Consider the following 45,743-nt stretch of genomic DNA (forward strand, 5'->3'; position numbering starts at 1 on the left):
AATCCTGAGATGATTCCAGACCTTGTTGACTACGCGGTTTTTTCGAAAAAGGGGCAGTTTCTTTTTGGGAATCTTTCTGAAAAGGAAGCTTTTAAGGCTTGGAATGTCATGAAAAAAGGAGAAACTCAGGGTGTCTCTCAATTTTATTCGGTGATAGAGAGAGAAAATGAGGTTTGTATTTTACGCTATTATTTAGTACCACAGTATCAGTCACCGGTGTTAAGAAAATATTTGCCTAATCCTCAATTATTAGAAATTATATTATTTATAATTGGAATAATAGCGCTAGCAACTTTCCTTGCTGTCCACTTCGGCAGAAATCTAAAGAAGAAAATGTTTGGCTTGCAGGAAGCTATTGAAAAAATACAAAATCAAAATTTGGATTTTAGTATAAATCCAACAGGGATTCGTGAAATAGATGATATATCCATCTCATTGGAGCAGATGAAGGAAGCACTAAACAACTCATTAAAGCAGCAATGGGAATTAGAGCGAGCTCGCAGAGAACAAATATCAGCTCTTGCTCATGATTTAAAAACGCCTCTTACCATTATTCGAGGAAACGCGGAGCTTTTACAGGACACTGCCCAAGATAAGACGCAAAGAGAATATAATGACTATATTTTAAAAAATACGATGGAAATTGAAAAGTTTACAAAACAGCTAATAGATATATCGAAAATGGAGAAAAGAATTGTTAGTGAAAAAATGAATGTAGAGGTGGATGGATTTATTCTATTGCTAGAACATCAAATAAAGGCTCTTTCTTTAGAAAAAAATCTTGAAGTGATTGTTAAAAAAGACAATCTTCCAGCTTCAATCTTTATAGATGAAGAGCTTTTTTATCGAGCTATGTTAAATCTGATTGTCAATGCAGTAGAGCATACGCCAAATAGAGGCAAAGTCATATTTATTGTTCAAGGAGAGATGAATTTCGTTCATTTTACTGTAGTAGATAGTGGTGTTGGTTTTTCAGCAAAAGATTTAAAGGAAGCCACAAAGCAGTTTTATCGAGGAGATCCAAGTAGAAAGTCAGCAAATCATCATGGAATGGGACTTTATATTGCCCAATCTATCATTACTAAACATGGTGGAACGTTGACACTCGAAAATGATTCAACGTCTGGTGGAGGTAAGGTAACAATTACGATTCCAATTTGTCTTAAAAAAGAGTGAATTAGCGTAGTGCTAATTTATTCTTTTTTTATCTTTATTTCAGACAGCGTAGCGTTACAGATATATAGGTGATATGCGCTGATTGGCGTTTAAAGAAAATAATTAACATTCCTCAATGGTGAGAGACCATAAAAGTTATTTATAATTAAACAGCCTTTCCATTAAATGCACTAAGTTTACATCTATATGTCACTCACATACTATCTGGCATACCAACCTCTATCGCTAATCTATTTTGTGAAACGCCATAAGCAAGGCGCTTTTCTTCCAGCCTGTATACCATGTATCTTTATTCATGAGCATTTCTCCAAACAAAAGATGTCAACTACAGGGGAAAAAGTTGACATCTGCTTTATGTGTCCAAAACCCTTGCTCCATCTAGCGTGCCAACAGCCTTCTTAAAAAGCAATACTAAGTTTAAAGGCATCTAAATTTTATTATCCTCATCATAATGACAGGGCAGGGGTAGTCTCCAATTGTAGCGAATGGCAGACATACGGATTGTGATTACAATAAGAACGATAAGCGTGAGCTCAAGGGGAGAGCTCCATCCAAGCCAAATAGAAATTGCACACAAAATTGTTAGAATGGCGTGAATTTCTTCCTTCAATGCAAGTGGCTTTCGACCAGCGATAACATCTCGAATCATTCCGCCACCCACACCAGTAAACAATGCTGCCAAAATCATCACGCCTAAATCATTGGAAAAAACCTCGCTGGCTAGCATTGCTCCTTGAAGAGCAAAGGAAGCAAGTCCGATGGAATCAAAAAATAACCCCCACCGTCTCCAATGATCAATCCACTTTAGTGGGATTAATACAATGATTGTCAATGTTATTAACACCGTTAAAATAGCGGAATGCTCCCAAAGTTCAGTAGCAGGGACACCAATAATTAAATTTCGAATCAGTCCTCCCCCAAAGGCCGTGATAAAGCCTAATGCGTATACGCCGATAAAAGAAAATCTTGCTTCAAGAGCAATAAATGCTCCAGTTGCTGCATAAGAAATAATGCCAATAAAATGTAGGACAATCCAAGACATGCTTTCAAAAACCTCCTTATTATTTTTAGTAGGAAGTACCACTAAGAAAATAAAATGTGCAAGTTAAATTTCCACACAAAAAAACTCCACCACAAGAAGTCCTGTAAAAGGACCTTGTAGTGGAGTAATCAATTAGCAATTCCTACTAATGAATCAATCCATTTGAAAAACATAAATAGCGTTCTAACAAAAGGTTTTATTAGAATTCCATTTAAAAGAGTGTCTAAACTATGTGCATTTCTTTCATTATACTACTCTGTTTAAAAAGAACAAGATAGATATTAAGTAATTTAATTTTTCTACAATTTTGATGTATAGTTTTGAATAAATAGGAGGGCGAGAACATGAAGAAAAAGGAAACTGCATTTAATGAAATTGTACGAAAGGTTCGTAAAGAGCTCTATGGAAAAGGACCGGAGAGAATTTATACTCATTTCGTGGAGAATATGGCTGTCACTACTATGTATGGCATTCTAACACCAACCGAAAAATTTATCATTCAATCTGAAGAAGGTAAAAAAGTAATTCATAATGCTAGAACTCAAATGATTCAGGAGGTCTATAAGGTGCAAGTCCCTGAAGGAATGGAAGAGCTTGTCGACTCAAAGCTTCTTCATTTATTTTCTGATATAAAGGTTGAAGAGGATATGGCTGTATCGGTCTTTATATTTGATAAGCCCATCATATAGATGGAGAAACGTATCACAATTAAATATTTTCCCCCAATGAATAAGTTTTCTTCAGCAAGATAATTTCACTAGATAAAGGTTGAAAAATATATAAAAATAAATTTTTCCCATATTTTTTATTTGTTTAACCTAAATGATACGAAAGTGCAGTTTTATAACCCTCAGACCATTCCCTTAAAAAGGAATTGTTTCAGTGTTTCTCTGTTTAAGAATTGCCTCCTTACACTTTGTATATTTTAATTTGCTAATTAAATCCTTCATCTAATTGACTTTTATAAAGCTGTAAAACGTTAAAAAATTGTCTTTCCTTTAGGCTGATGTGCTATAGACTTCCATAAAAATAGCTGGTGTCAGTACAGACAATCTTCATCTGAAAAATGCTACAATAAAAGAAAAAAGAAGAGGCGATGCACGTGAGTAACGTCATTGATTTTATTGCAAAGAAAAAAGAACGTGAAGAAAGGCAGCGTGCTCAAGATTTAGAGCGTTATGTTGCGACACAATGTAATTTTCAGCATCCGGAAAACATTGACACACTTGTTGATGAAAAAATAATCGAAGTGAAAGATCATTCGTTATTTCTAGGTTTTCTATCTATTTTAAAAGATGAGCAAATTGATCCTCTTGATATTTTTCAGGATGTTTTTACTTTCGAGCCGGCTCACTTTGAGATAACCTACAATATGAGATGGTGGTCAGTTGTCCAGCTTGCCTTTACATTTTTAACAATTCTAAAGGAAAATGAGCCGCATACATATGCAGATTTTCTTGGTTTTTCCGAATAATCTAGAGTGTGTGCACGTCTTCAAATGCTTTCAAAACGTGCGCATACACCACTGGATTCCCCCAATAGTCTACTTCAATCCATTTTAAACTTTATAAATCTCCTGTTCGCAAAACAAAAATTCATATATTTTATAATTCCTCAATAATTTTTACCGAATATTTTAAAGCCCTCCATACTTGCTTAATGTTTGTTTTATAACATAACGTTTGTAAGCAAATAAAAATAAACAAAAACAAATGGAGGTTCCAACTCATGGCAATTCAAAAGTTATGGAAGAAAGGTCTAATCGGTGCATTAGCAATTTCAATGTTGGCAGCTTGTTCTGATAGTTCATCTGGTTCTAAGGAGGTAAATAGTGATTTAACGCTTGAAGAAATTACGAAAAAAGCAAAGGAAGAAGGAACCGTTAATTCAGTCGGTATGCCAGATACATGGGCAAACTGGGTGGAAACTTGGGAAGAGCTTGGTACGGAGTATAGCCTGAAGCATAAGGATACCGATATGTCGAGTGCTGAGGAGCTGGCAAAGTTTGAGGCAGAAAAGGATGATGCGACTGCCGATATTGGCGATGTAGGTATTGCCTTTGGTCCAATTGCTCAGGACAAGAGCTTAACATTACCATATAAAACATCTTATTGGGATGAAATACCTGCTTGGGCAAAGGATGATGAAGGACACTGGATTGTGGGTTACACAGGAACTATTTCGTTTATAACAGATAAAAACAATGTCAAAAATGCTCCTACTTCATGGGAGGATCTTAAAAACGGCGATTATAATGTCAGCATTGGCGATGCATTAACTGCGAACCAAGCCCAGTTTGCTATTTTAGCAGCTGCGATGGCATTTGGTGGCGACGAATCGAATATTCAACCAGGGATAGACTTTTTTGCAGACCTAGCAAAGCAGGGGCGTTTACAAGGTGATCCTTCTGTAGCGAATTTAGAAAAAGGTGAAATTGATGTAGCCATTCTATGGGATTTTAATGCGCTAGGTTATCGACATCAAATCGATGAGCAACGCTTTGATGTAGTTATTCCTTCTGAAGGTTCTGTCACATCAGGCTATGCAACAATTATTAACAAATACGCTAAAAATCCTCATGCTGCAATGCTAGCGCGTGAATATATTTTATCTGATGCAGGGCAAGAAAATTTAGCAAAAGGATATGCTCGTCCGATTCGTGACAAGGTTCAATTATCAGACGATGTGAAGCAACTGCTACTACCTTCAGACATGTACAAAAATGCACAGCCAGTTAAAGATCAAAAGAAATGGGAAGAAACAACAAAACAGATTCCACAACTCTATCAGGAGCAGGTATTAATTCATGCAAAATAACAAAGTTGTATTAATTGTCGTAGACGCACTTCGTTTTGATACAGCCTGTACCCATATGGGATTTATGCATCATTTAGTGGAACGAAAAATTGCTGCACGCTATAAGGTTTGCTCAGAGGTTCCATCATTATCAAGACCTCTATATGAGACGATTTTAACAGGAACACCGCCTATTGTGCATGGTATCACAAGCAATATGACAGTTCGTTTATCCACACAAAATAGCCTATTTCATTTGGCGAAAGAAAATGGTTTGACAACAGCTGCTGCAGCCTACTATTGGGTCAGTGAGCTTTATAATCGAGCACCATTTATGCATATGGAGGACAGGCTACAAATAGATACACAACTACCTATTGAAAACGGCTTGTTCTACTTTGAGGATCATTATCCTGACAGTCATTTATTTGCCGATGCAGCTTGGCTGATGGATCAAAAGCAGCCCGATTTTCTCTATATTCATCCAATGAATGTAGATGATGACGGTCATAAATTCACAGCAGACTCTTCACAATATCGAAATCGTGTGTTAGCAGTCGATGCATTATTATCTCTATTCATTCCAAAATGTTTGGCACAGGGCTATGAGGTAATTGTCACTGCAGATCATGGGATGACGAGTGATGGGAATCATGGAGGCACGACGGCTGAGGATCGTCATGTACCAATGTTTGTAATATCCAGACAAGTGAAAGCGGGCATAAAGGATGAGATTGTCCCACAGCTTCAAATAGCGCCACTTTGCTGTTATTTATTAGGGATTGAGCCATCTGATGAAATGATTTCACTATTAATTGAGGGCGTACACTCCTTAAAAAGAGTTTAGTATTTATAAAATATTCGCGCCTTGTACAGTGATAAAAAGGGCTTAGAGGCGCGAATATTGCTATAGGAAACAGCCGCGATTATTTTATAGAAAGAAGTTGATTGTATTGATATCGAAGCGGCAAGCGATTGCCTGGCTATCTCCCTTTCTAGTACTTGTATTGCTATTTTTCTTAGTTCCGTTGCTGTATATGCTTATCACAAGCTTTCAAAATAGTGATGGCTTTACACTTGCACAATATCAATCCGTACTGACGAATGGTTACATTTTACAAGGCTTTAAAAATAGTATTACCTTGTCTGTTATTTCAGCGGTTATTGCATTAATCGTTACATTGTTTGCCGTCTATGCAATGATGAGGTTTTCTGCGTCAATGCGGGAGAAGATTTTAATACTGATAAACCTAACATCCAATTTCTCAGGTATTCCACTGGCATTTGCCTTTATCGTTCTGCTTGGAAATAGTGGGCTGTTTACATTGCTATTCGACAAATGGGGTATCGATGCATTCTCCTCCTTTTCACTTTATAGCTGGGGTGGTCTGCTACTAATTTATATTTATTTTCAGCTACCGTTAGCATTAATGCTGCTATACCCAATCTATGATGGAATTCAACAACAATGGAAGGAAGCAGCAGCATTGCTTGGGGCGTCTACCTGGCAGTTTTGGCGAAAGATTGGCATTCCAGTTATGCTTCCTGGGATTGTTGGAACATTTAGTGTACTTTTTGCCAATGCAATGGGGGCATATGCATCAGCCTATGCACTGACAAGCAGTAATTACAATTTAGTGGCCATACGAATTGGTTCGCTGATTAAAGGAGATATTTTTGCACAGCCAGAGCTAGCAAGTGCTATTGCCGTATTACTTGCGGTAACTATGGTGACGGCGATGCTGTTAAGTGAATGGAGTATTTCAAAAACAAGGAGGAAGCTATAATAATGAAAAAAAGAGGCTTTGCTGATTTATTTTTCCTCCTGCTTGCACTGTATTTAGTGTTGCCAGTCGTAGCGACAATGCTTTATGCCTTTGCGACGAAATGGAATAAGACTATTTTGCCAGAGGGGCTTACCTTTAAATGGCTGGCTACATTATTTCAGGATGCTGAATTTATACAGGCATTTGGGCGCTCTGTTTTATTGTCCTGTGGGGCAGTTTTAATTGCATTGCTTGTCATCGTTCCAGCTATCTTTGTGATTGTGTTATATTTTCCAAAATATGAGAAGTGGATTCAAGTGGCAGTTGTCATGGTCTATTCATTTCCAGGCATTATTTTAGCCGTTGGATTAATCCGTGTTTATAGTAAATTAGGCATATCTATGATTTTAGTAGTGTTAGGTGCCTATGTGATTGGCATACTTCCCTACATTTATCAGGGAACACGCAATAGCTTGCGAAATGTAGATGCACGCCAGCTATTAGATGCGGCCCAGTTATTGGGTGCCTCTAAATTACAAGCATTTACCAAAATATTGTTACCAACTGTTTATCCTGGCTTATTTGCAGGTGCGTTATTATCGTTTTCCGTCCTATTTGGAGAATTTGTATTGATTAATTTAGTGGTAGGATCTCGCTTTGAAACCGTGCAAATTTATTTAATGAAAAAGCTTAGTACAAGTGGACATATGGCCAGTGCCGTTGTTTTCATTTATATCGTTCTAATGGGGTTATTAACGTTTGTTATTGCAAGATTAACGAAACAATCGAAAGGTGCTACAAATGGATGAGTTATATTGTAATTGAAGGTCTTCATAAAAAATATGGACAATCCACTGTTTTGACAAATATTGAGATGAGTATCGAAAAGGGTGAGTTTATCACGCTTTTAGGTCCTAGTGGCTGTGGAAAAAGTACCATTTTACGAATAGTAGCTGGCTTAACCGATGCATCTGCAGGGAAAATCCTTATTGAAGGAAAGGATATGCATGATGTTCAACCAAAGGATCGTCAAGTTGGGATGGTGTTTCAATCCTATGCTCTGTTTCCTAATATGACAGTTAAGGAGAATGTCGCCTTTGGTTTACGTATGCAAAAAGTAAATTCTGCTGAAATCGAACAGCGTGTACAAGAAATGCTAGAGATTGTGCATTTATCAGAGAAGGCACAGGCTTACCCAAAGGAATTATCAGGTGGTCAACAGCAGCGTGTAGCTCTAGCGCGTGCGTTAATTGTTCGACCAAAGGTATTGCTGCTGGATGAGCCGTTAAGTGCGTTAGACGCTCAAATTCGTAAGAAACTGCAGGCAGATTTGAGAGATATTCAGCAAAAATTAGGCATTACCATGATTTTAGTCACGCACGATCAAGAGGAGGCCATGGCTGTTTCTGATAGAATTTTTGTGATGAATAATGGGATGATTGCACAAAGTGGAACACCGACTGCTATCTATACAAGACCAGAAAGTGAGTTTATTGCCAGCTTTATTGGTCATTACAATGTTTTTACACGCCAAACTTTAGAGAAAATGATAGGCGAGTCATTACCCAAAGATTACTCTAAGTTTGCCATTCGTCCAGAGGCCATCCATCTAGATATGAGAAAGGGGGATGTATGTATGGCTGGTGTGGCAAAGCAGTCATTTATGAGCGGCAATGTGATTCGTACAATGTTTGAGGGTGAATGCCTTTTTACGATGGAGCAGCTTCATCAGCGAGAGCAACTAATAGAAATAAATGAAAAATATATGTGCTATGTGGCAAGGGAAGATGTGATTGCATTATCATGACGTATGCAAAAATTGAACGATTCGAATTTATTTTAAAACAATTAGAGACGGATGGAAAAATTATTGTTGCAAATATTGCAGAAGAGCTACAGGTGGCGCCAGAAACAGTACGTAGAGATTTTGATGAGCTAGAGCAACAGCATTTATTAACGCGAGTGCACGGTGGCGCTATTAAATATACAAATGTTAGAAATGAGCCGGCATTTTTACGCAAGCTTCAAATGCAAAAGGAAGCAAAGCGCAATATAGCACGCTTGGCAGCAAGGCGTATCTGTGATGGGGATACCATTGCTGTTGATACAGGGACAACGACCGTGCATATAGCTGATTTCATCATGGCGGTTAATGATATTACGGTCGTTACTAATTCCATCGCTGCAGCTGTACAGTTTAATTTAGCAATCGAAGAACGAAGAATGACAGGGAAAGTTATTCTGCTAGGAGGTACCACAAATCCACGACAGTCCTCAGTTGCAGGTGCAATGACGTTAGAACTGTTAGGAAATATGAATTTTGATAAAGCGTTCTTATCCTGTGGTGGTTTAAGTGAAGGTGTTATTTACGATTATGATTTGGATGAATCATTGATTTCTAAAAAAATGCTTGATCATAGCAAAATGAATTATTTATTAGCGGATGCATCCAAATTAAATGGTAAATCCTTTTATCAAATTTGTTATATTGAGGAGTGTACAGAAATTCTTTGTGATATAGCTTGTCCACTAGAGTGGCAGGCCTACGAGGAAAAGTGGACGGTATGCACTGGAGGGAAAAGCTAATGATTGATTACCATGTACATTTAGAGGAGGGTCCATACTCTTTCGGTTGGCTAGAGCGCACTTCTCAAGCAATGGCATATTTTAAAGATGAGGATGCTGGAAAAGGGTCCAAGACATTTATAGAAAAGACAATGCAGCAGCTGACAAATCGACTGCAAAGCGGCTGCTATAGTGAGCAATGGCTGGATTTATATCTACAGCAGGCTAAGAAGCTAGGCTTGCGAGAGGTTGGCATTGTTGATCATTTATATCGCTTTAAGGAGACGCGCACCTATTTCGAGCATTATATGCAGCTAGAGAACACTGAGGCAATTGGAAAGGTGCAGCGTTATTGGCTAGATAATGTGATGACCGAAAGTATGGATGATTTTGTGTCAGCAATTATTCGTGCAAAGGAAAAGTGGTTTCAGCATGGAATTGCTTTAAAGCTTGGTATCGAGGCAGATTACTTTGTTGGCGGTGAGGAAGAATTAGCATCATTATTGAATAGATATCCATGGGATTATGTAATTGGCTCAGTTCATTTTGTGGATGGCTGGGGCTTCGATAACCCACAAACACAATATATATTTGAGAATATGGATGAGGCTGCATTACAACAAAACTATGAGCGATTCTTTGTGACGGTTGAGAAAATGATCCACTCCAATATGTTCGATTTTGTAGCGCACTTGGACAATTTTAAAGTGTTTGACTATCAAGTGAAAGATACGGCTTTTCTTGATTCTTGGTATGAACGAATTGCAAAGGCACTTGTGGCAACACAAACTGCGACAGAAATAAATGCTGGTTTATATTATCGCTATCCAGTAAAGGAAATGTGTCCAGGCCCACGTTTCTTAGAAGTATTACTTAGGCATGGTGTAGCTTTTACGGTTTCCTCAGATGCACACTTCCCAGATGATTTAGGTAAGCATACATTTGCCAATACAGATTTACTAAAAAGTTGTGGTGTTCAATCAATTGTTGGGTTTAACCAACGTCACAAACAATATATAGAATTATAATAAAGGTCGCCGTTGATGATATCTTCGGTGATTTTTTGTTTTAAATAGGATAGAATCATCGAAGTAACGGATAGAAACAGCGAACAGAAGGATAGCCCCCTTAATCTGACAGATAGATTCATCGAGCGAAGTGTAATTAAGTCTAAACCACGACATTTAGTACGCAAACCTTGTAGGATGTAGCAATTATTCAGTATAATAGTAAAATGGGAATTCAAATGTATGGATTTCGTTTGAAAGGAGTTACCTGATTGCAATGAATGAGGAACAACGCTTAGCTAATCAACATGTCAATCAACCAAAACATAAAGACAAGCCTGAAAAGGATTATAGTAAATATTTTGAAACGGTCTTTACCGCCCCTTCGTTAAAGGATGCAAAAAAACGCGGGAAAGAAGAGATAAAATATCATAAGGACTTTAAAATTGCTCAAGAATTTGCTGGTATGGGTGTTGAGCGTACCTTCTATATACGTACGTATGGCTGCCAAATGAATGAGCATGATACAGAAGTAATGGCTGGGATTTTTATGCAGCTTGGTTATACGCCAACGGATAAGATAGAGGAAGCCGATGTCGTGTTGTTGAATACGTGTGCAATCCGTGAAAATGCAGAAAACAAAGTATTTGGAGAGCTTGGTTTCCTGCTGAAATATAAACGTAAAAATCCTGAAATGCTAATTGGTGTTTGTGGCTGTATGTCACAGGAAGAATCCGTTGTCAATAAAATTTTAAGAAGTTATCCACATGTTGATATGGTATTTGGTACTCATAATATCCACCGTTTACCAAACATTTTGAAAGAAGCCTATATGTCTAAGGAAATGGTTATCGAAGTTTGGTCAAAAGAAGGCGATGTTATTGAAAATCTGCCAAAGAAACGTCTTGGCTCCATCAAGGCCTGGGTAAATATTATGTACGGCTGTGACAAGTTCTGCACATATTGTATCGTACCTTATACACGTGGAAAGGAACGTAGTCGCCGTCCAGAGGAAATCATAGCCGAGGTTCGTGAACTAGCGGCAGCAGGCTATAAGGAAATTATGTTGCTTGGACAAAATGTCAACGCTTACGGCAAGGATTTTGATGATATTGAATATCGATTAGGGGACTTAATGGAAGAAATACGAAAAATCGATATTCCACGTATTCGCTTTACAACGAGTCATCCTCGTGATTTCGATGATCATTTAATTGAGATACTTGCTAAGCGTGGTAATTTAGTGGAGCATATTCACTTACCTGTTCAATCTGGTTCCAATGACGTATTAAAAATTATGGCGCGTAAATATACACGTGAGCATTTCCTTGAATTAGTAGAAAAGATTAAAGCAGCTATTCCTGAAGTGACGCTGACAACAGATATTATTGTTGGTTATCCAAATGAAACAGAGGAGCAGTTTGAGGAAACACTTTCCTTATTTCGTGAAGTTGGCTTTGAATCAGCCTTTACGTATATTTATTCTCCTCGGGAGGGTACACCAGCTGCTAAAATGGTAGATAATGTACCTGAGGAAGTGAAAAAACAACGTCTCCAACGATTAAACGAGGTTGTAGGAGAATATTCTCGCAAATCATTAGAGGGCTTAAAGGGTGAAATAGTAGAAGTATTAGTTGAAGGGACAAGTAAAAGACGCCAAGATGTTTTAGCAGGATATACGCGTAAAAATCGTCTCGTTAACTTTAAAGCACCCGAACATTTAATTGGTCAATTAGTGAAGGTAAAAATAATTGAGGCTTCTTCGTATTCATTAAGTGGTGAATTTGTTGAAATAGTAAAAAATGAAAAGGTGGAAATATAAATGACACAAATTTTATATACAAAAGATGATTTAATTAAGAAATCTCATGAAATTGCACATATGATTGCCAATACACCAGAAGTTGAATTCTTCAAAAAGGCAGAAGCACAAATTAATGAAAACCAGCAAGTACGTGAGCGCATTGCAAGTTTAAAGAGCTTACAAAAGCAAGCTGTTAACTTCCAGCACTTAGGAAAAGAAAAAGCGCTAAAATTAATTGAAGATAAAATTGCGAAAATTGAAGAAGAAATTAATGCAATTCCAGTTGTTCAGCAATTCAAAGAATCTCAAGGCGATGTTAACGAATTACTACAATTGGTTTCGAACACTATTGCAAACAATGTGACAAATGAGGTTGTACGTTCAACTGGCGGTGATGTACTACGTGGAGAAACAGGCTCATACGTAGCCAATACAAAACCAGGTAGCTGCTCATAAATAGTACATTCTAGAGATAATACTGGCAGTTCATAGCATAGCTCGAATGATTTTATTCGGGCTATTTTTTATGCTTTCTTTCTATTGCAATTCCGTAAATCATCAATCTTCAAGTCATTTAGATAAAATTCTATGAAAAAAGAATATGATCTGCAGTTTAATTCTATAAAAATATATGTTCACCCAATGGGCGCCACCTGCATATGATGGAGTGAAAAGAGTCGAAGGAGGAATTGCGCTGAAACGTTTACGACATATCGTGACGAGAGCAGTAGTTGCCAAAGGGAAGAAGAAAACGGAAGAACGAGTAACATTAAGTCCAACGAATAAACCGACAAGTATTCTTGGATGCTGGGTTATTAACCATACTTGCTCCGCAAAAAAAGTCGGTAAATTTGTAGAAGTATCAGGGAAATTTGATGTTAATGTATGGTATGCCTATAGTAATCATTCGAAAACAGCAGTGTTTTCTGAAACGGTTCACTATAAAGATAAAGTGAAGCTTCATTTTAGAGATGGTGATGTGAGTGCTGGTGATGATGTTCGTGTACGTGTTGTTCAAGAACCAAACTGCATAGAGGCTATCATTTCTCCATGCGGCACGAAATTTGAAATCGTTGTTGAACGTGAAGTAGTTGTAGAGGTTATGGGAGAAACGACAATTTGTATTAGTGTACATCCACTAGATTTTGAAGAAGAATGGAACTTTAATGATGAGAGTTCATCCTCATCTTCCTCTAGCTCCAGTTCTAGCTCATCGTCGTCTAGCTCTAGTGGAGAAGGAAGGTATGTTTTAGAGTCCTCATCGTTTCCTGATGAAAGACCAAGATAATATTCTTAGCGATAAGTTATTGATACATGCGAAACGCTAACATCTTAAAAAAGATGAATGAAGCGTTTCGCATGTATCTTTTGTTATAATAAAAATATCTATCTGGCAAGAGCGAGGGAAATTTAACTATGACTACATATACACCAATGATGCAACAATATTTGCAGGTAAAAGAAGATTACAAAGATGCCTTTTTATTTTTTAGATTAGGTGATTTTTATGAGATGTTTTTTGAGGATGCTATTAATGCCTCACAACTGTTAGAAATCACATTAACAAGCCGAGATGCAGGTGCAAAAGAGCGTATCCCAATGTGTGGTGTACCGCATCATTCGGCGAAAAATTATATTGAAACACTGGTGCAAAAAGGGTATAAGGTTGCCATTTGTGAGCAAACAGAAGATCCAAAACAAGCAAAAGGTGTAGTGAAGCGAGAAGTTGTGCAGCTTATTACACCAGGTACGATAATGGAGGGTAAATCCCTAGAAGGAAAATCCAATCATTTTATTGGTGCAGCGGAGCAACTTGATGAAATAACGTTTGGTTATGCCTATTTAGATCTTTCCACTGGTGAAGCGGTTGTATCCTCCATCGAGGGAGATGGCCGGGCACTTTTGCTACAAATGCAGGCATATGGAGTGCGTGAACTGATTGTAACAGAAAGTTTACTGCTTTTATTAGCGGAGCATGCAGTAAATGCTGGAATCGTATTATCTGTTGTAAACGATGAAATGGCTATGGATAAAGCTACAAACTATTTAGAAGCTGTACCAGGTAAATTACAAGTTGCATGTCTACGTTTGCTGGCTTATATCGATCAAACACAAATGCGTTCATTATCACATATTCAAGCATTTACCTATAATGAAATGAAAAATTACTTACGCATTGATTCTAGTTCAAAGCGTAATTTAGAACTTATTCAATCAATACGCGGTGGCGATCAAAAAGGTACACTCTTATGGCTATTAGATGATACTGTGACTGCCATGGGTGGGCGGAAGCTAAAGCAATGGCTACATCAGCCACTTGCTACACGTTCAGCCATAGAGGCTAGGCTGGGCATTGTGTCAGATTTATTAGAAGAATATTTTGTTCGAACAGAGCTACAGGCTTCCTTAAAGCAAGTATATGATTTAGAGCGTTTAGCGGGCCGTGTTGCTTTTGGAAATGTAGGGGGTCGTGATTTAGCACAGCTTCGTGATTCGTTACGTCAGGTGCCTGTCATTCAGCAACAATTGCTAAGCGCCAATCAAGAAACCTTACAACAACTTGGCACTGCACTGGATACATGCGCAGATGTAGAGACATTATTAGCTCATGCGATTACAGATAACCCACCGATCACAATTAAAGAGGGTAACGTCATTCGTGACGGCTATGATGAACGATTGGATGAGCTGCGCTATGCTTCACGCAATGGCAAGGATTGGATTGCACAGTTAGAGCAAGAGGAGCGGGCAAAAACAGGTATTAAAAACTTAAAAATCGGCTATAATCGAATTTTTGGTTATTACATTGAAATAACGAAATCAAATATCCACCTAGCTGATTTAACACGCTATGAACGCAAGCAAACTTTAGCGAATGCAGAACGCTATATTACGCAGGAGTTAAAGGAAAAAGAAGCATTAATTTTAAATGCAGAGGAAGAAAGCTTAGCATTAGAGTATAACTTGTTCGTGGAAATCCGTGATGAATTAAAGGCATTTATTCCACGAGTACAAGCACTAGCAGCAAGCATTAGTGAGATAGATGTGTTAGTAAGTTTTGCGTGTGTTTCTGAGAAGTATCGCTTTACGAAGCCTGAATTCCATGGTGGTCGCTCCTTAGAAATTATAGAAGGGCGTCATCCTGTAGTGGAGAAAATGCTCAATAAGCAAATGTATGTGCCTAATGATTGTGTGCTTGAGGAAAATAATAATATGATGCTCATAACAGGTCCGAATATGTCTGGTAAAAGTACTTATATGCGTCAAGTTGCACTGATTGTCGTTATGGCGCAGATGGGCTGCTATGTGCCTGCTGAAAGAGCGAGACTGCCTATTACAGATCAGATTTTTACACGTATTGGGGCAGCGGATGATTTAGCAGCAGGACAATCAACGTTTATGGTAGAAATGCTAGAATCTCAGCACGCCATTGTGCACGCTACGAAAAATAGTTTAATGCTGTTTGATGAAATTGGGCGAGGTACTTCCACTTATGATGGCATGAGCCTTGCGCAATCCATGATGGAATATATCCATGATAAAATTGGAGCAAATACGCTGTTCTCTACTCATTATCATGAATTAACAGCACTTGAGAGGGAACTGCCACGTTTACAAAATGTTCATGTGTCAGCCACTGAAAAAAATGGAACAGTTGTTTTTTTACACAAGGTCAAAAAGGGTGCAGCAGATAAATCATACGGTATTCATGTAGCACAGCTTGCTCAATTGCCAGAGGAGATTTTATCGCGGGCACGTGTGCTGCTTGAAAACTTTGAGGCTGGGAAAGAAGTAGCTACACCTCAAGAGAGTAATGAACAGCCCGTTCAAATGACGCTATTTTCAGAGGAAGAGCCGATTTCATCTGTCGAGGTAGAGGTGCTGAAAAATTTAGAAAAAGTCAATATACTAGGCACTTCGCCCATGCAAGCTATGAATATATTATATGAGCTACAGCAGCAGTTACTTAATGCTAAAAAATAAAGGAGTGATGCGCAATGGGAAAAATACAAATTATGGACGAATGGCTGTCCAATAAAATAGCTGCAGGGGAAGTAGTTGAAAGACCAGCCTCTGTTGTGAAAGAGCTTGTGGAAAATGCCATAGATGCAGGTAGTACGTCCATCGATGTTTTTTTACTAGAAGCGGGTCTCACTTCAATTCAGGTGATTGATAATGGAAGTGGAATGGATGAAGAGGATGCACTAATATCTTACTCTCGTCATGCGACAAGTAAAATTCATCAAGAGCATGATTTATTCCGCATTCGTACTCTGGGCTTTCGAGGTGAAGCATTGGCTTCGATTGCTTCAGTTTCTAAAATGACACTTATTACATCTAACGGGGAATCAGGTACGTATTTAGAGCTGGAGGGTGGGCATGTGGTGACACATAAGCCTGGTCCACTGAGAAAAGGAACAGATATAACAGTGGCACAGTTATTTTTCAATACACCTGCACGTTTAAAATATATGAAAACGATACAAACCGAGCTCGGACATACAATCGATTTGGTGAACCGTCTTGCACTCGGAAATCCACACATTGCGTTTAGATTGCTACATAATGGTCAGCAGTTGCTACAAACAAATGGACGAGGTGACGTGCAGCAAGTATTAGCAGCTATTTACGGTGTGCATAATGCCAAGAAAATGGTGCCCTTTGAGGGGGAGTCACATGATTATAAAGTTTCTGGCTTTGTATCATTACCTGAAGTGACACGTGCCTCGAAAAATTATATGTCTCTCTTTGTCAATGGTCGTTGGGTCAAGCATTATTTAGTGCAAAAAGCGATTGTCGATGCTTATCATACGTACTTGCCGATTGAGCGATTTCCTATCGTAGCACTCTTTATAGAGGGAGATCCCTATTTAACAGATGTCAATGTCCATCCTGCCAAACATCAAATCCGTTTAAGTAAGGAACCAGAGCTACTTAAACTTATTGAGGAGACTATTCGGGAAACAATACGCCAAGTAATCAGAGTGCCGCAAATGGAGAAGAAAGAAAAGATAGTGAAGTCTACAACAGAGCAGTTAAATATCTGGAAGCCAACCCCGAAGCTAGATGTGGAGAAAATGAATGCCATTGTAGAAAAGCTATATGATGTGCAAACCGTTCAGGAATCGAGCATGCTAGAGCCTATAAAATCAATACCAGAATCATTTCCTCCGCCTGTTGAAGAAAGCTTTGAACCTGCACAGCTAATCGAGGAAAAACCCATTCAAAATGTGATAGTTGAGGAAGCCCAGCAAGAACCAATTGTTAATTCTACAAAAGAACCATTTCCTTCACTGGAAGTAGTGGGGCAAATTCATGGCACATATATTGTTGCACAGATGGAGGATGGCTTTTATCTAATCGATCAACACGCAGCACAGGAACGTATTAAATATGAATTTTTCCGAGAAAAGGTTGGTATGGTGAATCCAAATGAACGACAGGCTTTACTGCTGCCATTAACCTTCCACTATGCTGCTGATGAGGCACTACTATTAAGAGAGAATAGGCAAGAATTAGAGGCTGTTGGGGTATTTTTAGAGGAATTTGGACAGTCATCATTTGTCGTGAGGGAGCATCCTAGCTGGTTTCCTAAAGGGGAAGAACAGGAAATTATTGAAGATCTAATTGAACAGGTACTGACCACGAAAAAGGCAGACGTTAAGAAATTACGGGAGGCAGCGGCAATTATGATGAGCTGTAAAAAATCAATCAAGGCCAATCATTTTTTAACGAGAGAGCAAATGGTAACACTATTGAATGATTTACGAAATGCCGACAATCCATTCACATGCCCACACGGACGGCCAGTGCTCATTCATTTTACAACTTATGAAGTGGAAAAAATGTTTAAACGGGTTATGTAGATCTGTATCAAAGGGGGAGAATGAATGGGTGAATTTATCTTAGCTATTGATCAGGGCACAACGAGCTCAAGAGCAATTTTGTTTGATAAAAAGGGCAAAATTGTTCATGTAGCTCAAAAGGAATTCCAACAATACTTTCCGAAAGCTGGTTGGGTAGAGCATAATGCCAATGAAATTTGGGGCTCTATCCTTGCCGTGATAGCAGCCGTATTAACAGAAAGTGGGCATGAAGCTAGTGAAGTACATGCGATTGGGATCACTAATCAACGTGAAACAACCGTTGTATGGGATAAGCATACAGGTCAGCCAGTATACAATGCCATTGTCTGGCAGTCTCGACAAACACAGGACATTGTGAATGACTTAAAGAATCAAGAAGGCCTAGAGGAGCTCTTTCAGCAAAAAACAGGTTTACGTTTAGATGCCTATTTTTCAGCAACAAAAATTAAATGGATTTTAGATCATGTTGATGGCGCACGGACAATGGCAAAAAACGGAGATTTATTATTTGGTACGATTGATTCTTGGATTGTTTGGCGATTATCAAAAGGAAAGGCACATATTACAGATTATTCAAATGCAGCGCGCACTTTGCTTTACAATATCCATGACTTGAAGTGGGATGAAGAGCTTTGCACATTGTTAGAAATTCCAATGTCAATGTTGCCAAATGTAAAAAATTCCTCAGAGATTTATACACATACTGCGCCGAGTATTTTCTTTGGTGAGGAAATTCCGATTGCGGGGATAGCAGGGGATCAGCAGGCAGCGCTTTTTGGTCAAACATGCTTCACGAAGGGGATGGCTAAAAACACGTATGGCACAGGTTGTTTCATGCTATTAAATACAGGCGAGCAGGCTGTTAAATCAGAAAATGGTTTATTAACAACGATTGCTTGGGGAATTGATGGTAAAGTAACCTATGCATTAGAAGGAAGTGTATTTGTTGCAGGCTCAGCAATACAATGGCTACGTGACGGCTTGCGAATGATTCGTACAGCCGAGGATTCAGAGACCTATGCGAGTAAGGTGGAAAACACGGATGGTGTGTATGTTGTACCTGCATTTGTAGGTTTAGGGACTCCTTACTGGGATACCGATGCAAGAGGAGCCGTTTTTGGTTTAACACGAGGAACATCCAAGGAGCACTTTATTCGTGCAACACTGGAATCACTTGCCTATCAGACAAAAGATGTGCTTGATGCAATGGAGCAAGATGCGGGTACGCCTATTGAGGTGCTACGAGTAGATGGTGGAGCGGTAAGCAATGAATTTTTAATGCAGTTCCAAAGTGATATTTTGCAGTTAAAGGTGGAGCTAGCTAAGCTTAATGAATCAACAGCACTTGGAGCAGCTTATTTAGCAGGGCTTGCGACGAATTTTTGGCCAAATCAAGAGGCATTGTCTGCATTATGGATGCATGGGCAAACGTATCAGCCGAAAATGAATGCGGAAGCAGGAGTAGCTCTTTATGAGGGCTGGCAAAGAGCTGTAACGGCTACAAGAATATTTAAATCATAGCTGATGGGGGAAAAAGATATGTTTTCATTTGAGCATCGTCCTAAAATTATGCATTTTTTAGAACAATATAGCTTTGACGTCTTAATCATTGGTGGTGGTATTACAGGTGCAGGCATAGCACTGGATGCTGCATCTAGAGGATTGTCAGTTGCTTTGATTGAGATGCAGGATTTTTCTGCTGGCACATCTAGTCGTTCTACAAAACTTATTCATGGGGGACTTCGATATTTAAAGCAATTTGATGTAAGCGTAGTGGCAGAGGTTGGTCGTGAACGGGAAATTGTATACGATAATGCCGTACATGTGACAACACCTGAAAAGATGCTGCTACCATTATATAAAAAAGGCTCACTTGGACCTTTAACTACATCATTGGCCTTGAAGGTCTATGATCGCTTAGCAGGTGTCAAGAAGAATGAACGTAGAACAATGCTAAGTGCACAGGAAACGGCAGCACTTGAGCCTTTACTCAATCAAGATGAGCTGGTTGGTGGAGGCTATTATGTTGAATATCGGACAGATGATGCGCGTCTAACTATTGAAGTACTAAAAAAAGCAGTGGAATATGGGGCATTATGCATGAACTATGCAGAGATGACAGAATTTTTATATCATAAGAAAAAGCTTGTAGGTGTGCAAGTAAAGGATCATGTAACAGGGAAAACGATAGAAGTACATGCTGCACAAATTGTCAATGCAACAGGGCCATGGGTGGATGCAGTCCGTCAAAAGGATAAAGTGACAGACAAAAAGCAATTACGACTCACGAAAGGGGTCCATATTGTTCTGGATCAAAAGGATTTCCCGTTAAAGCAAGCTGTGTACTTCGATATCATGGATGGTCGAATGGCCTTTGCTATTCCGCGTGATGGTAAAACCTATGTAGGTACGACAGATACAGAATACGAGGGAGACCCAGCACATCCTTTTGCGACACTAGAGGATGTTGATTATTTAATTGCAGCAGCTAAAACTGTTTTTCCAACAGCAAATATCTCAAGAGAAACAATTGAATCTTCCTGGGCAGGCATACGCCCACTTATTTTTGAAAAAGGAAAGAATCCATCTGAAATCTCTCGAAAGGATGAATTATGGACGGCTCCAAGTGGACTCATGACAATTGCTGGTGGAAAATTAACAGGCTATCGTCAAATGGCAGAAACAATTGTTGATAAAATTGTTAAAACGCATAGATACAAGCATGCAAGTACATGTATAACGCGTGAATTATCACTTTCCGGTGCAAAGGGCATAAATGCGATTAATTTCCCAGATTATACAGCCTATAAAGCAAGAGAAGGCGTTCAGTATGGGCTTAACTATGATGAAGCAAAAATGCTTGTTCAAAAATATGGCACAAATGTCGATGCATTGTTTGATCAGGTAAAATATTTACATGAGCATGGTAGTACGATGCCACTTGCTCTTCATGCAATGCTTCTTTATGGTATTGAGGCAGAGATGGTATACACACCAAGTGATTTCTTTATTCGTCGTACAGGCTTGTTATACTTTGATATTGATGCAGTCAAACGTTATAAACAACAGGTTATTCAAGTGATGCAGCAACGCTTACATTATACAGAACCACAAAAGAACATGTATATTGCACATCTAGAGCAGGCCATTTTAGATGCAACAAGTTTTGTGGAAGAAGGAGTGTAGGGAAATGGAACGTTACTTTGAAATGTCAGATGGCCATTTTGTCTTTACGCGTACATTACAGCCAGCAGGTACATGTATTGGCCATATCCATATTTTACACGGCATGGCGGAGCATAGTGGGCGCTATATAAAGTTTGCTAGCGCTCTAACGGCAGCTGGGTATGCAGTGACCATGCATGATCATCGAGGGCATGGCGAAACGGCAGGCTATAATGGTACATTAGGCTTTTTTGCTGAACAAAATGGATTTGATCGAGTCGTAGAGGATGCCCATGAAGTTGTCACAGCATTACATGAACAGTTTGCAGATGTCCCTTTCATCCTATTTGGACACAGTATGGGATCGTTTATTACGAGAAGATATATGCAACTGTACAGTCACCATGTTGATAGGGTAATTCTATGTGGAACAGGGCATGTAACAACCTTGCATACGATGGGAAATATGGTAGCGAGAACTTTAGCAAAGCAGCTTGGAAAAGAGACAGAAAGTAAGCTATTAAATAAACTGAGCTTTGGGAGCTTTAATAAGCAGTTTCCAAATTCGAAGACTGCGTATGATTGGTTATGCTCTGTTGAAAACGAGGTGCAAAAATATATAGATGATCCATATTGCGGTTTTATCCCGACAAATCAATTTTTTGTAGATTTAACAACAGGTTTTATGACCTTAAATCGAAAAAAAGAAATTGCTAACGTAAGAAAAGATCTTCCTATTCTTTTGATAAGTGGTAGCAAGGATCCAGTAGGAGATCAAGGACAGGGAATTTATGCTGTTGCTGAGCAATTCACTGCGGCAGGCTTGCAGGATGTGACAGTCTATCTATTTGAGGATAAGCGACATGAAATTTTGAACGAGGATAACCAAGAAGCAGTCTATCAAGTTTTATTACGGTGGTTAGAAAAATATGATACAAGATAAAATAAGGCAGGCAGAGGTCATCGCAATTGTTGGTCCAACTGCTTCAGGTAAAACAGCATTAAGTATTGAGCTGGCAAAAAAATATAATGGTGAAATTATAAACGGTGACTCCATGCAGGTCTATCAAGGCTTGGATATTGGTACGGCTAAAATTACCGACGAAGAGATGGAGGGTGTGCCACATCATTTACTTAGCTTTAAGGAGCCAACGGAGGCTTTTTCAGTAGCAGACTATCAAAGATTGGTGCGAGCGAAAATTGCAGAAATTCGGGCACAGGGGAAGCTACCTATTATTGTAGGAGGCTCTGGTTTATATGTGCAGGCAGTGCTCTATGATTTTCAATTTACAGAGGAGCAGGTAGATGAGATGGCACGAAAGGCTTATTATGAAGAGCTAGAAAAATTAGGACCTGATGCGATGCATGCGAAGCTCAAGAAGCTTGACCCACAAACAGCGGAGTCCATTCATCCCAATAATACCCGTCGTGTAATACGTGCAATAGAGATGATTGAGCTTAATGGTGTTTCTAAGGCTTCCGAGGCACAAAATCGTGGTGAGATTCCTCTCTATAACCATGTTATTTTAGGGCTTGGTCAAAATATGTCTCGGGAAGAGCTATATGATCGAATTAACCACCGTGTTGATGTGATGATGGACAAAGGTCTGTTAGAGGAAGTAAAAGGCTTATGGCAGCAAAATATTCGAGGTGTACAGTCCATTCAAGCGATTGGCTATAAGGAATTGTATGATTATTTGGATGGCAAATGTTCACTCGATGTAGCACTTGATAGCTTAAAGCAAAATTCTCGTCGCTATGCCAAAAGACAATTAACTTATTTCCGTAATAAAATGGATATCTATTTTATTTCAAATGGTGAACAAATTTAAAACTTCCACATTACAGAATGGGAAATTTCTAAAAATTACTAATTGCTAAAATGGTAGAACATGCTACTATAGGAATGAAGAGGTAGAAAGAGAGTAGGGAGGCACATTTGATGAAGTCTATTAATTTGCAAGATACGTTCTTGAACCATCTACGTAAAAACAGTGTATTTGTAACTGTGTTTCTATTAAACGGCTTTCAATTAAAAGGAACTGTAAAATCCTATGATAATTTTACTGTGTTGTTAATTGATGCTGAAAGTAAGCAACATCTTATTTACAAACACGCTATTTCTACATTCGTTCCTGTAAAGCAAGTAGATTTTTTAGAAACAGAGCAATAAAAGCTTGTAAATACGATATGAAAACAGTTAGTGTTCATGACACTAGCTGTTTTTTTGCCTTCGGGCTATAATGTAATAGGAAATTGATATTTTGGAGGACAAACTTTTATGAAATCAATGGATACAACGCAATTATTAGAACTATTAGACGCTAATGAAGATCTTTACATTATTGATGTTCGTGAGGATGATGAGGTAGCGCAAGGTATGATTCCTGGTGCTCAGCATATAGCACTTGGAACAATTCCAGAACGTTTAGAGGAATTAGATGCAACGAAGCCATATATTATTGTTTGCAAGGCTGGCGGTCGTTCAGCAAATGCTTGCTCATACTTAGTAGCTCAGGGCTTTGATGTGACAAACCTTGAAGGTGGCATGCTTGCCTATGATGGCGAGTTAGAATTTAAATAATAGTGATTTTAAAGCCTTCGTGTTGTATGCGAGGGCTTTTTATTTTGTCGAATACAAGTGGAAATTTGTGTTTTGCTGGGGGGATTGCTGAATAGAGGGAAATATGTGCAGGATTAATTAGTATTTATGCTAGATAGAAGGCTGCTTGTGCTTGATAGCAAGAGAAAAATACATGATTGAACGCAATTCAGTCTAACTGATATGATAAGTACAAGAAAGGTGGTGATAAATTGCAAACAATCCAGCGAAAAAAGCCCCATAAATTATTAAAGCTTGAAGCAATATTACGAAGACTCCCAAAAACATCCCCAAATTATCAGTATTTTCTAGAGCTACATCGAAAATTGAGTGCAGGTTTTCAAGGTGAGCTCCGAGTTGATCGACTTTTGCAAGAAATGAACTTCACTTTCCCCTATCATATATTCCATGATTATTGTTTTGTCAATGATTCAGGCTTTACACATCAAATCGATACGCTATTCGTGACACCACATTTTCTATGCTTAATCGAAATTAAAAATATTTTAGGACGACTTGACTTTGATGATGTAAAGAGACAATGCATTCGAACAACTTTGGATGGAAAAATAGACAGTATTATCTATCCAGTGGACCAACTATTTCGACATCAGTGTTATTTTCAAATATTGTTAAAGCAACTAAATATAGAACTTCCAATTGTGAAAGTGATAGTAATTGCAAATCAATCTACCGTAATTGGTCAATTAAGTAAGGAGTGTCCAATTATGCATAGTGTAGGTTTACCTTATTTCTTAAGACAACAGCAGTAATATTTTGACCAACATTCTTTAGCAACCAGTGATTTTCGAAGGTTGCTAAACCATTTAACAATTATACGTCAAGATAAATTATGGGAACAGAAATTAACGAAAGATGAGTGGAGATCTGGGGTTCTATGTCCAATGTGTGCCTATGAGAAGAGCATGTTTTATAGACATGGCTCCTGGTTTTGTCGAAGCTGTGGTGTAGAAAATAATGAGGCATTTCTACAATCATTACAGGATTACCGTCTTTTACGGGACAGCTATATTACCACAAACACCTTATGCCAAGAATTCAATATACCAAGCAAGTATATTGCCTACCGTATTGTAAAAGCATTGAAGCTTGAAAAGATAGGGAATAACCGCTATAGCTATTATAAAATTTTAGATTAGAAAGATACACGATGAAAGCGGTCTTCATCGTATATCTTATTGAAGTACATAAAAACTACCAATGAGAAGATTAATGTAAAAAGCAGCTATTTTTTGTGTTTATTTAAAAAATAGCTGCTTTTTAATTTTTTGCATTTTTAAAAATAGTCAGAATTATGTATATTTTTGTTGTAATTAAACGAAGGAGGAATTGATATGCAAAGTACTGGTAGAGTGAAAATTCCTGAAGGAAAGAAAGTTGCAGTAAACATTGGTGTAGATTTTGATGCAGCATCTGTATGGTATGGCACGTTTGGGCGAACATCTCCAGCCTATTTAGCAAGAGGTGAGTTTGGAGCAGAGGTCGGTGTGCCAAGATTATTGAATTTATTTGAGAAATATAATATTGCAACAACATTTTGTATTCCAGGACATACGATAGACACACATACGGAAACTGTTAAAAATATTATTAAAGCTGGACATGAAATATGCCATCACGGCTACGCGCATGAAAATCCAACAGATATGAGCTATGAGCAAGAGGAATCCATAATGTTAAAGGGATTAGAGGCTTTAAAGCGAGTTGGGGTTGAACCGGTGGGCTATCGTTCACCAGCATGGGATTACAGCCCAAATACATTAAAGCTATTAGAAAAATATAATTTTAAATATGATAGTAGCTTAATGGGTAATGATCTACATCCATATCGCCCAAGAGAAGTAAATGTCGATTTTGACAATGGTAATACTTTTGGCCCGCCAAGTCATGTTATTGAAATTCCCGTTTCATGGTATTTAGATGATTTTCCAACCCAAGAATATGTGATTGGAGGAGGAGAGGGCCTTCGCTCAAACACAGAAGTATATGAGCGCTGGAAATCTATTTTTGATTATGCAGTCGATCATTTAGAGGGGGCCTGTTATATTTTAACCGTTCATCCTCAAACAATAGGACGAGCACATAATATTCAAATGCTAGAAAAGCTAATTCAATATATGGAAGAGAAAGGAGCTTGGTTCACAACACTTGAAAATATTTGCTTGGCATATGAGGAAAATACTAATTAATAGTTTAAAAAAGGAGGAAATACATCCATGCAAGTAAAGGTTTCGAATGTTCAATTTAAATTTGAAAGCTATTCATCCTTTGAGGATTTTGCCAATACGGTCCAACGTATTTTTAAAGATATTCCTTTAGATAGCGATTATGTTTTATTCCCGGAGCTAGTAACGATTGGTCTACTGACAACCTATGGGGACTATCACACATTTACAAGTCGAGATAATAGTAAGCTTGCTAATTTTTTAAATGATTATATTGAGCTGTTTAATACGTTATCTAAAGCTAGAAATCAAGTTATTATTGCTGGCTCCACGCTTGAGCAGGAAGGACCGGATACCTATAATACAGCTTATATTTTTGATGGAAAAGGTAATTATGCTAAGCATAGAAAAACGCATATTTTCCCAGCGGAATCTGATTGGGATACAAAAGAAGGCGATATCCTTGAGACATTTGATATTGGTCCGGTAAGGATTGGTGTAGCTATTTGCTATGAAATTGAAATACCTGAAATAGCGACAATTTATAGTAGACAAGGAGCGGATATCATTTTCTGTCCTTCCTATACATTTACTGAGCATGGTTTTTGGCGTGTTCGTCATTGTGCAGAAGCAAGGTGTATTGAAAATCAGTTATACGTTATTCATTCTCCTATTATTGGGGAGGTGGATGGCGTTATCGAAACTGGCTTTGGCAACTCTGCCAATTTATCGCCATGTGAGCTTCCATGGACATCTAACGGAATAATGGAAGAATGTACTACAAGCGATTTTGAGGTTATTACCTCTATACTAGAGATGGACACGTTATATGACAAAAGAAAAAGTGGTGTAGCTACTACTTTCCATGATAGGAAACGAAGAAATGATGTATATCAAAAATATAATATGTAAGAGGTGTATGACATGAAGAAATGGTTAACAGTTTGTTTGTTAGTTTTTGCTGTTATTTTGGCAGCATGTAGTAGTACGGATGATGCAGGCAGCTCGGATGACAAGCAATCATCTGATGATCAGAAAACGGTAGCCTTTTTCTCTGCAGGTGCCAGTAATAATTATTTACAAACAGGCATTAAAGAAGCAGAAAAAGTAGCAAAGGAATACGGTTGGAAAATAGAAATATTTGATGGCGGCTTTGATCCGCTTAAACAGCTAAATCAGCTTCAAAATGCAGTAGCACAAAAAAAGTTTGACGCTTTTTTAATAGAAGCGGTGGATGGCAATCAGCTTTGTGATTTGGTTCAAAGCTCAGTTCTTCCAGCAAATATTGCTGTTTCGGCCATTAATATTGAATTGTGCGGAGCAGTGGATGATGCTGCTGAGGGAACACTTACGTTTGTAGGTGGACAAGGTGTAAATGTTTATCAGGATATTTACAAAGATATTGTTGCAAACAATCCAGATGGTGGGAAAATTGCCATCATTGGTGGTCCATCCACTGGTACACCCTATTTAAACAATATAAAAGGCATGGAGCTTGAAATAGCTAATAATGATAAATGGCAAATCATTGGTCCATATTCAACAGATTACACAGCCAATCAAGCGTTCCAAGTTACACAAAACGCATTGCAGGCTCATCCTGACTTGAAGGTGATTTTTTCAAACTATTCAGGAATGTCAGCAGGAGTTGTAGAGGCAGTGAATGCTGCGGGTAAAAAAGGAAAAGTAAAAATTTATGATTTCGGTGGGGACGAGTGGTCCTTTGAAGCAGTCCGAAACGGTGATATTGAACAAACAGTTATTATGCTTCCAAAAGAAGAGGTACAAAAAGGAATGGAAGCGATTAAAAATCATTTTGAAGGGAAGGATTATCAATCCTTTTATGATTTAACACAAGAGGATATTTTACCAGGTACACCTTATGTAAATAAAAATAATATCGCAGATTTTGAGACAAAAGGGTTACCAGAATATTAGATTGAGCCATTATAAAAATATAGGGCAAGTTCACGGGCATTTTCTATTACCTCGTGTGCTTGCTTTATCAGGAGGGGAGTGATCCTATGACAAAGGCAGCACCTATCATCAATATCACTAATTTATCAAAAAAATATGGTGAATTTTTTGCTAATCAAGGCATTCATATAACAATATCAAAAGGTCACTGCCACGCCTTTATTGGGCAAAATGGCTCTGGTAAATCAACACTTATTGGCATGCTTTCGGGCAGAATTAAGCCTACAGAAGGCAATATTTTTATTGACCAAAATGAATTACATTACGGCGATCCACATAGCTCTAGAGAGGCTGGCATTGCAACAATATTTCAGGAATTAACCATCATACCGAATATGACAGCCTTAGATAATGTATTTCTTGGCTTTAAGGAAGGTAAGTCTATTTTGGTCAATCGAAAAAAACGGTTAGAACGATTTTATGAATTGAGCAAACTTTTAAATACCCGTATTTCACCGAATTCTTATGCAATTGATTTATCTGTAGCTGATCAGCAGATTCTTGAAATAATGAGATGTTTAAATTTAGATTCCAAAATATTAATTTTGGATGAGCCTACATCCTCCTTAGCACAGAATGAGAGGGAGGCTTTATTAGAGGCTCTAATGGAATTGAAGAAAAGAGGAATCACAATCCTTTACGTTAGTCATCATCTGGATGAAATCATGAAAATCTGTGATTCATTTACAGTGTTAAAGAGTGGTGTAGTTACGGAGCATAGCAGCATAGAGGGATGGACAAAGCAAAAAATTGTACATGCTATGCTTGGAGAGGAAATCGACAGCGATTTTAAAGAAATTTTAGTGCAGGAGTATCCAAATCAAATTCCTTCAGAGGAGATTGTATTAGAGGTTGAAAATTTGGAGAGCTTCCACTTTTTAAAAAATATATCCTTTACGTTAAAGCGAGGAGAAATTTTAGGCTTGGGTGGATTAGTGGGCTCGGGCAGAAGCGCAATTGCTAACACGCTTTATGGACTAGGCGAAAATTGTAAAGGAACGCTTAAAATACAGGGGGAGTCAGTTAAAATACCTTCTACGCCTAGACAAGCAATTGGAAATGGAATCGTATTAGCCCCAGAGGACCGGAAAAAAACAGGACTTCATTTAGGCTTTGAGGTACATGAAAACATTAATCTAATTGATTTAAAGCGCATTGGTTCCTATGGCTTTTTATCTACTAAAAAATCAAAAAAACTTGCTCAACAATATATACAGGAGTTTAAGCTAACAAGACCCATTAATTCCATTGTTAAAAATTTATCGGGAGGAAATCAGCAGAAGGTTTTATTGTCAAAGGTTACAAGTGTTAATCCGAAGGTTTTAATAGTAGATGAACCTACTAGAGGGATCGATGTTGGTGTTAAGTTAGATGTGTTACGTAAATTGAAGGAGTTAGCGATGCAAGGTATGAGTATCATTATTATTTCCTCAGAGCTAGAAGAGGTGGTTGCTGTCAGCAATCGTGTACTTGTTATTTCTAAAGGAGAAATTGTAAGTGAGCTAAAGGGCAAGGACATTAGTGTCAATAAAATCGTTGAATCAACGTTTTTGGAAGGGAGTCACCAGGCATGATGAATAAACTATCTGAAGAACAGAAATTGACTTCTTCCAGAAATAGAAGTCTGAATTTTGGGAACATTAAAAATATAGGGTTTAGGTATGGAGTAGTTTTCGCATTTGTTGTGCTGATTATTATCTCCTCAATTGTTTACAATGGGTTTTTAAATCCTACTAATATATTAAATATGCTAAGTCAATTAGCGATTATTGGCATAATGGCTGCTGGAATGACCTATGTTATGATCACTGGCGGTTTAGATATGTCTATCGGAGGATTATATGCTGCAACGGCTGTCGTTTCTGCAAGCTTAGTAGATAGCACATCTATTTTTGTAGCAGTGATTGTCGGCTTATCGGTTGGTCTTATTGCTGGTTTGTTAAACGGTGTTTTAATCACTTATTTAAAGGTACCTCCTTTTGTAGCAACACTGGGTACAGGCTCTATTTTCACTGGCTTTGCATTAGTATATTCGAAGGCACAGCCATTTTTTGTGAAGGACCCAGCCTATAAATTTTTCGGTTCTCATTATATAGGACCAATTCCCGTTTCTGTCATTATTCTAGCTGTTATTTTTATTACGCTAGGAACAATTCTCTCTTACACACTATATGGTAAGGCACTGTATGCAGTAGGAGGCAACAGTGAGGCTAGTAGATTAGCAGGATTAAAGACAAATCGACTAATCATTAGCACCTACATCATCTGTGGTCTATGTGCATCCATGAGCGGTATCATTTTATCTTCCCGACTTGCACAGGGTCAGGCAAATATAGGGGAATCAATTGTTTTGGATGTAATAGCAGCTGTCGTTATTGGTGGTACCTCACTTTCAGGTGGACAGGGTGCAATTTGGCGAACATTTATTGGTGGAAGTATTTTAATTATGATTTCAAACGTTTTTGATAGTCTTTCTATCAGTACTTATTGGCAATCCATTTTTAAAGGAGCCATTATTATTGTTGCTGTTATGATCGATTTTTATGGACGTTCGAAGATTCAGAAATAGAGAGGATGAATAAAATGCGCTTACACAATAAAGTAGCAATTATTACAGGTGCGGGAAATGGACAAGGGCTGGCAGAGGCTGAATTGTTCTTACAAGAGGGAGCGAAAGTGGTTGCAACAGATATTAATGGAGAGGCATTAGAGCTTTTGAGGAAACGGCACACAGGAAATGATAATCTTTTCGTGCATAAACATGATGTATCCTCTGAGACAGAGTGGGAGATTGTTATCCAAAAGACCATCCAATTATTTGGGAGCTTAGATATTTTAGTGAATAATGCGGGCATCCCTTCTCGAAGCTCAGTGATACATGAGGATTTAGAGGGCTGGAATAAGGTTATGACCATTAATGCGACAGGTACTTTTTTAGGCGTTCGAAAATGCGCAGAGCACATGATGAAGCAGCAAGCAGGAAGTATTATTAATATCTCTTCTGTCTATGGAATTATCGGTGAAAAAGGCTATGTTTCCTATCATGCCTCAAAGGGAGCTGTCAGAAGCTTAACAAAGGCAGCGGCAATGGATTTAGCAGAATACAATATCCGCGTGAATTCTGTGCATCCTGGCATGATTGAAACAGAAATGACACGAGATCTTTTTGAGAATAGCGAAAAAGCGAAATGGATGAAAGAAGTAACGCCATTGCCATTGCTCGGAAAACCTCAGGATGTAGCCTATGGCGTTTTATATTTAGCGAGTGATGAAGCAAATTTTGTGACAGGCAGTGAGCTAGTTATTGACGGTGGCTGGATTGCGAAATAAAGATTATTGATGGAGGTATTTATGACAAAGCGTATTCTAATTACGGGAGCTACTGCTGGTATTGGCAGAGCCACTCTCGATAAATTTTATCAGGAGGGCTTTCATATCCTCGCATGTGATATTAATGTAGAGGAAGGTAGCAGACTAAGTAATATTTATGGTGCTCAAGTTGATTTTATAGAATTAGATGTTACAAATGAAAATAACTGGAAATCATTACAAAGATATATACATGACAAAGACTATCGAATTGATGTATTGTTTAATAACGCTGGGATATTTGTCATGAATGATATAGCTACAACTACAGATAAAGAGTTTCAGGCTATGTTTGATATTAATGTGAAGGGTAGCTTTTTAGCGTTAAAATATATTGCACCTATTATGTATAAACAGGAAAATGGCTCGATTATTAATGCATCCTCCAATGCCGCCTTTTTTGGTGCAAAAGGCCTAGGGATATATGGAGCAACTAAAGGCGCCATACGAACACTTACAAAAAACGCAGCAATGGAATTTTCACCATATGTAAGAGTGAATTCCATTCATCCAGGATATATTCAAACACAAATGATTGAGTATGCGGCACAAAAATCAAATAAAACGCCGCAGGATCAGGCAAAGTATGTACCATTAAAAAGATTAGGGCGTCCAGAGGAAATCGCCTCATTAGTCTATTATTTAGGGAGCGAGGAAGCATCCTATATTACGGGTAGTGAAATAGTTATTGATGGTGGTGTATCTAGCGGCCAATCGATCTGGGAAGAGGAACAAAGCTAAGAAACTAGACAGGGGTGAGAATAATGTATTTATCGTTAAAATATAAATATCTTATTCTTACCCTCATTGTATTTATTTTGCCCTATTTTATGATGACAGTGATTTATATAAATAATGTTGGAGAATATCAAAAGAAGCTTTTAATAGAAACAAGACTAGAGGTATTAAAAAAAATCCATTATTTTAATTCGTCTTTTGAGAATAATCAAGCAAGCACAAAGGTATATCATGAAGTGTTAAATTCAATTTGGGGCAGCTACTCTGATTTCCTGTTATTAACTGAGCAGAAGGATATTAAATTCAGCACGAATTCCCATATATCAGAGCATGAGGAGTATTTTCGTAAATTAGAGCCCAAGAAAACCAATTACTATAAAATTGATTATTTGAATGTAGAACGAATTCTGATGTATTCATTTGATCCCTTTAATAATTGTTACTATGTTGTTATTGCTACATCTGATTCCATTTTTAAAGAGCTGAATAATAAAAAGGAGGATTTAATGGCCTTTGCAATTGCCTCCACTTTACTGCTAACTATTATCACATTTTTATATTCCAATAAAATTAGTACGACTTTGCAAATGCTTATTGAGCGTATTACCTCTTATAGAAAAGCAGTTTATCATATTGAAGATATTGAGAAGAAGCCTGCTTGGATTAATGATGAGTTGAATATCGCCAATCAAGAATTAAATCAGACAATTGCTTATATGGTAGAAAAGGAAAAAGACTATGTTCGAGAAAATTATGAAGCACAATTAAATAATTTACAAAGCCAAATTAATCCGCATTTTCTTTACAATACCTTAGACAATATTAATCAATTAGCTATGATTCATGAGATTGAGGAGATCTCTACTTTAAGCGTTGGACTAGCAAAGCTTTTTAGATATAACACGGGCAATAGTGAAAAGGAAACAACAATTGAAAAAGAGCTTGAGATTATTGAAGAATACATTAATATTATGAAAATCAGAGTTTCTTATTTAGTATTTCATATTCAGATAGAAGATAATGATTTATTACAAAATGCTATTCTAAAATTTACACTTCAGCCAATCGTTGAAAATATTTTTAAGCATGGTTACAGCTATAAAGAGTCTATAACGATAAATATTGATATTTATCGAAAAATAAATGATGTCGTAATTGATATTTATAACAATAGCGAATTTAGGGACATTGCTCAAATAGCTATGCTAAATGAAAAAATAAATGAAGAAAATCATGAGGGCAGCATTGGATTGAAAAATGTAAATAGACGATTAAAGATAAAATATGGAGAAGCATATGGTGTTACAGTTCTAGTTAACGAACAAAAATATTTTGTGTCGAGAATTCTATTACCATATAAGAAATAATGTCTTTTAACGGTGAGGTGAGCTCTATGAATATATTTATAGTAGAGGATGAGAACTTTATTAGAGAGGGACTAAGCTTTTTTATCAACAGAAATTTTACTGAATCCCTACATGTCTTTTCTTATGCAACTGGGGAAGACATGTTACTGGCAGCTAAGGATATTTCCCCTGACATCGTTTTATCGGATATTAATTTACCTGGTATGAGTGGAATAGAGGCTGTATGGGAGCTAAAAAAGTTCCATCAATTTAAGGTGATTTTTCTATCTGGCTATGATGACTTTCAATATTTGCAAAGTGCTATTCAAATTGGGGCAGAGGATTATATTTTAAAGCCAATTGATTATAAAAATCTAAAGCTAAAGCTTTCACAAACGATGGAAGCATTGAGCATGAAGAGACAAGTAGATTATGCTATCAAATATAATCAATTATTAAATTTAATATTGGCCTTTGATCAACAAATGACGGATAGTAATATCTATTCATTTGAATACTTTGTTATCAGCATCAATCAAACAAAAAATATACGAATTCCACACGCTCATGAGCTATTTTATTTTAATATTTTTGGGGAGCACATTGAAATTATGAATACCGATTTTGTTTTGTCGTATAGTCAGGATCATCATATCGTTCTGCAAAGAAAAGACTTACATGATGTAAATCAAGCCGTGCTAGAGTTACTGCTAAAGAAGCATCTAAATACAAGCGGCACTGTTCTAAACAAAAGAAAATCCATTTTTGATAATCAAATCTTTACGGATGAGTTAAAATTACAAGAATTTATAGGGGTTTTACAAAATACAAACATTGATTTTCAGCAAAGATTAGAATTCATGATTACGTTCTTATTACAATATAGCATTCATTTCAATTGCTTTGAAACGTATAACAGTGCCCAAAAAATTATTAGTATCCACCATCAAATGATTAAAGAAGACAATTTATCAATAATAGTAAATAGCTATATAGAGCCGCTCGTAGATAAAATACTTAATTTACATGGCAATAGAGATGATTTAGGGAAAAAAATAGTCGATTATATTTATACACATTTTGATGATCCACAGTTAGATTTGAATTATTTATCAGGCATATTTAACAAAAGCCAAGCAAATTTAAGTATATTAATTAAAAAAAGCATTGATAAAAATTTCATCCACCTGTTAAATGAGCTTAGAATTGACAAGGCAAAGCAGCTACTAGTTCATAGTAATAAAAGAAATAATGAAATTGCTTCGTTAGTGGGCTATAGTAATGAAGAGTATTTTAGTAAAGTATTTAAAAAATATGTTGGGATGACACCCGCCAAATATCGAACTATTTAACTTCTTTCAGCAAATGTCTTTTACGCGAAAGCACAGCGACAGCGGCAGGTACAGAAGTCTCCCGAGGCATAATTGATATAGTACGTGGGTTTCGGTAAAATAACTATAGAATGTCCGAGTTGAACATAGAAAGGATGGGTAATATGTTCCGATCAATAGCACCTCCAACAATGTCTTTACAGTAGAATCTACTGTTTAAGGCATTCCACACTAGCTTGCTCTTCTTTCAATAGATTCTACTGTATAGGCTAAAAACTATATAAGTAGAAAGTAGGAATCAGAAGTGAGCGGAAAATTTGCATTTGTTTTATCTATGATTATCTTCGGAGCTGTCGGTGTTTTTGCAAAATATATACAGCTACCATCCAGTGAAATTGCATTCTGGATGAGTGTCATTGGCTCTTGCTTTTTATTGGTAATTTTCATCGCAAAGAAAGAAAAAATAACGAAAGTATCTATTCTGCCTAATATATGGCCATTGCTGCTATCTAGTGTAGCATTATGTGGGAATTGGATTTTTCTTTTTCAAGCATACAAAGAAACAACCATTGCAAATGCAGCGCTTAGTTATTATTTTGCGCCAGTTTTAGTGATTTGTTTATCACCGATTATATTAAAGGAAAAACTGTATCTAAGAAAAATTTTCTATGTCTGTGTGGCGCTGGTTGGATTATTCTTTATTGTCCATAGCCAAGTTGCAGGAGAAAATGGGCAGGATATCGGTATAGTGTATGGGCTTATTGCAGCATGTTTCTATACATTCGTAACCTTTGTCAACAAGTATATTCATGGACTTAAAGAGCCTGCTAACACAATTGTGCAGCTTTCTTTAGCAGCGTTATTTCTGGCACTTTATCTTTATGGAACAAATGGATTCCAAATCATGCATATCGATATAAAATCCATTAGTTTACTTATAGCATTGGGTATTGTCCATGCTGGTATAGGCTTCTATCTTTTCTTTTTGGGAATGAGTCAATTAAAGGGGCAAAGTATAGCCATTCTAAGCTATATTGACCCTCTAACGTCATTGGTTATCTCAACGATGATTATAGGAGAAAAAATGACTGTGCTACAAATAATAGGAGCCATTCTATTACTTGGTGCGACCTTTATTAGTGAAATCGATCAGAAAGAACTTTAAAGGTGTCATATTGACAGCAAGAAATCTTTACAGTAAATTTAAAGTAATTGCATAATAGCATTGGGTGCCCATTATGGGAGAATAGGGAATAAAGTGAGAGTCTTTAGCGGTCCCGCCACTGTAAAAAGGAGTTTCATAGAGAATGCCACTAGCATGGTGCTGGGAAGGTTCTATGAAATGTTGAAATTAAGCCAGGAGACCTGCCTAATTGCTTCGATTATATAGACGATGGAAAAGTCTGTAGTTTATTTGTGATGAATAAACTGCAGGCTTTTTATATTGTCTCGAAAGATAGAAAGGGGAATAGTTTCATGCAATTATTACAGCAAACGATTAAAAAAATTCAAAATGTGGATAGCCATATGATGGGGAAAGCTAGGGAATATATAGACTCTCTGAGCAAGCCACCTGGAAGCTTGGGGGGACTGGAAAATCTTGCTGTACAGCTTGCTGGCATTACAGGAGAATTATTTCCTAAAATTGAGAGCAAGGCAATTATTGTCTGTGCAGCAGATCACGGTGTTTGTGAGGAAGATGTAACTTCCAATCCACAAAAGGTAACCTTTTTACAAACAATGAATTTTCCAAAAGGGCTAACGGGTGTTTGTGCAATCGCCAGCATAACCAATGCCAAAATTGTAACGGTCGACGTTGGTGTAAAAGAAGATTTACCACTTGATGCTGGAGTCATTCTAAAGAAAATTAAATATGGAACAGACAATATGGCAAAGGGTCCAGCTATGTCAAGAGAGGAAGCTATTCAATCCATCGAAGTAGGAATTGAAGTCGCAACGAGCGAAATTAAAAATGGAGTGGATATTCTTGGAACTGGAGAAATGGGTATTGGGAATACTACCCCAAGTGCAGCTATCCTATCCGTGCTTCATGCCTGTCATCCAAATGTAGTAACAGGAATGGGCGCTGGTGTGGGAGCGGGGGGAATTGCGCATAAGGTGAAGGTTATTCAACATGCTATTGCATTAAACAAGCCCAATCGCAACGATGCTATTGATATTCTTGCAAAAGTTGGTGGCTTAGAAATAGCTGCTATGGCTGGGATTGTACTTGCTGGGGCTGCAAATCGCAAGCCTGTTGTTATTGATGGTTTTATTTCTACGATTGCTGCCCTCATAGCATTTGAGCTTGAGCCAAAAATAAAGGACTACATCATTCCTTCCCATGCCTCAGAAGAACCAGGTGCAAAAATAGCAGCCAAGTTGCTAGGGGTAGAACCAATGCTACATATGAATATGCGTTTAGGAGAAGGCTCTGGTGCAGCTTTAGCCTTTCCAATTTTAGATGCAGCATGCTCCATGATTAAAAACATGGCTACACTTGAAGAATCTGTAGTGCTAGTAGAAACGAATGAATGAAGCACACTTTCTATTTATAAATGCTGATGGTTGAAAAAATATTTGCTTGAGGCATTTCTTGGCAGCAGCAAAAAGTATAACAAGCCCATTTAATCGAACTATTTGGGCTTGTTACTATTCATAAAATAGTCATGCTCGATTCAGCTTTCGTAAAGGCAAACGCCATTTCTTCATATAGGAAAGAACTCTTAGCACTGTAATTATTCCAAATAATCCATATAAAAAGAGGTCGCCTGTTAAAACTTCTAAACCAATCACAAGTCCTGCAAGAGCTGCCCAAACACCATAAATTTCATCACGTAATACGAGGGGCTTGCGTCTTGCTAATAGATCCCGAACAATCCCGCCTCCTGAGCCAGTTAAGACAGCAGCTACAATAACCGCACTAATTGGCATATCGAGCTTTACCGCATAGAGGGCACCTTGAATAGCAAATGCAGATAAGCCAATTGCATCTGTGAAGTTTCCCCAGCGATGCCAATGCTGAATTAGATGATGCGGGAAAATAAAAAATATAGTAATCGCCGCAAGCGCAATTTGGAACATCATATCCTGTCCCCATAACGTTGTAACGGGAAGGCCAATAAGCAAGTTACGAATTGCCCCACCACCAAAGGCAGTGACAATACCGAGTATATAAACACCGAATAAATCGTATTCTTCCTCCATGGCGATAATTGCCCCGGAAATAGCAAAGGCAATTGTTCCGATAATACTAAAAACCTCCCAAGCCATCCCTTTCACCCCTTCTGAAAAATAATATACTTTCTCATTAAAGTTAAAGAATTCTATTAAATGTAACAGAATCTATGAATTTTGTAGTCAAAATATCGGAAATAATGAAAGAAGTCCGCACATTAGCTTAGCGCATATTACGAGTAGAAACAATAGGCAAGTTTTGCAGACACATCTACAAATTGTTAAGATGGGATAGGAGTTAAGTGAAAACTTCAATTTGTGGGTATATGTGCCCGTGATTGAACAAATGTGAATGGAGAAGAACGAATGACTTTTACAACAAATTTAACAGAAGAAACGTTAGCGTTAGCTTCCAAAATAGAGGACAAGGTTCGCCCCTTTCATAGGAAGGTAGACGATATGGCGTTCTTTAATCAACAAAAGGTGCTTGCAGCTTTTAGGAAACATCAAGTGAGTGACTATCATTTACACCCTTCTAATGGATATGGCTATGATGATGAGGGACGTGATAATTTAGAGCGTGTTTATGCAGAGGTTTTCGGAGCGGAGGCTGCCATTGTACGTCCACAGATAATTTCGGGGACACATGCTATTACACTTAGTCTATTCGGAGTGTTACGACCGGGTGATGAATTGCTGTATATTTCAGGGCAACCATATGATACATTACAATCCATAGTAGATGGCGGTGACAAGGATACTGGCTCATTAAAGGATTATAAAATCGGTTATCGTCATGTGGATTTAATGGATAATCAAATGATTGATTGGGATGGTGTAGAGGCCGCTATTACAGAGAATACAAAAATGATTGCTATTCAACGATCAAAGGGCTATGCAACACGTCCATCCTTTACTATTACAGAAATTGCTGATATGTGCGTGAAAGTCCGTGAATTAGCACCACAGGCTATCATCTTTGTCGACAATTGCTATGGAGAATTTGTAGAGGCTCAGGAACCGACAGAGATAGGGGCAGATTTAATGGCAGGCTCTCTGATTAAAAATCCAGGGGGAGGCTTAGCGAAAATTGGTGGCTATATTGCTGGTCGTGCTGATTTAGTTGAAAAATGTGCCTATCGTATGACGTCACCAGGTATTGGTGCTGAAGCAGGTGCAACATTAAATACGCTTGGCGATTTTTATCAAGGCTTTTTCCTAGCGCCACATGTTGTAGCACAAGCTCTAAAAGGTGCAGTTTTTACAGCTGCAATGCTAGAAGAAATCGGTATGTCTACATCACCAAGCTACGATGTAAAACGTACTGATTTAATTCAATCTGTTTCATTCCAAACGGCTGAACAAATGATTGCCTTTTGTCGTGAAATTCAAGCGAACTCACCAATCAATGCCCATTATGCACCAGAGCCAGCCTATATGCCGGGCTATGAGGATGATGTCATAATGGCGGCCGGTACCTTTATTCAGGGATCGAGTATCGAGCTTACAGCAGACGGTCCAATTCGTCCACCATACACAGCATTTATTCAAGGCGGTCTCACATATGAGCATGTAAAATTTGCGATTTGTAGTGCTGTTCAAAAAATTCAGAAATAGGTAAGTAATAAATCAAAATGGTCAAGTGAATTTTAGTGAATATTGCGTTAAAATGAAGGGATTTCGGTTCCAAGCTACTTTGTCGCTGACGCTTCGCTTTTGCAAGAATAAAGCTTTTTGTGGGCAAGCGACGAGCTAAAGGAACGAAGGTTAAGTGCGTCACGTCCTGTGATAAGTTATCGGTTCGAAAGCGTAGCGACATCAACAAAGACTTTTGTGATCAACATCATGTTGGCCTCAGTTTCTCGTCTGTCTCTTTATCCTACAGAAGTCGAGTAGTTTTACACTCCAATTAAGAATAGTGTGAAACTTTGTATATTTTCTTCATGTCAAAAGTGTGGTTACTGACCCTCATTTTTGCACAATAATAGTTAATACTAAGGCTTAGTTTTATTGTTCACTATATACCATAAGAATGAGGAGTGGTTGATTGGAGTGTAGACTGAGTGACTCCTTGGGGATTAGCGTCACAGATGAGACCCTGGAGCGAGCAACGCGAGTGAAGCGGCTCATCGGACGCCCCCAGGAAAGCACTCAGTCGGAACGGAGATCAACCACTCGTTTTGTGGAAGAGCAATACTTTTGTTCTTACCTTGATTTTCATAGACAAATAGTTTTTTACAATTTTGTAGCAGTCGAAAAAAATATTGAAAAACGATGTTAGGAAACCTTACATCCTTGTTGACAGTGTAAAAATTTCGTTATATGATAAGCGGGTATTGGAGGGGACTTAAATGAGTCGTGAAATTAGACGAACTATGCCGTTATTATCCATGAGTATCGTGATGCAATTGACCGAGCTTTCGGCACGCCAAATTCGTTATTATGAAGAACACCATTTAATTGAGCCGCACCGAACAGATGGCAATCGTCGAATGTTCTCATTAAATGACGTCGATACATTGCTTGAAATTAAGGATTATTTAGAACATGGAATGAATATGGCAAAGATTAAAAAATTATTTGCTAAAAAGAGTGATCCTGTTACGGCAGATGAGCCAGATTTAAGTGACTCAGAATTACGTCGTATTATGCGTGAGGAAATGCGTCAAGCACAACGCATGCAAAAATCATCCATCCGACGAGGGGATTTATCCCGATTCTATTAAAAGCCTTTAATAGGGTAGGGTAAAGATAAAAGCTAGACAAATTATAGGAGTGTGGAAAACTGTGGGTAAATACACAAAAGAGGACATTAAACGTCTAATCGAAGAAAAAAACGTAAGCTTTATTCGTTTACAATTTACGGATATACTTGGCACAATCAAAAACGTTGAGATACCTGTAAGCCAATTAGATAAAGCACTAGAAAATAAAATGATGTTTGATGGTTCATCTATTGAAGGCTTCGTTCGTATTGAAGAATCAGATATGTATTTATATCCTGATCTAGATTCGTTCGTAGTGTTCCCTTGGACTTCTGAAAAAGGGAAAGTAGCACGCTTCATTTGTGATGTATACACTGCTAAAGGCGAGCCATTTGCTGGTGACCCACGTAATAACCTAAAACGTATCCTGAAAAAAATGGAAGATATGGGCTTCACAAGCTTCAATTTAGGGCCTGAGCCAGAGTTCTTCTTATTCAAATTAGATGCAAAAGGCGAACCAACACTGGAAGTAAATGACCATGGTGGTTACTTCGACTTAGCGCCAACTGATCTTGGTGAAAATTGCCGTCGTGATATCGTATTAGAGCTAGAAGAGATGGGCTTTGAAATCGAAGCTTCTCACCATGAGGTAGCTCCTGGACAACACGAAATCGACTTTAAATATGCAAATGCTATCACAGCTTGTGATAATATCCAAACGTTCAAATTAGTGGTAAAAACAATTGCTCGCAAACATGGCTTACACGCTACATTCATGCCAAAACCATTATACGGTGAAGCTGGCTCTGGGATGCACTTCAATGTTTCATTGTTTAAAGGCAAAGAAAATGCATTCTACGATGAATCGACTGAACTAGGTCTTTCAGAAACAGCTATGCAATTCATGGCAGGGGTTCTTGCGCATGTTCAAGGCTTCACAGCTGTAACAAACCCAACAGTTAACTCTTATAAACGTCTTGTTCCTGGTTATGAAGCTCCATGTTATGTTGCATGGTCAGCTCAAAACCGTTCACCACTAATTCGTATTCCATCAGCTCGTGGGCTGTCAACACGTGTAGAGGTACGTTCTGTGGACCCAGCAGCTAATCCATATTTAGCAATGGCTGTTATTTTAGAAGCTGGTCTGGAAGGGATTCGTCAAAAATTAACACCACCAGCTGCGATTAACCGTAACATTTATGTAATGTCTGAAGAAGAGCGTAAAGCAAACGGAATTGAAAACTTACCACCAGCTCTTGATGACGCATTAACATTACTTGCTAAAGACAAAGTAGCTCAAGAAGCGTTAGGTGAGCATATCTATGCAAACTTCAAAGAAGCAAAAGAAATCGAGTTTGATATGTATCGCACTACTGTTCACCAATGGGAACGTGACCAATATTTAAAAATGTACTAATAAAAAAGCGTTGGAGCTGAAAATGAAGGTTCCAACGCTTTTCTTTTTTACTGCCTACCAGCTTCGTTATTAGCCTCAGAATTAAATTCAAAAGATTTATTATTGAATCATCTTCTACTTTCTTCTACTTTTATTTCCAGCACTTTTTCACTAATACTATTTGTATTTTGAAGTGATTTAACCATAGCAAAAATGGATCTTTTTATTTATTGTATGTATAAATAGGTGCGAAATTCTGTTAAATTGGATCATGATTTTGTCTCTGGTGATTCTCAGTAATGAGAAAAGGTTGGTACCCAATCCCTGGAGGTAGTGGAAATATAACAATAACAACACATGATAAAAATAATGCATATACCAAATGGGAAAATTGCTGATTTAAGTAAAACATTTGTATTGATAAACTGGTTTATAGGGGCTTACTTCATTCTTCAAATAAATATTTATCTGATAATGAAGGGAGAATTATAGATACATGATGAAAATCTAAAAAACCATTACATGATTTTTACATTAATATGGAATTTATATATTTTAGAATGAACAATATAATTCGTTTAAGAGGTATATCATGAAGAATAAGAAACTGATTTTTTTAACAGTAGTAGTTACTTTTATGGGGCTCATAATATTTACTACAAATCTACCCACACACTCAAAGGAAGATAAAATAGATGAACTTCCTATTGTTAGTTCAAATGGAAACTATATAAATTACGATAATTTTGATGAATTAGAGCAAAATTCAGAACTTATTATTATTGCACAAGCAACTAAAAACTTTGAAGATCGTGAACATATTAATAAGTTTCATGAAACACCTGAAGATAAGTATCAGCCCAAATTATTGATTGAAGGTATTACAAAAACTGAAGTAAATATTAAAGAGATTTTAAAACAACCCGAAGATGAGCATTATAACCAAGGTGAAATTATCAGTGTGATTGAACCTATCTCAATTTTTGAAGATGTGGATAAAGTAAAGAAGATAAAAACGGTTAGTAATTATAGAGAAATAGGAACTGATGATTATATACTATTCTTAAAAAAGAATTCATCTGGTGAATATGGTGTAATCAATATGAATAATGGACGTTTCAATTTAAGTAATAATGATGAATTTAACACAATAAAGGCACAAACAGCAAGTGAAGAAAGAGAACTACATGAAGATTCACTACTACATCAACAAATTAAGGAAACGATCTTTAAAAAATACAGTGCAGAAATAATGGAAATTCAGAAACAATAATGGATTTTTAGGTAGTAATTTTTCGTCTGCCCAATCATACCAGCGATGTACTGTAGATTTGAAATAAAGTCGTACCGTTTTAAATAAAGTTATACTGTTTGTAAAAAAGTTGCACCGTTTTACTCCTTTGAAATTTGTTGTAATCTTTATAAAAAAGATTGATTATTTGTAATAAAGTTTGATTAAAATCGTCTAATCATTTTAAGAAGCGAGATGATTTTATTATTGGATATTTATGTAATATCACTATGGAGATTATGGAGAAATGTTATTAAACTAAGGTTAGTTTAATAACTTGTATAACTTATTACCTAACTTTATTTTTTGGAAGGGGTTTTTAGATGAGACAAATAATTGCACTTGGTGGTGGCGGTTTTTCAATGGAACCAGACAATCCGTTATTAGATATATATATATTGAACCAAGTTGAGAAAATTAAACCTAAAATTTGCTTTATCCCTACCGCAAGTGGAGATGCCGATAATTACATATTAAGGTATTATAATTTTTTTAATCAACAAAATTGTGATCCATCCCATCTTTCACTATTTAATCCTCCAACCAGGGATCTTGAAAGTTTTATATTAGAAAAAGACATTGTTTATGTTGGTGGAGGAAACACTAAAAATCTTTTAGCTTTGTGGACAGAATGGGGCTTAGATCATATTTTAAGAAAAGCGTGGAACCAAGGAGTGATTTTAGCTGGGGTGAGTGCAGGCTCTATTTGTTGGTTTGAAGAGGGAGTTACCGATTCCTTTGGAGATGGACTTGAACCAATAGAATGTCTAGGTCTCCTAAAGGGAAGTAATTGTCCGCATTACGATGGTGAAATAGATAGAAAGCCTGCATATCACAAACTTATTGAATCTGGAAAAATACAATCAGGAATTGCGACGGATGATGGGGTTGCTATTCATTACAAGGAACAAGAAATCAGTAAAATAGTTAGCTCAAGACCAGATGCTAAGGCATATAAAGTTTCTTTCGAAAAGAAAGTTATAGATACAGAACTTCAAACAGAATTTTTAGGTTCTTAATGAACTAACGGAGCGGGTTAGTTTTAGAAGGACATTAAATCAATAAAAAGAATAATAAAATATAAGAGCTATGTTCTTTGGAGGAAAAAATGAAAAAAACATTGATCATTATTAGCATAGTTTTACTTATACTTTTAACAGCCTGTAATTCCTCTTCAAAAGTAGTTGATGACTTTGATAACAGCCAATTAAGTGTTGATTTTGATGACGATGAAGCTTATGAAATAGAAGCTAATGCAAAGGGAATGCCCGTTTTTAAAAACCATAAGAAAGCATTACAACAAGCTCAAATTGATTATAAAAAAGGGTTTGCTGCCACTGCCAAAGAACATGATTTAAAGCCTATTAGCCAAGAAAATTATAAAGATTATATGACCTATGCTTGGCAACTTGAAACTAAAGATGAAACCGTTGTTCAACAAGGTGTAATGATAGCGAAATTCTTGGATATTTATGAAAATAGTTTTGAATAATTAATTTTACTAATTGAACTAACTCGGGTTTTAATTCAATAAGGGATAGAGTATTTTCTTCTTAGACTGACGACGTAGGTTAGCTCAACAAGAATATAAGATATTATTGAGTTAGATAAACTACAAAGGAGGTGTACAAGTGTTTTATTACTCAAAACAGAAGAAAATACGAGGTTGGAAAAGACATAAGAGAAAAATTGAAAGATGGAAGCAAAATGCAATAAATTTAGATATGGACTATTTAAGGAATTACCAAAGAAAATACGAAAAATTATGGATTCATCCTTTTTATGCATGGGTACGAATAAACCCTCCCAATTGGTATAATCGACTTTTACTTGATGCAATGATTGAAGTTTACCTGAACTGGCATCAAAAAATGATGGATGAAAATGAAGAGTTTTATTTAAAAATCTGGCTTTATGACCCTAATTTTATTAATTCACAAATTGTCATTGCATATAGAGATTGTCTTGATTTCTACAATAAAACCTTCAAAATAAGGGGAGAAAACAAGGAATTCCCTTTCTTTAAATTTCATTCCTTGAGGGACAAGTTAGAACAATTTCAATGGGATTTACACATAGAGATTGATTATTACGATGAAAACGACTTGAATGAATGGTTAGAAGAAGGAAGTTTAACTGAAAAAGAAGTATCACAAATTAAGGGAAATGCCTATGAAACCATAAAATTTGAAAATGAATTCGGGAGTTTCCTGCAATATAGTCTTGACAAAGGAGATGTTTGGATAGGGACTTTAAAGTGAGAAAGAATAATACAGTAATTGTTGAACGAGTTTGTAAGGGATGCTTAATATTTGTAATTCAAAGACAAAGACTGAATCCAATATTGGATTCAGTCTTTACATAGTGTTGAAAAACTAAATGGTCAAGGGACTCTTTGTGAACACTCCTAAGTCAAATGAAGGTGATCTCCGTTCCA

The 45,743-nt window shown here is 37.2% G+C and carries 43 protein-coding genes and 1 riboswitch (1 of these 44 only partly in view); of the genes, 41 read left to right on the top strand and 2 right to left on the bottom strand.

Annotated features, from left to right (window positions below; genetic code table 11):
- On the top strand, window positions 1–1,176 hold the 3' portion of the coding sequence (locus AC3WOM_RS01520) for a sensor histidine kinase (RefSeq protein ID WP_492444525.1). It extends 210 nt beyond the left edge of the window; the window shows 1,176 of its 1,386 coding nt (coding positions 211–1,386); its start codon lies beyond the left edge, outside the window; its stop codon occupies window positions 1,174–1,176.
- 427 nt (window positions 1,177–1,603) lie between these two features.
- Here AC3WOM_RS01520 and AC3WOM_RS01525 read toward each other — a convergent pair whose 3' ends face one another.
- The gene (locus AC3WOM_RS01525) at window positions 1,604–2,218 is read right to left on the bottom strand and encodes a trimeric intracellular cation channel family protein (protein WP_492444527.1); all 615 of its coding nucleotides are present in this window, start codon (window positions 2,216–2,218) and stop codon (window positions 1,604–1,606) included.
- A gap of 344 nt (window positions 2,219–2,562) precedes the next feature.
- On the opposite strand from AC3WOM_RS01525, the gene AC3WOM_RS01530 reads away from it, so the two are divergent.
- From AC3WOM_RS01530 to cobT, 33 genes are all read left to right on the top strand, one after another.
- Window positions 2,563–2,907 carry a Na-translocating system protein MpsC family protein gene (locus tag AC3WOM_RS01530; RefSeq protein WP_427540246.1) on the top strand — a complete coding sequence of 115 codons (345 nt, stop codon included), beginning with the start codon at window positions 2,563–2,565 and terminating at the stop codon, window positions 2,905–2,907.
- 407 nt (window positions 2,908–3,314) lie between these two features.
- Window positions 3,315–3,692: a 2-oxoglutarate ferredoxin oxidoreductase subunit beta gene (locus AC3WOM_RS01535; RefSeq protein ID WP_492444529.1), complete on the top strand. Its 378-nt coding sequence runs from the start codon at window positions 3,315–3,317 to the stop codon at window positions 3,690–3,692.
- A 254-nt stretch (window positions 3,693–3,946) separates the two neighbouring features.
- Window positions 3,947–5,035 (top strand): ABC transporter substrate-binding protein, encoded by a 1,089-nt coding sequence (locus tag AC3WOM_RS01540; RefSeq protein ID WP_492444531.1) that lies wholly within the window; start codon window positions 3,947–3,949, stop codon window positions 5,033–5,035.
- Entirely contained in the window at window positions 5,025–5,861 is an 837-nt protein-coding gene (locus AC3WOM_RS01545) for an alkaline phosphatase family protein (protein WP_492444532.1), read from the top strand. The genes AC3WOM_RS01540 and AC3WOM_RS01545 overlap by 11 nt, the downstream gene beginning before the upstream one ends.
- Window positions 5,862–5,958: 97 nt before the next feature.
- Complete coding sequence (locus AC3WOM_RS01550) at window positions 5,959–6,801, top strand: ABC transporter permease (protein ID WP_427540235.1); 843 nt, start codon at window positions 5,959–5,961, stop codon at window positions 6,799–6,801.
- A gap of 2 nt (window positions 6,802–6,803) precedes the next feature.
- Window positions 6,804–7,589 (top strand): ABC transporter permease, encoded by a 786-nt coding sequence (locus AC3WOM_RS01555; protein ID WP_492444534.1) that lies wholly within the window; start codon window positions 6,804–6,806, stop codon window positions 7,587–7,589.
- Entirely contained in the window at window positions 7,586–8,587 is a 1,002-nt protein-coding gene (locus tag AC3WOM_RS01560; protein ID WP_492444536.1) for an ABC transporter ATP-binding protein, read from the top strand. The genes AC3WOM_RS01555 and AC3WOM_RS01560 overlap by 4 nt, the downstream gene beginning before the upstream one ends.
- On the top strand, window positions 8,584–9,366 hold the full coding sequence (locus tag AC3WOM_RS01565; RefSeq protein ID WP_427540226.1) for a DeoR/GlpR family DNA-binding transcription regulator: 783 nt from the start codon (window positions 8,584–8,586) through the stop codon (window positions 9,364–9,366). Before AC3WOM_RS01560 ends, AC3WOM_RS01565 begins: the two co-directional genes overlap by 4 nt.
- A complete protein-coding gene (locus AC3WOM_RS01570; RefSeq protein ID WP_492444539.1) occupies window positions 9,366–10,373 on the top strand; it encodes a histidinol phosphate phosphatase domain-containing protein in 1,008 nt (335 codons plus the stop codon). The genes AC3WOM_RS01565 and AC3WOM_RS01570 overlap by 1 nt, the downstream gene beginning before the upstream one ends.
- Before the next feature lie 256 nt (window positions 10,374–10,629).
- Window positions 10,630–12,174: a tRNA (N6-isopentenyl adenosine(37)-C2)-methylthiotransferase MiaB gene (gene miaB, locus AC3WOM_RS01575; protein ID WP_492444541.1), complete on the top strand. Its 1,545-nt coding sequence runs from the start codon at window positions 10,630–10,632 to the stop codon at window positions 12,172–12,174.
- Entirely contained in the window at window positions 12,175–12,612 is a 438-nt protein-coding gene (locus AC3WOM_RS01580) for a YlbF/YmcA family competence regulator (RefSeq protein WP_492444543.1), read from the top strand.
- Window positions 12,613–12,787: 175 nt separating this feature from the next.
- Window positions 12,788–13,444, top strand: a complete 657-nt coding sequence (gene cotE / locus AC3WOM_RS01585; protein WP_492444545.1) for an outer spore coat protein CotE — start codon at window positions 12,788–12,790, stop codon at window positions 13,442–13,444.
- A 128-nt stretch (window positions 13,445–13,572) separates the two neighbouring features.
- Window positions 13,573–16,140, top strand: coding sequence for a DNA mismatch repair protein MutS (gene mutS, locus AC3WOM_RS01590; RefSeq protein ID WP_492444547.1), 2,568 nt, complete (start codon window positions 13,573–13,575; stop codon window positions 16,138–16,140).
- A 14-nt stretch (window positions 16,141–16,154) separates the two neighbouring features.
- Window positions 16,155–18,023 (top strand): DNA mismatch repair endonuclease MutL, encoded by a 1,869-nt coding sequence (gene mutL, locus AC3WOM_RS01595; protein WP_492444549.1) that lies wholly within the window; start codon window positions 16,155–16,157, stop codon window positions 18,021–18,023.
- Between the two features lie 24 nt (window positions 18,024–18,047).
- Window positions 18,048–19,544: a glycerol kinase GlpK gene (glpK, locus tag AC3WOM_RS01600; protein WP_492444551.1), complete on the top strand. Its 1,497-nt coding sequence runs from the start codon at window positions 18,048–18,050 to the stop codon at window positions 19,542–19,544.
- Window positions 19,545–19,562: 18 nt separating this feature from the next.
- Window positions 19,563–21,209, top strand: coding sequence for a glycerol-3-phosphate dehydrogenase/oxidase (locus AC3WOM_RS01605; protein ID WP_492444553.1), 1,647 nt, complete (start codon window positions 19,563–19,565; stop codon window positions 21,207–21,209).
- 4 nt (window positions 21,210–21,213) lie between these two features.
- Entirely contained in the window at window positions 21,214–22,131 is a 918-nt protein-coding gene (locus AC3WOM_RS01610; protein ID WP_492444555.1) for an alpha/beta fold hydrolase, read from the top strand.
- Window positions 22,118–23,020, top strand: a complete 903-nt coding sequence (gene miaA, locus AC3WOM_RS01615; RefSeq protein ID WP_492444557.1) for a tRNA (adenosine(37)-N6)-dimethylallyltransferase MiaA — start codon at window positions 22,118–22,120, stop codon at window positions 23,018–23,020. Before AC3WOM_RS01610 ends, miaA begins: the two co-directional genes overlap by 14 nt.
- A gap of 110 nt (window positions 23,021–23,130) precedes the next feature.
- On the top strand, window positions 23,131–23,361 hold the full coding sequence (gene hfq / locus AC3WOM_RS01620) for an RNA chaperone Hfq (protein ID WP_054770660.1): 231 nt from the start codon (window positions 23,131–23,133) through the stop codon (window positions 23,359–23,361).
- Between the two features lie 108 nt (window positions 23,362–23,469).
- Window positions 23,470–23,772, top strand: coding sequence for a rhodanese-like domain-containing protein (locus tag AC3WOM_RS01625; protein ID WP_492444560.1), 303 nt, complete (start codon window positions 23,470–23,472; stop codon window positions 23,770–23,772).
- Between the two features lie 230 nt (window positions 23,773–24,002).
- Window positions 24,003–24,563, top strand: coding sequence for a nuclease-related domain-containing protein (locus tag AC3WOM_RS01630; RefSeq protein WP_492444562.1), 561 nt, complete (start codon window positions 24,003–24,005; stop codon window positions 24,561–24,563).
- A gap of 42 nt (window positions 24,564–24,605) precedes the next feature.
- Window positions 24,606–24,950 carry a hypothetical protein gene (locus AC3WOM_RS01635; protein ID WP_492444564.1) on the top strand — a complete coding sequence of 115 codons (345 nt, stop codon included), beginning with the start codon at window positions 24,606–24,608 and terminating at the stop codon, window positions 24,948–24,950.
- A 195-nt stretch (window positions 24,951–25,145) separates the two neighbouring features.
- Window positions 25,146–26,000 carry a polysaccharide deacetylase family protein gene (locus tag AC3WOM_RS01640; RefSeq protein ID WP_492444565.1) on the top strand — a complete coding sequence of 285 codons (855 nt, stop codon included), beginning with the start codon at window positions 25,146–25,148 and terminating at the stop codon, window positions 25,998–26,000.
- Between the two features lie 27 nt (window positions 26,001–26,027).
- Entirely contained in the window at window positions 26,028–26,888 is an 861-nt protein-coding gene (locus AC3WOM_RS01645; protein WP_492444567.1) for a nitrilase-related carbon-nitrogen hydrolase, read from the top strand.
- Window positions 26,889–26,900: 12 nt separating this feature from the next.
- Window positions 26,901–27,914: a sugar ABC transporter substrate-binding protein gene (locus tag AC3WOM_RS01650; RefSeq protein WP_492444569.1), complete on the top strand. Its 1,014-nt coding sequence runs from the start codon at window positions 26,901–26,903 to the stop codon at window positions 27,912–27,914.
- Window positions 27,915–28,000: 86 nt separating this feature from the next.
- Window positions 28,001–29,527, top strand: coding sequence for a sugar ABC transporter ATP-binding protein (locus AC3WOM_RS01655; RefSeq protein ID WP_427540177.1), 1,527 nt, complete (start codon window positions 28,001–28,003; stop codon window positions 29,525–29,527).
- Window positions 29,524–30,522 carry an ABC transporter permease gene (locus AC3WOM_RS01660; RefSeq protein WP_427540174.1) on the top strand — a complete coding sequence of 333 codons (999 nt, stop codon included), beginning with the start codon at window positions 29,524–29,526 and terminating at the stop codon, window positions 30,520–30,522. The genes AC3WOM_RS01655 and AC3WOM_RS01660 overlap by 4 nt, the downstream gene beginning before the upstream one ends.
- A gap of 14 nt (window positions 30,523–30,536) precedes the next feature.
- A complete protein-coding gene (locus tag AC3WOM_RS01665; protein WP_492444571.1) occupies window positions 30,537–31,283 on the top strand; it encodes an SDR family NAD(P)-dependent oxidoreductase in 747 nt (248 codons plus the stop codon).
- 21 nt (window positions 31,284–31,304) lie between these two features.
- Complete coding sequence (locus tag AC3WOM_RS01670; RefSeq protein WP_492444573.1) at window positions 31,305–32,063, top strand: SDR family NAD(P)-dependent oxidoreductase; 759 nt, start codon at window positions 31,305–31,307, stop codon at window positions 32,061–32,063.
- Between the two features lie 23 nt (window positions 32,064–32,086).
- Complete coding sequence (locus tag AC3WOM_RS01675; protein ID WP_492444575.1) at window positions 32,087–33,427, top strand: sensor histidine kinase; 1,341 nt, start codon at window positions 32,087–32,089, stop codon at window positions 33,425–33,427.
- Between the two features lie 26 nt (window positions 33,428–33,453).
- Window positions 33,454–34,758 carry a response regulator gene (locus tag AC3WOM_RS01680; RefSeq protein ID WP_492444577.1) on the top strand — a complete coding sequence of 435 codons (1,305 nt, stop codon included), beginning with the start codon at window positions 33,454–33,456 and terminating at the stop codon, window positions 34,756–34,758.
- Window positions 34,759–35,041: 283 nt separating this feature from the next.
- A complete protein-coding gene (locus AC3WOM_RS01685; RefSeq protein WP_492444578.1) occupies window positions 35,042–35,902 on the top strand; it encodes a DMT family transporter in 861 nt (286 codons plus the stop codon).
- Between the two features lie 45 nt (window positions 35,903–35,947).
- Window positions 35,948–36,124: riboswitch (cobalamin riboswitch) on the top strand.
- A gap of 89 nt (window positions 36,125–36,213) precedes the next feature.
- A complete protein-coding gene (gene cobT / locus AC3WOM_RS01690) occupies window positions 36,214–37,275 on the top strand; it encodes a nicotinate-nucleotide--dimethylbenzimidazole phosphoribosyltransferase (RefSeq protein ID WP_492444580.1) in 1,062 nt (353 codons plus the stop codon).
- A gap of 129 nt (window positions 37,276–37,404) precedes the next feature.
- On the opposite strand, the gene AC3WOM_RS01695 is transcribed toward cobT, so the two are convergent.
- A complete protein-coding gene (locus AC3WOM_RS01695) occupies window positions 37,405–38,010 on the bottom strand; it encodes a trimeric intracellular cation channel family protein (protein ID WP_427540153.1) in 606 nt (201 codons plus the stop codon).
- 270 nt (window positions 38,011–38,280) lie between these two features.
- Between AC3WOM_RS01695 and AC3WOM_RS01700 the strand changes: the two genes are divergently transcribed.
- The 7 genes from AC3WOM_RS01700 (at window position 38,281) to AC3WOM_RS01730 (ending at window position 45,567) form a co-directional block, all read left to right on the top strand.
- Window positions 38,281–39,531, top strand: coding sequence for a methionine gamma-lyase family protein (locus AC3WOM_RS01700; protein WP_492444582.1), 1,251 nt, complete (start codon window positions 38,281–38,283; stop codon window positions 39,529–39,531).
- 734 nt (window positions 39,532–40,265) lie between these two features.
- Window positions 40,266–40,640, top strand: coding sequence for a MerR family transcriptional regulator (locus AC3WOM_RS01705; protein ID WP_492444584.1), 375 nt, complete (start codon window positions 40,266–40,268; stop codon window positions 40,638–40,640).
- A gap of 61 nt (window positions 40,641–40,701) precedes the next feature.
- The gene (gene glnA / locus AC3WOM_RS01710) at window positions 40,702–42,036 is read left to right on the top strand and encodes a type I glutamate--ammonia ligase (RefSeq protein ID WP_427550189.1); all 1,335 of its coding nucleotides are present in this window, start codon (window positions 40,702–40,704) and stop codon (window positions 42,034–42,036) included.
- A 571-nt stretch (window positions 42,037–42,607) separates the two neighbouring features.
- A complete protein-coding gene (locus AC3WOM_RS01715; protein WP_492444586.1) occupies window positions 42,608–43,288 on the top strand; it encodes a hypothetical protein in 681 nt (226 codons plus the stop codon).
- 341 nt (window positions 43,289–43,629) lie between these two features.
- A complete protein-coding gene (locus AC3WOM_RS01720) occupies window positions 43,630–44,325 on the top strand; it encodes a Type 1 glutamine amidotransferase-like domain-containing protein (RefSeq protein WP_492444587.1) in 696 nt (231 codons plus the stop codon).
- A gap of 89 nt (window positions 44,326–44,414) precedes the next feature.
- Window positions 44,415–44,798 (top strand): hypothetical protein, encoded by a 384-nt coding sequence (locus tag AC3WOM_RS01725; RefSeq protein WP_427550226.1) that lies wholly within the window; start codon window positions 44,415–44,417, stop codon window positions 44,796–44,798.
- Window positions 44,799–44,937: 139 nt separating this feature from the next.
- Window positions 44,938–45,567, top strand: coding sequence for a hypothetical protein (locus AC3WOM_RS01730; protein WP_492444589.1), 630 nt, complete (start codon window positions 44,938–44,940; stop codon window positions 45,565–45,567).
- The last annotated feature ends 176 nt before the right edge of the window (window positions 45,568–45,743 follow it).

It is taken from the genome of Lysinibacillus sp. FW301-JW8, from assembly GCF_058788755.1.

What these genes read in the sequence shown, in the direction of transcription:
- AC3WOM_RS01525 (WP_492444527.1), bottom strand. Translation starts at nt 2,218, where the DNA reads ATGTCTTGGATTGTCCTACATTTTATTGGCATTATTTCTTATGCAGCA.
- AC3WOM_RS01530 (WP_427540246.1), top strand. Translation starts at nt 2,563, where the DNA reads ATGAAGAAAAAGGAAACTGCATTTAATGAAATTGTACGAAAGGTTCGT.
- AC3WOM_RS01535 (WP_492444529.1), top strand. Translation starts at nt 3,315, where the DNA reads ATGCACGTGAGTAACGTCATTGATTTTATTGCAAAGAAAAAAGAACGT.
- AC3WOM_RS01540 (WP_492444531.1), top strand. Translation starts at nt 3,947, where the DNA reads ATGGCAATTCAAAAGTTATGGAAGAAAGGTCTAATCGGTGCATTAGCA.
- AC3WOM_RS01545 (WP_492444532.1), top strand. Translation starts at nt 5,025, where the DNA reads ATGCAAAATAACAAAGTTGTATTAATTGTCGTAGACGCACTTCGTTTT.
- AC3WOM_RS01555 (WP_492444534.1), top strand. Translation starts at nt 6,804, where the DNA reads ATGAAAAAAAGAGGCTTTGCTGATTTATTTTTCCTCCTGCTTGCACTG.
- AC3WOM_RS01560 (WP_492444536.1), top strand. Translation starts at nt 7,586, where the DNA reads ATGAGTTATATTGTAATTGAAGGTCTTCATAAAAAATATGGACAATCC.
- AC3WOM_RS01565 (WP_427540226.1), top strand. Translation starts at nt 8,584, where the DNA reads ATGACGTATGCAAAAATTGAACGATTCGAATTTATTTTAAAACAATTA.
- AC3WOM_RS01570 (WP_492444539.1), top strand. Translation starts at nt 9,366, where the DNA reads ATGATTGATTACCATGTACATTTAGAGGAGGGTCCATACTCTTTCGGT.
- miaB (WP_492444541.1), top strand. Translation starts at nt 10,630, where the DNA reads ATGAATGAGGAACAACGCTTAGCTAATCAACATGTCAATCAACCAAAA.
- AC3WOM_RS01580 (WP_492444543.1), top strand. Translation starts at nt 12,175, where the DNA reads ATGACACAAATTTTATATACAAAAGATGATTTAATTAAGAAATCTCAT.
- cotE (WP_492444545.1), top strand. Translation starts at nt 12,788, where the DNA reads ATGTTCACCCAATGGGCGCCACCTGCATATGATGGAGTGAAAAGAGTC.
- mutS (WP_492444547.1), top strand. Translation starts at nt 13,573, where the DNA reads ATGACTACATATACACCAATGATGCAACAATATTTGCAGGTAAAAGAA.
- mutL (WP_492444549.1), top strand. Translation starts at nt 16,155, where the DNA reads ATGGGAAAAATACAAATTATGGACGAATGGCTGTCCAATAAAATAGCT.
- glpK (WP_492444551.1), top strand. Translation starts at nt 18,048, where the DNA reads ATGGGTGAATTTATCTTAGCTATTGATCAGGGCACAACGAGCTCAAGA.
- AC3WOM_RS01605 (WP_492444553.1), top strand. Translation starts at nt 19,563, where the DNA reads ATGTTTTCATTTGAGCATCGTCCTAAAATTATGCATTTTTTAGAACAA.
- AC3WOM_RS01610 (WP_492444555.1), top strand. Translation starts at nt 21,214, where the DNA reads ATGGAACGTTACTTTGAAATGTCAGATGGCCATTTTGTCTTTACGCGT.
- miaA (WP_492444557.1), top strand. Translation starts at nt 22,118, where the DNA reads ATGATACAAGATAAAATAAGGCAGGCAGAGGTCATCGCAATTGTTGGT.
- hfq (WP_054770660.1), top strand. Translation starts at nt 23,131, where the DNA reads ATGAAGTCTATTAATTTGCAAGATACGTTCTTGAACCATCTACGTAAA.
- AC3WOM_RS01625 (WP_492444560.1), top strand. Translation starts at nt 23,470, where the DNA reads ATGAAATCAATGGATACAACGCAATTATTAGAACTATTAGACGCTAAT.
- AC3WOM_RS01640 (WP_492444565.1), top strand. Translation starts at nt 25,146, where the DNA reads ATGCAAAGTACTGGTAGAGTGAAAATTCCTGAAGGAAAGAAAGTTGCA.
- AC3WOM_RS01645 (WP_492444567.1), top strand. Translation starts at nt 26,028, where the DNA reads ATGCAAGTAAAGGTTTCGAATGTTCAATTTAAATTTGAAAGCTATTCA.
- AC3WOM_RS01650 (WP_492444569.1), top strand. Translation starts at nt 26,901, where the DNA reads ATGAAGAAATGGTTAACAGTTTGTTTGTTAGTTTTTGCTGTTATTTTG.
- AC3WOM_RS01655 (WP_427540177.1), top strand. Translation starts at nt 28,001, where the DNA reads ATGACAAAGGCAGCACCTATCATCAATATCACTAATTTATCAAAAAAA.
- AC3WOM_RS01660 (WP_427540174.1), top strand. Translation starts at nt 29,524, where the DNA reads ATGATGAATAAACTATCTGAAGAACAGAAATTGACTTCTTCCAGAAAT.
- AC3WOM_RS01665 (WP_492444571.1), top strand. Translation starts at nt 30,537, where the DNA reads ATGCGCTTACACAATAAAGTAGCAATTATTACAGGTGCGGGAAATGGA.
- AC3WOM_RS01670 (WP_492444573.1), top strand. Translation starts at nt 31,305, where the DNA reads ATGACAAAGCGTATTCTAATTACGGGAGCTACTGCTGGTATTGGCAGA.
- AC3WOM_RS01675 (WP_492444575.1), top strand. Translation starts at nt 32,087, where the DNA reads ATGTATTTATCGTTAAAATATAAATATCTTATTCTTACCCTCATTGTA.
- AC3WOM_RS01680 (WP_492444577.1), top strand. Translation starts at nt 33,454, where the DNA reads ATGAATATATTTATAGTAGAGGATGAGAACTTTATTAGAGAGGGACTA.
- cobT (WP_492444580.1), top strand. Translation starts at nt 36,214, where the DNA reads ATGCAATTATTACAGCAAACGATTAAAAAAATTCAAAATGTGGATAGC.
- AC3WOM_RS01695 (WP_427540153.1), bottom strand. Translation starts at nt 38,010, where the DNA reads ATGGCTTGGGAGGTTTTTAGTATTATCGGAACAATTGCCTTTGCTATT.
- AC3WOM_RS01700 (WP_492444582.1), top strand. Translation starts at nt 38,281, where the DNA reads ATGACTTTTACAACAAATTTAACAGAAGAAACGTTAGCGTTAGCTTCC.
- AC3WOM_RS01705 (WP_492444584.1), top strand. Translation starts at nt 40,266, where the DNA reads ATGAGTCGTGAAATTAGACGAACTATGCCGTTATTATCCATGAGTATC.
- AC3WOM_RS01715 (WP_492444586.1), top strand. Translation starts at nt 42,608, where the DNA reads ATGAAGAATAAGAAACTGATTTTTTTAACAGTAGTAGTTACTTTTATG.
- AC3WOM_RS01720 (WP_492444587.1), top strand. Translation starts at nt 43,630, where the DNA reads ATGAGACAAATAATTGCACTTGGTGGTGGCGGTTTTTCAATGGAACCA.
- AC3WOM_RS01725 (WP_427550226.1), top strand. Translation starts at nt 44,415, where the DNA reads ATGAAAAAAACATTGATCATTATTAGCATAGTTTTACTTATACTTTTA.